Source organism: Neisseria sp. 27098_8_112, assembly GCF_041433235.1.
Taxonomy (GTDB): Bacteria; Pseudomonadota; Gammaproteobacteria; order Burkholderiales; family Neisseriaceae; genus Neisseria.
This window is the reverse complement of record NZ_JAPWBB010000010.1, coordinates 56,589-111,139: the sequence shown is the minus strand read 5'-3', so window position 1 is coordinate 111,139 and position 54,551 is coordinate 56,589. Positions and strand designations below refer to the sequence as shown.

Here is a 54,551-nt window from a genome sequence, read left to right as displayed (position 1 = left end):
ACTGACAACGCAGGTAATGCAGGTGAAGAAGGTACAGCGAATGCGGGTAATAATCCTGACACGACTGCACCGGCTAAACCGACTGTTGAAGCGAAAGACAACGGTTCAGTGGAAGTGACACCTCCTGCAGATGCGGATACCAAGTCTGTAGAAGTGAGCTACACCGATGAAGCGGATACACCGAAAACTGCAACCTTAACAAAAGGTGCAGATGGCACTTGGACTTCAAACAACCCGGATGTCGCAGTAGATCCTGTTAGCGGCAAAGCAACGATTCCAGCGGATAAAGTACAAGATGGCTCTCCGGTGACTGCGAAAGCGACTGACACTGCAGGTAATGTAGGTGAAGAAGGTACAGCGAATGCGGGTAATAATCCTGACACAACTGCGCCTGGTAAACCAACTATTGAAGCGAAAATGAATGGTTTTGTTTATATTAATCCTCCAGCAGATGAAGATACTAAATCAGTTGAAGTGCACTACATTGATGAAGAGGGAAATCCGCAAACTGTAACGATTACTAAAGATGCTGATGAGGGTTGGGTATCATCTAATCCAAATGATGATATCTGGCTCAATTCAGAGACTGGTAAAATAACACTTCTGGCACATCAAGTGAAAGATGGCTCTCTAGTGAAAGCCTCGGCAACAGATAATCAAGGTAACACAGGTGAAGTCGCAACGGAAAATGCGGTTAACGTTCCGGATACTTATGGGCCAAGCATGCCGGAAGTAGTTGGATTACAAGATCGTTCTGCAAGAGTAACAATGCCAAAAGATGCCGACGTTGGAGATTTTGTTGTAATTAAACGAGGTATTTATCAATATGAGTCTTTTTGGACCTTCGGTTCACTTTATCCTGATGATAATGATGAAATTTTAGCTACTTTGACTAAACAACAGGATGGTAGTTGGATTTCAGATAAACCAGAGAATGTGCCGCATATTGATGCCGGCAATGATAATACTATCGTTCCAGCTAATAAACTTAAAGGATTCGGTACTGTATATGCTCATGCAGAGGATCATGCAGAGAATTTCTCTGCACCAGGATATACTAATCTTGCTAGCGAAATTGCCTCTCCAACAATAACCGTAAAAAAAGATGGTTTTGTGGAAATTACCCCTCCTGCAGTTACAAATCTTAAATCTATGGCTGTAAGATATTGGGATAAATCAGGTACACGAAAAACTACAATGTTAACGAAAGATGAGAACGGTAATTGGACTTCTGACAATCCAGATATTACGGTAGAGCCAGCGACTGGAAAAGCAATAATTTCATCAGATAAAATACAAGGGGGGTCACAATTAGCTGCGAATGCCTTTGATACTTCGGGTATAATCAGTTATCCAGCTCTCGATCTAATAGGTAAAAACACTGATACTACAGCACCAAGCGCACCGGAAGTCATTCCATCGACTACGGATGGATCTGTAACCGTGAAAGTACCAGATGATGCAAAAGTAGACGATTATGTTTCAATATCGGTAATCCCTAACCGCACTGGTATATTTTTAAACCCAGAGAATTCTAATATTTCTACCGACATAACTTTAATCAAAAAGGCAGATGGCAGCTGGTCTTCAAGCTATTATTCAATAGTACCAGAGATTGAAGCAGGTCAGAACAGCACAACCATTCCACAAGACCAAGTAAAAGATGGTTCTTATGTGATAGCTACGTCGAGAGATCTTGCTGGCAACCAGAGCGTATCAGTAAGGGCCCAAGCGGGTGAAGATACTAAAGTTCCTGATGAATCTTGGGTATCATCTAATACTATAGATAGTAACGGTATGGGCAGTAGCGGTAATGACTATGCAAGCTTTGATCAAATTGGCGGCACTATTAATATGGGCGCGGGTAATGATATTCTTGAAGCGCGTGATACAGGTGAACCGTTCTCCTATGGAGTATACAATGCAAGAGTAGATATGGGTTCAGGCGATGATATTGTAAGAACATCAGGTACTATTCAGCATGACTCTATTTACAAAGGAATATCTATTGATGGTGGTGATGATTTCGATACACTTGAGTTTGTGAACCGAGATGGCGAAGCAATTATGACCAAGATTTTATCGATCTCTAACTTTGAGAAGATTGATATTAAAGGTACGTTAAACAACACAGTTATGATCCACAAAGATGATGTTGAGAGAAACCACAGTGCTAAAGCAACGGTTGATGACAGTGGTAAATCTCACAACAACGTGTTAATTGTTGATGGTAATGAAGGTGATAAAGTGGATTTAAGTGAGATTAGTAAAGTTGCAAGCTCACAAGTTAATTATGAAGGCAATACTTATCATGTTTACCACACCGGTTCTAACGAACTCTGGATTGATTCAGATATTGCTGTTGCTTAATTTGTAACATCTATTAGAAAAACGCACCTTCGGGTGCGTTTTTTATCTGCTTTACACATGAAGGTTGTCTGAAAACCTGAGACCTTTGCAAAATTCCTTTTTTCCCAACAGCCGAAATTCAAGCACAGTTTCAGACGGCCTTTTATCTATGCCATGAAATCAACCGCGACGCCAAGTTGTACCGCCGGCATTGTCTTCCAGAATGATTTTGTGTTCGTTCAGAAGGTCGCGGATACGGTCGGATTCCGCCCAGTTTTTGTCCGCGCGCGCCTGTTTGCGGCGGGCGATCAAATCGTCGATTTCCTCGTTGGATAGGCCGTCTGAAACAGTACCGCCTTGCAGGAATTCAATCGGGTCGCGTTGCAGCAGGCCGATGATGCCGCCCAAAGCTTTCAGGCAGCCGGCGAGGTGCGCATCATTGGTTTTGTTCACTTCGCCTGCCAGCTCAAACAACACGGCAACCGCTTCGACCGTACCGAAATCGTCGTTCATGGCGGCGTAGAAACGGCGGGTGTAGTCGTTGGCGTTTTCAGATAAGTCAAACTCAGCCGCTGGTGTGTTTTTCAACGTGGTGTACAGACGGGTCAGCGCACCTTTTGCGTCGTCCAAATGCGCGTCGGAGTAGTTCAATGGGCTGCGGTAGTGGGCGCGCAGGATGAAGAAACGTACGACTTCAGGGTCGTATTGTTTCAACACTTCGCGGATGGTGAAGAAGTTACCCAACGATTTGGACATTTTTTCGCCGTCCACACGGATGAAGCCGTTGTGCAGCCAGTATTTGACGTGGCTGGCGATGCTTTGGCCGTGGTGAGTTTGCGCGTGGTCATGGCCGCAGGTATGCCCCGTCGCGCCGACGCTTTGGGCAATTTCGTTTTCATGGTGCGGGAACTGCAAATCCGCGCCGCCGCCGTGGATGTCGAAAGTATCGCCGAACAGGTTTTCACTCATGGCGGAGCATTCGATGTGCCAACCCGGACGGCCGTTGCCCCACGGGCTTTCCCATGCAGGTTCGCCTGCTTTGGCGGATTTCCACAACACAAAATCAAGCGGATCGCGTTTGAAACCGTCCACTTCTACACGCTCGCCTGCACGCAAGTCATCCAACGATTTACCCGATAATTGGCCGTAAGCGGAAAACTCGCGCACAGCGTAGTAAACGTCGCCGTTTGCGGCAGGATATGCCTTGCCGTTTTGAATCAGGGTTTCAATCATGGCAATCATTTGCGGAATGTTTTCCGTCGCCTTCGGCTCAATATCTGGACGCAACACGCCCAGTGCATCGGCATCTTCGTGCATAGCCTGAATGAAACGCGCGGTCAGTTCGCCGATGGTTTCGCCGTTTTCAGCCGCGCGGGCGATGATTTTGTCGTCGATGTCGGTAATGTTACGCACATAAGTGAGCGGATAACCGCACTCGCGCAGCCAGCGGGCAATCATGTCGAATACAACCATCACGCGGGCATGGCCTAAGTGGCAGTAGTCGTAAACGGTCATGCCGCAAACGTACATACGCACGTTTTTAGGGTCGATGGGGGAGAAGGGTTCTTTTTGACGGGTAAGGGTGTTGTAGATGGTGGTCATGGAATTTTCAAATTTTGTGTAAACAGAGGGAAATTATTTTGGATTTTTTGTGCAGGCAAATTCTTTATTCATAAGCTAAAAAAGAATCAAAAATTAATCCATTTGAAAGTATGGTTTGCTCGATTGGATTTACCCAATCGGCTAAATGTTTGTTTTTTAAATATTGATATTGATTTATCCATATTTGCAGCTGTGGATAAACCGATGAGTTATCAAAAATAAAACTTTCATCGGCAAACGGTAATGCGGTATGAAGGTTTTGCAGGCTCACATGGTAGCGTTTGAGGATTAACTCAGGATCTATCCAGTGTCCGCCGCTTGCGACGCGCTCCTGCATACGGCGGATATTTAATTCGGGCGTCGCAAGACCGATATAGTTGAGTATGACGTAGAATCCGGCATTGCGGGCCGTTTGAATGCGGGTAAGGGCGGATTTGCCGGATAAGGTCGATTCCATGGAAAAAGAAATTCGATTATCCAACGCTTGACGGAATAAGCGCAATGCAGTTTTTCCCGCTTCCATATCGGCTAAGCGAGGCATTTCAGGGTTAATTTCCGCTGCGATATGGTCAGAATCAATCACTAACGAGACACGGTCTTGATTGAATTGGCGCAGGGTAGATTTGCCCGAACCGTTGGCACCACAGTAAAAAATCGCTTTAGGCCGGTTGTTTGACATGGCCTACTGTTCTTTGATTACCGGAAGGATGGTATTCGATAAGGTTGCCTTCATTATCGACTACCGTGATTACGGCGTATTTCCGTTTTTCTGCCAGCCATGCCTGATACAAAATTTTAAGCATGGCTTGCTTTTTCGCCAACTCGGTACGTTGTTTATCAGAAATCATGCTCTTCCTTGCTTTTTATTCCTGTATTCGGACAGCCCTATATTATATTAAAAAGGCCGTCTGAAATTTTTTACTCCGGCTTAAATACGCCGGTATCCGTTTTAGGTTGCTGCTCGGCAATCTCAACATTTGCCGCTGCCTGCTCCGCTTCGGCTTTTTCGGCTTCGATGCGTTTTTTCTCAGTCAGGTATTGGTTGATTTGGTGTACCAATTCCTGCGTGCCTTGGTGGGTCAGGGCGCTGATTTGGAAGAGGCGCGGGGTTTCCATGTCGAATTGGAAGCGGTCGTCTGGTTTCGGATAGTTCCAGCCGATGGCTTCGAGGAAGGCGGCAGTGCGCGTTTGGGCTTCTTCTTCGTCGAGCATGTCGAGTTTGTTCAGCACCAGCCAGCGCGGTTTGCCGTAGAGTTCTTCGTCGTATTTGCGCAATTCGTTGATGATGGCGAGGGCTTCTTCGGCGGGGTTGACGGTTTCGTCGAAGGGCGCCAAATCGACGACGTGCAGCAGCAGGCCGGTACGTGATAAGTGTTTGAGGAAGCGGTGTCCCAAGCCTGCGCCTTCAGCCGCGCCTTCAATCAGGCCGGGGATGTCTGCCATGACGAAGCTGTGGTTTTCGTCGATGCGCACGACGCCTAAGTTCGGATGCAGGGTGGTGAAGGGATAGTTGGCGATTTTGGGGCGCGCGGCGGATACGGCGGTAATCAGGGTGGATTTACCGGCATTGGGCATGCCTAACAAGCCGACATCGGCGAGGACTTTGAGTTCGAGTTGTAGGGACCGGGTTTCGCCTTCTTCGCCGGGCGTGGATTGTTTGGGCGCGCGGTTGACGGAAGATTTGAAGTGGATGTTGCCCAAACCTCCTTTGCCGCCTTTGGCAAGGCAGACGCGCTGGCCGTGGTGGGTGAGGTCGGCGACGATTTCGTCGGTGTCAAGGTCGCGGATGAGGGTGCCGACGGGCATTTTGAGGACGATGTCGTCCGCACCTGCGCCGTAGCGGTCGGAGCCGTGACCTTTTTCGCCGTTTTTGGCTTGGTAGCGTTTGACGAAGCGGTATTCGACGAGGGTGTTGGTGTTTTCGTCAGCTTCTGCCCAAACGCTGCCGCCTTTGCCACCGTCGCCGCCGTCAGGGCCGCCGCGCGGTACGAATTTTTCGCGGCGGAAACTGGTTGCGCCATTACCGCCTTTGCCTGCGGCGACTTCGATTTTTGCTTCGTCGATAAATTTCATGATGTTCTCTTATGGGTATTCGGTTGTTTCAGACGGCCTTTGTTAATAGAGGAGCTTGGTGTCTGAACGGATAAAATGTTGCTTATTATAAAGGATATTTCGGTTTTAGGCCGTCTGAAATATGGTTTCAGACGGCCTTGGATTTATTGGGCGAGGGCTTGGTCGATTTCTTGGTAGAGTTGGGTGAAATTGGGTTCGCCAACGTAGGTTTTGAGGATGTTACCGTTTTTGTCAATCAGGACGGAAGTTGGGTAAACCTGTGTGCCAAAGGCTTTTGCGGCAGTTTTGTCGGCATCGTACATGACGGTGAAAGGAAGGCCGTATTCTTTGACGTACTGATGGACGCTTTCAATGGGGTCGATGGGTTGGGCAATGCCGAGGACTTGGAAGTTTTTGCCTTGATAATCTTGGGCGGTTTTGATGATTTTAGGCATCTCGCTCACGCAGCCGGGGCAGGAGGGAAACCAGAAGTTAATGAGGGTAACTTTGTCTTTCAAATCGGCGTTGGTAATGGTTTTGCCTTGCAGGTCGGGCAGGGCGAAATCAGGGGCAGTTTTGTTGCTGGGGATAAGGACAAAGGCAAGAAGCGCGCCAATCGTGGCAACGACAAGGAGTGTGAGTATTTTTTTCATGATGTAAGGTTTTGAATGGCGTGTGCTAAGGTTTGGGGAACGCTGATGCTGCGACCGCTTTCGCTGCTGACGGGCATAAGGGTAACTTCGGCTTCGATGGCGGCTTTGCCGTTGGGCAGGGTCGCGGTTTGACTGAGGATGATGTGGCGTGTGCCGATGTCTTTCAGACGGCCTGTAAAGGTTAAAACATCGCCTTCAAGCGACGGGCGGCGATAGCGGATATCAACGCGTGCAACAACGAGCATGATGCCTTTGAGTTCGGACAGAAGGTCATGCTCTTGAAAAAACGTCCAGCGCGCTTCTTCGAGAAATTCGAGATAGCGCGCATTGTTGACGTGGCCGTAGCCGTCGAGGTGGTAGTTGCGGACGGTCAGTTTCATCAGTTAAGATTGATGGGTTGGAACTCTTCGCGTGCGATTGGTTCGTGTTCGAGGTCGGTAATTACGGTGGAGAGTTGGATGTCGAACCATTCGTTGAAAATGTCAGCATTCAAATCCGGCCATTCGCTTTCGTCTTCGCACCAGTCAGCCAATTCGGCAGCAAAAATATCTTCAAAACGCGCTTCGATTTCGTCCCATACTTCGTCGGCAGTCTCGCACGGGCGAACGAGGTAGGAATTGGCATCGGCTTGGATATCTTCAAGTGTCAGGCCATCAAGGTGATTGCCGGGCAGGGATTTCAGCCAGTTCCAAAAAGGATCAAGGGGGATAAGCAGGAAGACGCTGCGGTTGACTTCGTACATGATGTTTTCCTTGGTTTCTGTATAGTTGAATGATATAGCAAAGGTGGTGGACTGGCTATCTTTTGGGGGATAAAGGCCGTCTGAATTTCAGACGGCCTTTATTTTTGGGAACAATCAGGGGTTTTCTGATGGTGTTTGATACAGGGTTTGAGGGTTGGCTGTATCGGGGATTTCTGCTGGAGCGGATTGGGGTGCTACCGGTTCGGAAGTAGCATTGCTGTCCACCAAGTCATCGATGTCGATATTGTCGTCTTCGCTTTGAGGGAGCGTGCCGCCGGTTTGTTGGGTGCGGACTTTCATGTAAAGGTCGCGTGTGTAGCTGTATTTGTCGATGGCTGCTCCTTCGAGGCTGTCGGTCAGGTCGAGCAGTTCTTTACGGGTGTTGATGGCTTGCAGGCCGATTGTGCCCCAGCGTCCTGCGCTGGTGTGGAAGACGGCGTTTTTAACCGGATAGACGGTGGTAACGGCGTTGCCGACGGTATCGCGTACGGTAGACGGGCCGAGCAGGGGGACGACGAAGTAGTTGCTGTTTTTCCAACCCCATGAGGCGAAGGTGTCGCCGAGGGTGTTTTTATTGCTGGGTACGCCGCCTGCACCGGCTACGTCGATTAAACCGCCCAGGCCGAAGGTGGTGTTGATGCCGACGCGGACGAGGTCTTCGCTGGCGCGTTTAACGTCAAGGCGCAGCATGTTGCTGCCGAAGCTGACGACATCGCGCAGGTTGTTGAAGAAGTTGCTCACGCCGGTACGCACCGGTTTGGGCGTTACTTTACGATAACCGCGTGCGACAGGGGAAAGGACGTATTTGTCTGCTTTGTCGTTGAACTTGGAAACGGTACGGTTGTAGCCTTCGTAAGGGTCAGCCGGATTGCGTTCGGCAAGTGCGGGAGCGGAGGCAAGGCTGATGATGAGGCAGAGGGAAGCGGTGGTTTTTTTCATGATTGCAACCAGTCTTTGATTTCGTAAAGTTCGGCCAGTGCGCGGACGGAATCGGGAATATTTTGAATGGTCGGTTTTTTATCTGTCCGGCGCAGAGCGTTGAGCAGCAGAGAAACGCAGGCTGAATCTGCTTTGCCTACTTGGCTGAAGTCTATGCTGTCTGTTTCTTTCAGACGGCATTGTTGTTCGTAGCGCGCAAAGGCGGAGGCAGTCAGGGTTTTGACGGTAACGTCGCCGCTGATGTAGAGCGTGCCGTTGCGGATTTCTGTTTGCATGGTGTCTTTATGATGTAAGGCACCATGCCGTCTGAACATTAGGCGGCATGGTGCGTGGGTGGATTATTTACCGCCGTTTTTGGCTTTCAAGTCAGCAATCAGGCCGTCGATGCCTTTGGCTTTGATGGTTTCGCCGAATTGGTTGCGGTATACGGTAACCAAGCTTGCGCCTTCGACTGCGACATTGTATGCGCGGTATCTGCTGCCGCTTTGGTAGGTGGTGAAGTCCATGTTGACCGGTTTTTGGCCGGAAACGTTGATTTCGGCGCGGACAATGATTTCTTTACCGCCTTTGTTGACGACCGGGTTGTCTTTGATGTTGACCTTGGCGTTTTTGAATTTCAGCATGGTGCCGGAGTAGGTGCGGATCAGCAGGGTTTGGAACTCTTTGGTCAACGCTTGTTTTTGTGCGTCAGTTGTAGTACGCCATGGATTGCCGACGGCCAAAGCGGTCATGCGTTGGAAGTCGAAGTAAGGGATGGCGTAGGCTTCAGCTTTTTGGCGTGCAGTGTTGGCATCGCCGCTGTTGAGGATTTTCAGCACTTGAACGGAGTTTTCACGGACTTGGTTGACTGCGTCGGCAGGAGAGGCAAATGCCATGCTGATGCTCAATACGCCGATGCTCAATGCGCTGATGAAGGAAGTTTTTTTCATGGGAGTGTCCTGAATATTGAGTGGATATGTGTTTATTGTTTGTTTTGACCGGCAGATTCACCATCTGCGTTTTTCTCGGCAAAGCTGGTCATGAATTTGCCGATAAGGTTTTCCAAAACCATGGCGGAGCTGGTGACAGTAATGGTGTCGCCTGCCGCCAAAGAATCGGTATCGCCACCTTGTTGCAGGCCGATGTATTGTTCGCCCAACAGGCCTGAAGTCAGGATTTGTGCGGAAACGTCGCTGCTGAACTGATATTGGCTGTCCAGATTGAGGGCGACTTTTGCCTGATAGGATTTAGGGTCGAGCTGAATGGAGGCAACGCGGCCCACCAGTACGCCTGCGGATTTGACCGGAGCGTTGGTTTTCAAGCCGCCGATGTCGCTGAAATCGGCATAGACGGTGTAGGTTTGAGAGGATTTGCCGAACGATTGTCCGCCGGCGGCGCGGAAGGCGAGGAAGCCGATAGCGGCCGCGCCCAGTAAGACAAACAGTCCTACCCAAAATTCCAAAGCATTTTTTTTCATGTGCTATTGTCCTTGTTTCATTCTTTTTAAGTGTCGTTTCAGACGGCCTTTAGTCGGTAAACATCCACGCGGTCAACATAAAGTCGACGGCGAGGATGGTCAGGGCGGAAGACACTACGGTGCGTGTACTGGCGCGCAAAATACCTTCGGAGGTCGGTACGCAGTGGAAACCCTGATGTACGGCGATCAGCGTAACGGCTACGCCGAAAGCGGCGGATTTGATTAAGCCGTTGAGGACGTCGTAATGGAAGGTAATGTTGTTTTGCATTTGCGACCAGAAAATACCGCCGTCCAAACCCAGCCATTCGACGCCGACCAAATACGCGCCGTAAATACCGGCAACGTTGAAAATCGACGCCAGCAAAGGCATGGAAAACACACCCGCCCAAAAGCGCGGTGCAACCACGCGTGCCACAGGGTCGACCGCCATCACGTTCATTGCTTCAAGCTGCTCGGTGGTTTTCATCAAGCCGATTTCGCTGGTCATGGCACCGCCCGCGCTGCTGGCAAACAGAATAGCCGCCAATACGGGACCCAATTCACGCAACAGGGAAGCGGCAACCATATAGCCCAGAATATCGGCGGATTTGAATTTTGCCAGCTGCGTATAGCCCTGCAAGCCCAACACCATGCCGACAAACAGGCCGGACACAGCAACAATCAGGACAGACAACACGCCTGCAAAGTAAACCTGGCGGATGCTCAGGCGCGGGCGGGTAAATGCCGTGCCTGATTTGGCCAGGATATGCAGGAAAAACAGCGTAATGCTGCCCAGCGATTGGATGAAGCCGAGGGTTTTTGCCCCGACGGAACGGATAAAATTCATAGGTTTCAGTTGATTGGTTAAATGGTTTTCAGACGGCCTTGTTTAAGCTTCAGGCCGTCTGAACATCAGCCCAGCAAGTCTTGTTTTAAAGTCGTTTGCGCCGGATAGCGGTATGCGACAGGACCGTCTGCCAAGCCGCCGACAAACTGGCGCACCCAAGGCGAGTCGAGTTCACGCATTTCTTCGGGTGAGCCGGAGAACATGATTTCGCCGTGTGCCAGGAAAATGACTTGATCGACAATTTCCAATGATTTTTCAATATCATGCGTTACCATGACGCTGGTGGAGCGCAGGGCTTTGTTGGCGCGGCTGATGAGGTGGGCGATGACGCCCAGCGAAATCGGGTCGAGGCCGGTAAAAGGCTCGTCGTACAACATGATTTCAGGGTCGAGCGCAATCGTACGCGCGAGGGCGACACGACGCGACATACCGCCGGAAAGCTCGGAAGGCATCAGGTTTTCAACACCGCGCAAACCGACTGCATTCAGTTTCAACACCACCAAATCGCGGATGACCGCTTCGGGCAAATCCGTCAGCTCGCGCATAGGGAAGGCGATGTTGTCGAAGACGGATAAGTCGGTGAACAATGCGCCGTGTTGGAACAAAACGCCCATGCGGCGGCGGTGTTCGTACAGCTCCTGCGCCGAAAATGCGACCAAATCGCGCCCTTCAATCAGCACTTTTCCCGATTGTGGGTGGATTTGACCCGTAATCAGGCGCATCAGCGTGGTTTTACCGCTGCCCGAACCACCCATTACGGCGGCGAAATTGCCTTGTGGAATGCTGAAGTTGATGTTGTTCAGAATAGGACGGTCGCCATATGCGAAGGCAACGTCTTTCATTTCGATGAAGGGTGTGGAACTCATGCAGGAGAGGGGTGTCGAAAAATGTATTTTAATTACGGGTATTGTAAAGGGTATTGGATATTCGGGCAATTTTCAGACGGCCTGTGCTTAAGAATAACGGGTAAAAACGTGTGAAAGAATGCAGAAGCATTGGTGCTACGGTCGTTTTGTCGCGTGTTGTGTCAAACATACAGACAGCTGTGTAGGTATATAAAGAGGCGGGCAAACATGCCCGCCTTGTTTTTAATATTTCTGCAAACCTTCTACTTTGATTTCTTTGGCATTGGCATGGATGAAGGCTTGAGTCGCTTTCATCGTGGCTTGGATGCGCGGATCGTTCCAGCGCACGATTTGGTTGTTTTCATCGCGTTTGTCCGACCAAATAATCACGCCGTCTGTGTATTTCTTACTGATTTCGAGCATTTTGCGCCAACGAACGGGGTCGATGAACTGTTTGAAATAAGGACTGTTGGTGGCCGAATAATATTGCGGCCAGATGTAGCCGATGATTTTTTTGTTGGGAAAGCGTTGATGGATGTCGTCAACGGCGGTTTTTACGTCTTTTTCCCATTGCACCAAATCGGGGGAAGTGATGTAGAACACAGGATTGGCATAGTCGCTGATAGCGGCGGTGGGCGCACGGCGTTTGCTGACTTGCCGCCATTTGGCCAAGATGGCTTCGTTGTCAACGTTGGGGCGGTAGTGGCGGATGCCGTGCAGGTGTTCGGAAGGCATGCCGTAGTTACTGATGAAGGCGCGCGGGTTTTCTTCTCTAAAGATTTGGTACATCCGCGCGAAGTCGGTTCTCAATTCGTCGGGGGTCAGCAGCTGGCCGTCTTTTTCAGCAAACCAGCTTTCGATGTCGGTGGAAATGGTGCGGTAGCCTTCGCGGCGCGATTGTTTGGCCAATTCGCGGATACGCGCTTCGTTGAGTACGCCATGTTTGCGTTTGCCCGTCGGATCGGGTTTGACCAGCTCGCTTTCGTAAACCAAGAACACTTTGGAGAGTTTGTCTGCAGTCAGGTCGGGTTTGCCGACGTAGTCCATGCGGTCGTAGATGATGAAGTCTTTGGCATGGGCGGAGAGGGCGGTCAATAAGAGGACGAGGGGCAAAAGGCGGTTGGGTTTCATATTTTTGGCAGATAAGGGAAAAGAGCCATTGTACGGGAAGCGGTGTTAAAGTGAGTCAAAGGCCGTCTGAAAGGATAAAAGTTCTTTCAGACGGCCTTTGTTGGATTGAGGATATTCAGTTTTGAGGCTGGTGTGGCTTACTGCGCCGCAGTTTTTTCCAGCAATAGGAAAGTCTCGGCTTTGTTGCGCGGTCTTGCGCCTTGCCACAAGGTTTGCCAGCCTGAAGGTGCGCCGATGTTGGCGGCTTGGCGGATGAGGCGGTAGCGGCAGGATGGGTTGTCGGTTGTGGTTTTAATATGGCTGTATTGTGTCCATGCGATTCGTGTGCGCTGGTCTTGGCCGTCGATGCTGATACATTCGAGGCCGTCTGAAAGTTTCTGTTTCAATTCGGCAGAAAGCGCGGCTTCCATTTGGTGTACAACCGGCGCATGGCTTTTGGCGGCGTTGAGCCACGGTAAAAACAGGGTCATTAGCAAGGCCCAGGCCAAGGTAACGCCGGCTGCCCAGTTGGTCACGGCTTGGCGGCCGCGGATGTTTTTACGCGTAATCGCCCAGAGCCATAACGGGGTAAACAGCAGGGCGACGGCCATCGGAATCGGGTCGATGTCGGGGATGTAATACGGGCTGAAATAGGCGGCGCGTTCGGCCAGTTTGGCAGGCCAGCCGTAGTTCATGGCGAAGAAGCCCAGCCACAGGAAGACGGCAATCAAACCGAATGCCATGATGCCGAACCAGTTGATAAATGCCGCTGCGCCGCGACGCAGGCCGTCCAGTTGTGCCGCGCCGAGCAGGGCGAGCGGCGGCAACAGCCAAACGAGGTTGTCTTGCAGGCGTTGCGGATTGATGGCGAGTAGGGCTATCATGATAATCAGCCACGACAGACTCAGAATGCCCCAGTTTTTATCGTGGATACGCGTGCGGCTGAGCGTCCATGCTGCCAGCGGCCAAGCAGGCAGGGCAAACCACAGCAGGTTTTTCAGATAATAGGGCAGGTTGAAGGCCGTCTGAATCTGATGGAAACCGCCGAATACGCCTAAGGAATAATGGTTGAACCAAATATCAAACCATTCAGGATTGGTTTTTGATAAAACCAGCGGATACAGAATCAGCAGGGGCAGGGAAACGACGATGGCACCAATCAGGGTCAGCAGATAGCGTTTGCTCTGCCAAGTGGAATGGAACGACAGGGCAAGTGCCAAAAAAATCATGGCCACGGCCAGCAGATAGCCTGAGGAAAGGGAGAGTAAAACCCAGCCGCCGCACAACAGCAAAATGGCAATAATGACGCGGCGGCGTGCCAGTGAAAAGCCGCACAGAATCAATCCAAACGCGGCAAAGGCGGCCGACATGGGATTGAGAAAGTGGGCGATGGGCAGTAAACCGATGCTGCCTATAAGGATTAAGACAACGCTGCGGCCATGGTGTCTGCCGAGAAAATTGAAACCGGCAAAACCGCAGGCGGTCAGTCCGATGGCGGTGAATACCACGCCGGCAAAACGCGCGGCATCATAGGCATCGGCTGCCCAAGGCGAAAACAGGGTTTGGAATGCGGTTGCCGCCCACAAAAAAGCAGGGGAGATAGTAAAGTCGGGTTGGCCGAAGATTTGTGCAACCAGCAGGCTGCCGCCGTTTTTCATGGATTCGGAGGCGGTAAAGAGGGAGGGTTCGGCAGGGTTCCACAAGTCATGCGAGAACACGCCCGGCCACAGCCAGGCAAAAGCCATCAGCAGCAGTAGCCATGGTTTTTCATGGGTTTTTTGGGGGCGGCGCGGATCGGGCGGTGTGTAAGTCAGCATGGAAGGTCAAAAAACGGTTGGTTTGAATAGCAATGGTACAGGGTTTGACGGGTTTGCGCGATATGCCGGACCGGAGGGCTTTGTAAAATAATGCTTACGGCTCGTTTTTATCGGGTGTTTGGAATGATATGGCATTCGGTTGATGCCCAAAAGCTCAGGCCGTCTAAAAGAAAGGTTTCAGACGGCCTGAATGCAAAAAAGACTGCACGAAGCAGTCTTTTTGACAAAGCGGCAATTAGCGTTTGAACAGGTTGCCGAATTTGTTGTTGAATTTGTCCACACGACCGGTAGTGTCGACGATTTTTTGAGTACCGGTGTAGAAAGGGTGGCACAGAGAGCAAACCTCAACGTTGAAGCTGTCTTTTTCCATTGCGGATTTGGTCACGAATTTGTTGCCGCAAGAGCAGGTAACGTTGATTTCGTGGTAGTTCGGGTGAATACCTTGTTTCATTTGATTTCCTTTCGATTAAGCGGGCACAGGGGTTTTGCCTGTACTTCAGTTAAGCGTAGGATTTTCGCTATTTTTGGCTGTTTCGTCAAGCGGATATTTTGCGTAGCGGGCAGTTTCGCAACAGACGAGAACAGTTTAGAATAGACTCTCAAACCAAATATTATGCGGTCAGATTGTAATCTAACTGAAAAGGGGATGTAAAACCTCCTCTGATGTGAAACTTTAAGAAGAATAATAGTCTGAATAATATTTACGCTTGTACGAACAGGAGACGGAATTAATGTGGAAAAGGATATTGACGTGCATTTTGCGTGTTTGGGGAGGAATGTTGCCTCCGTCTTATTGCAAACCATTCGGCAGAATTGCGCAAAAATTCCGTGCTGCTTTGGCTGCGTGCATTTCCCCTAACATCGGCAAAAACGTCAATATTGAAAAAGGCGGATATGTTTTTCCGGATACGGTAATTGGCGACAATTCGGGTATCGGCGTCAATTGCGAAATCTGCCGCGGCCTGACCCTCGGCAAGAACGTGATGATGGGGCCGGAATGCCTGTTTTATTCGACCAACCACAAATTCAACCCTGAAACCCGCCGCTTTGAAGGCTATACGGACATTCGCCCGATTGTGATTGAAGACGATGTCTGGATTGGTAGACGTGCGATTATCATGGGCGGCGTTACCATCGGTAAGGGCGCGGTAATCGGCGCAGGTTCGGTGGTTACTAAAGATGTGCCGCCTTATTGCGTGGCTGCGGGCAATCCTGCGATTGTTCGGAAAAATCTGCTCGATGAGCAAGAGCTTGCAGCCGAATAGCGTAAACAAAATAGCAAAATAAAAGGCCGTCTGAAATTCAGACGGCCTTTTTTAATATTGATTAAGCAGCAATTTTTTCGCATTCTTTAATGCAAGCCAAGCAAGATTCGTAGCAGGCTTTGCACTCGGCGTGGTGGCCGGCGTGTTCTTTGCAGGCGGCGGAACATTGTTTGCAGGCTTCGATGCACACTTTTGCCAAAGACGGGGTCAGGCGTGAATTTTGGGCAGCGAGGTTTTGCAATGTGCCGCACAGTGCCAACATTTGGTTAGCGCCGGCTGCGCAGTCTTTCATGGAGGTATCGCCTTCGCTCAACAGGGCGATGCAGTGTGCCAGACAGATTTGACCGGCTTCAACGCAATGTGCGGCCGCTTTGCGCGCAGCTTCGTAGGCGCGCGGTGCAGAATGCGAGTGACCAGCATGGTGTGCATGGCCTGTATGGTCGTGAGCACGGGCGAAAGAAGCGGCGGCGGTGAGGGAAACAGCAGCAGCGCTGCCGATAAATTGACGACGGTTCATAAGATAGAGTCCTTTTTGCTTTGTGGAAATATCGGACGAATTATTTCATCCATTATTAAAAGGTTATCATGTTATTCGTTTTTAAACAATGGGCCGTCTGAAGATATCGATAATACGTTCAGACGGCCTGTTGTTAGGTATGATATTTGTTTTAATCAATCACAAATCGGATGGCTGAAATACGGCCAAGTGACTTTTTGCCGAGAAAATAGTCGGTTTATTCCGCCAACAATTCTTCCGGTTTGACTTTCTCGCCATACACGGGCAAGAGGGTTTTTTCATAGGCGGCTTTCAGACGGCCGTCTTTTTTCATAGCGGCGATTTCGCCGTTGACCCAGTTCAGGAGGTCGGTGTTGCCTTTTTGAACAGCTGGGGCGATGAATTCGGCAGGGCCGAGGTTGCCGATGGCGACTTCAAAATTCGGGTTTTCTTTTGCCCATGCCCACAACAGGGCGTTGTCGTGGGCGAGTGCTACGCCGCGACCGTCTTTCAGTGCGTCGAAGGTTTCGGTATTTTGGTCGAATTTCAGCAGTTTGACTTCAGGATGGCTTTTGGTGAAGAAGGCGTCGGCGGTGGTGCCTTTGTTGACCAGAAGGGTTTGGTCTTTCAATTGCGCAACGTCGGTAATCGGTTTGTCTTTGGGGGAAACTACGCCCAAGGCCACTTTCATGTAAGGATCGGCGAAATCGACGGCTTCGGCGCGTTCGGGTGTTTTGGTGAAGTTGGCGAGGATGAGGTCGACTTTGCCGGAACGGACGTATTCGACGCGGTTTGCGGCCTCGGTCAGGACGAATTCGACTTTGTCGGGGCTGCCGAGCAGGTCTTTGGCCAGGTCTTTGGCGATTTCAACGTCAAAGCCTTGGTTTTTGCCGTTGGCGTCAACATAGCCGAACGGAGGCTTGTCGCCGAATACACCGATACGGATGACGCCTTTTTCTTTGATGGAGGCAACGGTCGCCGCGCCGCTGCTTTGTGAAGATTGGGCATCGCCGGAGCTGCCTCCGCAAGCAGTCAGGCCAACGGCGATGGCGGCAGAGGCGAGGAGGGCTTTGAATTTGGCATTCAATTGCATGAGTGTTTCCTTTTCAAATGTTTGGTTGAAAGTGGAGGCCGTCTGAAAAAGGGTTTGGACGGCCTGAAAATAAAATCAGTAGTCCATGCCTGCCAAGAATTGGCGGGCGCGTTCGCTTTTGGGGGCGGAGAAGAAGGTTTCGGGGTCGGACGATTCGACGATGCCGCCTTTGTCCATGAAGACGATGCGGTCGGCAACTTTGCGGGCAAACCCCATTTCATGGGTTACGATGAGCATGCTCATGCCTTCATGGGCGAGTTCTAAAACCACTTTCAAGACTTCGCGCACCATTTCGGGGTCGAGTGCGGCGGTGATTTCGTCCAGCAGGATGACTTCCGGATTCAGGCACAGGGCGCGGACAATGGCGATGCGTTGTTTCTGGCCGCCGGAGAGTTCGCGCGGATAGGCGTTTTTGCGGTCGAGCAGGCCGACGCGTTCCAGCAGTTTGTCGGCTTGTGCCTCTGCTTCGGCACGGTTGCGGTTTTGTACTTTCACCGGGCCTAAGAGGATGTTTTCGATGACGGTCATGTGGGCAAACAGTTCATAGCTTTGAAAGACCATGCCGACTTTTTGCCGGGCGGTTTGCCAGGAAACGTCTTTGCCGAATTCGCCGACTCCATCCATCACGATGCTGCCGCCTTGGTGCGGTTCCAAACCGTTGACGCAGCGCAGGAGGGTGGATTTGCCGCAGCCGGACGGGCCCAGCAGTACGATGACTTCGCCTTTTTCCAAGTCCAAGTCTAAGGATTGAATGGCGGTTACGTTGCCGTATTGTTTGTGCAGGTTGCGGATGCTCAGTAAGGCCATGTCAGTGTTCCCATTTTTGTTCAAGTTTTGCCGCCATCAGCGACAGCGGCCAGCAACAGAAGAAATACAGCATAAAAATCAGGCCATAAACCCAAAATGAAGCATTGGGTTGCGTCAGCAGCGAGTTTTCGATGATTTGCTGGCCGACTTTGACGACTTCGATGACGCCGATAAGGGAGGCAAGCGAGCTGGTTTTGATCATGCGCGTAAACAGATTGACGGCGCCGGGCAATACGCGGCGGATGCTTTGCGGCAGCTCGATGTAGCGGAATACCTGCCCGCGGCTCAAGCCGAGTGCCAGGCCTGATTCGACCTGGTGTTTTTCAATCGATTCCAATGCGCCGCGGACCAAATCGCCCATTTCGGCGATGCCCCACATGGTAAATACCCAGACGCAGACCCAAAATCCGTCGATGTGGATGCCTGTCCAGACGGATAGGCCGAAATAAAGGCCGAACAGCCACACCAAAATCGGCACGATTCGGATGGTTTCGAGATAAAACCGTCCGATAAAGCGGATGAGCCGGTTGCGCGAACGTAAAACCAAGCCGAACAGCGTACCCAATGCGCAGGAGGCGGCAACGGAGGCCAGGGAAATCTGCGCCGTCAGCAACAGGCCTTCGCCCAAGCGTGCCGCGTTTTGTCCTTCAAATAGCCAGTCAAACACCATATTTTGCACTCCGTACGCGGTTTTCGGCCCAGCGCGCCAAAAGCGAAACGGGCAGAAGGATGATCAGGTAGCTGGCAAACAGCAGGAACAAGGCTTCGTTGGTTTTATAGTCCATGCCGATGATGTCTTTGGTAACGAACAACAATTCCGCAATGCCGACCGCGCTGACGATAGATGTTTCTTTCATCAAAAACAATACGTTTGCGCCGATGGCGGGAACGGCGACCGCCCATGCCTGAGGCAATTCGACATAGCGGAACACTTGAAAGCGGCTCAAACCGATGGCCTTGCCCGCTTCGATCTGCCCTTTGGGGACGGCCAAAATACCGGCGCGGATGGCTTCCGCCATATAGCTTGCGCCCAAGAAAACCAGTGCGATCACGCCGCAGGTGAAACCGTCCCATTTAATGCCCATTTTCGGCAGGCCGTAATACAGGAAAAACAATTGGATCAGCAGGGGCGTATTGCGCGACAGCTCGATATAGGCGCGTGCCAATGCGTAGAAGGGGCGGATGCGGTATGTCGTAACCACGGCAACGGGCAGGCCGAACAGCAACGACAAAACGACGCCATATACCGACAATTCCAGCGTCAGCTTTGCCGCATCGACAAATTTAGGGATGGCATCGATCAGATAAGACCAGTTCATCAGAGTCAGACAATCAGCATAATAAAGGCAGTATTTTAACGGGTTTGTAAGGGAGTGTTAAATAATGGATAGGAATATCGATTGTGGATAAAACACAAAAAATGGAATAAGGCAAAGGCCGTCTGAAACGTTTCAGACGGCCTTAAAATGCCAAGGTTTCCGCGTCAGGCGGCAGCCGCTTTCCGTTCATGAATCAGTAAATTCAACAGGGCGGCCGCGCCTGCCAAGACTGCGTCGGCGTACCACATCCAGCCGTAATCGTTGAAGCGCGTGATGACGATGCCGCCGATGTACGAACCCAAAAAGCCGCCGATTTGGTGGCTCAACATGGTCAACCCGAAGAGGGTGGCCAAGTAGCGCGTACCGAAAAGTTTGCCGGTAATGGCGGCGGTGGGGGCGACGGTTGCCAACCAAGTGAAACCGAGTCCGGCGGCGAAAAGATAGAAGTTTAAATCGGTTTTAGGTGCGGCCAGGTAAATCAATATCATGGCGACACGCGAAGCATATAAACCGAAGAGGACGTATTTGCCCAAAAATCTGCCGGTACACCAGCCTGAAAAAATACAGCCGGCGATGTTTGCCAAACCAATAATGGCAATGGAGGTCGAAGCGACCGTAGCGGGGAGGCCGCAAAGTGAAATTTCGGTCGGCAGGTGGGTAACCAAAAAGGCGATGTGGAAACCGCAGGTAAAGAAACCCAAATGCAGCAAGATATAGCTGCGGTTGGCGAAAGCCTTGCAGACGGCCTGCTTCAGGGTTTGGCCGCCGTTGTCGGTATGGACGGTATGAGAAGCATGTTTGCCGCCGGCCAGCCACCAAGAAATCGGCAAAATCAAGATGGCAATGACTGCCCAAACATAAAATGTCCCCGTCCAGCCGACGTGGGGGAGGGCAATCAAACCTTGGACCAGCGGCGCGAACAAAAATTGCCCTGCGGACCCGCCTGCATTGACCAAGCCGGAAGCCAAGCCGCGCCGATGAGGCGGCGTTTTGGCGGCGACCTGTCCCATAATGATGGAAAATCCGCCCGAACCCGTACCGAATGCCAACAATAAACCGATACCCAGCATCAGCCCCCAATAAGTCGGCATTTGCGGCACCATCAGACAGGCGGCAATCAACAGAACCGTACCGCCGGCTAAAACCCTAAACGCGCCGAAACGGTCGGCCAACGCGCCGGACAAGGGTTGCGATATGCCCCACATCAATTGGAAAACGGCAATAATCAGGCTGAACTGGGTCATGCTCAATTCGGTCGAGTTGACGACGGGCAGGACAAAAAGCCCTAAAGTCATCCTCATGCCGATGGTAATCAGCAGGATGGAGGCGGCAGCGGCAATCAGCAGCCACAAATTAGGTAATTTGGCAGAAGAATCGGTCATGATGTTTGTGTGTAAGGGGGCAGGGAATAAAAGCTATTCCTGCCACTATATTATTTATTTGATTTCTCGGCGAGCCGATATATAAACGCGCGATTCTAGCATTGGGCGAGAAACGGCATAAATAACCGTTGGTTCTTTGGATATGGTAAAAAGTGATATGGTTTTGAGGATGAATTGAGGATGAAGCGGTCAAATATTCTTCGTTTGGTACTGACGGAGCAAGCAAATTGCCGTTGAATTTTCGTTTGAGAAGAAAGGCCGTCTGAAAAGTTTCAGACGGCCTTTGTTTGACTGACTTACATCAGATGATTTCCAGAATGAAATACTGACGCAGTTTTTCGTACACATTATTTTGTACGTTGATACAACCATTGGTTATGATGCGGTCGGCCACGTGAGGGGAGGCGATGCGTTCCATGCGTCTTTCCTGTGGCTTGAGCGTCCATACCCTGTGTAATGCAAACAGAAAGTCATTTTCTTCTTTAAAGCCGATAACTTCGCCACCGTAACCCGGTTTGCTGGTCATCATCGGCGTCATATTGAATTTGCCTTTCGGCGTGGTCTTGCCAATCAGTACCGGATGGCACTGACCGTCATCGGCAAAGCAAAGCTCAGCCTTAGCTGTATTGACCACAACTTTTTTGCGTTGGATATAGTCGCTGACAGCATCGGCAGCGGCCAAAGAGTTCAGGCCTGCTGCCAAGGCTATACCTAATAGGATCCGTTTCAAATTTGTCCTTATTGACGGATGCGTTGAGGAGCTTCTTTAATGATCTCGCGGATGATCACTTGAGGCTCTTGTTTAGGTGTAGGTGCTGGAGGAGGACATACGGCATCTTTAGGGAATACTGGATTCCAGAAGAAGCTGCGTGCAAATTTGTCTTTGTCGAAGATCACTTTGTATTGGCAAGTAGTGATGCCTTCAACGCCGGAAGTGTTTTCAGGGTCAACACCTACGCCTGGGGTGTAGAAGTGGAACAGGTAGTCCCATTCACGCACGCCAACCATGCCTTCGTCGTAGTGAGGACGGCCGAGGATTTTGTAGATGTCGTCTTTGGTCAGGCCAGGACGCATTTGATCCAGCTCGTCAAAAGTTGGGAATGTACCGCGGTCTTTGTTGAAGGTCAGGGAGTAAGGTTTAGGGAAGCGTGGCTCGTCTGTAGTGCCTTCAGGAGTGATTTTGCTCTTAGTAGCACAGGCGGCCAGCAGGCCGGTAGCCAGCAGGACGAAGCCCACTTTTGCGATTTTTTTCATTTGATAATCCTTTTATTGATTTTACCAGCCGAACTTTTCAGACGGCCTGTTAGTGCCGGCAGCGAGTTTGCCGGTTTACCCAAATAATGTTGTGCTTCTTAAAGATGTACCCGACGGTTTGACAAACAGAACATCGGCACATTCCGGCAGGGCATTACGCCTCATCTCCGTTGTATCCGCCTGAGTCGGCAGAACCGTTCAGACGGCCTGACTGACATTTATTGTCACTTTGTAACAATTTCACTGCGAGTCAGGCTTGGGGTTTAGAGATTTCCGGTTTTCGATAAATCAGGTTGTATTGCGTAATACCTTGTTATCTTTGCGCTTTAGTTCTTTTTGGCATTTGCCGGAGATTAGGTACTTAATCTTTCGGGTGTTATCCCTGCAAATTGTATGCCAGTTTTCCTTTATACGCATAACCTGTGTATGCCAGAATGTTGGCTTTATACAACATTCATATTAACGAACCAGAAACGGATTGTACCTTTTCTCATGCCCGATACTGGTCATGCGGCCGTGTCCGGCGATAACTTGCGTGGTTTCGGGCAGGGTTAATAGTTTAGCGCGGATATTGTTTATGAGGTCATCATGATTGCCACGCGGAAAATCTGTACGACCAATGGTCTCATAAAATAAAACATCGCCTGCAACTAAAAGTCCGTTTTCGACGTTGTAAAAAACGACTTGGCCGGGGGTGTGGCCGGGAATGTGGAGGACTTGGAAGCTGTGGTTGCCGACCTTGAGCGTTTCCCCTTCTTCCAACCAGTGTGTCGGCGTGAATGATGGGGAAACGGGGAAACCGTATTGCGCCGTTGTTTGCGGAAGGGCTTGGAGCAGGAATTCGTCGTCTTTGTGCGGGCCGAGAACGGGTACGTCGCAGGTTTTTAAAAGTTCAACCACGCCGCCTGCGTGGTCAAGATGGCCGTGGGTCAGCCAAATGGCGGTCAGCTTGAGGCCTTTGTTTTGGACTTGTTGCAATAAATAGGGTACGTCGCCGCCGACATCGGTCAAAACGGCTTCTTTGGTTTCATCATCCCAAATCAGCGTGCAGTTTTGACGGAAGGGGGTAACGGCGTTGATTTCAAATTGGAGTGCCATGGGTGTTCCTAGGAAAGGCTTATTAACGTTATTTACGTTTCAGACGGCCTTTTGCTATTATGTATATATAATAAAAAGCAAGTCTGGAAAAGTGTCTTATGAATAATGTAATGCGGATCATGATACCGATTTTTGCGGCTTCTTTCATCTCTGTGGCGTTTGGTGCAGATTTGTTGTTGGCGCAGGAATATAAAAATCAAGATATTGCCGGTTGGGCCATGAGTGAAAAGTTGGATGGCGTACGCGCGTATTGGGACGGCAGGCAGCTGGTCAGTCGTCAGGGTTATACGTTTACACCGCCCAAAGGTTTTACAGCAGGTTTTCCACCGTTTCCGATGGATGGCGAGTTGTACAGCGGACGAGGGCGGTTTGAGCAAATTTCCGCGACGGTGCGTTCTGCCTCGGGAAATTGGGACGGCATCCGTTTACATGTTTTTGACGTGCCGCAGGCGCAGGGTAATCTGTATCAGCGGCTGGAAACGGCTTCGAAATGGCTGAAATCACACCCGTCGGCACGGTTTACGGTTATTCCGCAAGTCAAGGTGCGCGACAAACAGCATGCTTTGGATTTTTTGAAACAAGTCGAAGCGCTGGGTGGGGAAGGTGTGATGCTGCGTCAACCTGAAGCCCGTTATGCAGGCGGTAGAAATGGGCAGCTGTTGAAGCTGAAAAGTGAATATGATGATGAATGTACGGTGACGCGTCATTATGAGGGCAAAGGGCGCAATGTCGGGCGTTTGGGTGCGGTAGGATGCAAAAACCAATATGGCGAGTTTCGTATCGGCAGCGGTTTTAAGGATAAAGACCGCGACCATCCGCCGAAAATCGGTGCGCTGATTACTTACCGTTATCGTGGTTTTACGCAAAAGGGAACGCCGAAATTTGCAACATTTGTCAGGGTGCGCTCGGATCGATAAAACAAATGAAAGGCCGTCTGAAAATAGGTTTCAGACGGCCTTTCATATAGATGTTGTATAGCCTTTTATAAGGTTTCCAATACATCAGGCAATTCAGCCAAGCTGTTGAGCATGGCAATATGGGGCATGGAAGAAAGCTGTTTGGCAGTATGTGCGCCGGTGATAACTGCGATGGCACGGATTTTGGCGTTGGTGGCCATTTCTAGGTCGTGGGTGGTGTCGCCGATGACGACGGCCTCTTCCGGCTCAACACCCAGTCGGTCGCAGAGGGCGAGTACCATATCGGGAGCGGGTTTGGACGAATATTCGCCGGCGCAGGCGGTTTCCAGCCAAAAGTTTTGGGTGTCGGTTTGTGCGATGGCTTTGTCCAAGCCGCTTCGCCCTTTACCGGTCGCTACGGCAAGCCAATAGCCTTGTTGCTTCAAGCGTTGCAGGCAGGGCAGGGCTTCGGGGAATAGGGTCATGTTGTGATTGTTGGGATTGAGGTAGTGCGCGGCATAGGTCTCAATCAGGGTTTCCTGAACGTGTTCGCTGACGTTTTGGGCAAGGCGGCGAATGATGCCGGAGAGGCTGTATCCGATGAGCGGACGGATTTGGTCGGCTTCGGGAACGGGCAGACCGCAATCGGCAAAGCTTTGCTGAAAGGTGTGGATGATGGGGTTGGTGGTGTCGGCAAGCGTGCCGTCCCAGTCGAAAATGATGAGTTTGGGTTTCATGGGTTTCCTTTCAGACGGCCTTTTCCTGATTTTCCAACATTACAACAAATTGCGCCAATTCTTGCGGCAAGGGGGCTTTCAGGATCAGTTTTTCGCCGGTCAGCGGATGGGCGAGGTGCAGCTCGGAAGCGTGCAGGAACATTCTTTTCAAACTGAGTTTCTGCAGGCGTTTGTTGGCCTGATAGTCGCCGTAGCGTTCGTCGCCGGCAATGGGGCAGTCTTGCGATTGCAGGTGGACGCGGATTTGGTGGGTGCGGCCGGTTTTTAGGGTGGCTTCGACAAAGGTCAGGTCGGATAGGCCGACTTGGTGCAAAAGGCCGTCTGAAAAACGGTTTAACACGCGGAAGATGGTGTGGGCGGATTGACCGTCTTCGCTGACGCGCACCATTTTTTCACCTTGTGCGCCGGTGTATTTGAACAGGGGGAGTTTGACGTGGAAGCGGTCGTTCGGCAGTTTGCCTACGCCCAGCGCGAGATAGATTTTTTTCGGATGGTCGTTGCGGATGGCTTCGTGCAGTTTCACCAAGGCGCTGCGTTTTTTGGCAATCATTAAAAGGCCGCTGGTGTCTTTGTCGAGGCGGTGGACGAGTTCGAGATAACGCGCTTCGGGACGGGCGCGGCGGATTTGTTCGATGACGCCGAAGCTCACGCCGCTGCCGCCGTGAACGGCAACGCCAGACGGTTTGTTGATGACCAAAAGCGCATCGTCTTCGTAAATGATGTCAAATTCGCGCGCAGGCGCGGCCTGGCTTTCAGACGGCCTTTGTTTTTCAGCGATGCGTATCGGCGGAATGCGGACGGTATCGCCTGCCTGAATGCGGTTGTCGGGTTTGCAGCGTTTTTTGTTCAGCCGCACTTCGCCGGCGCGGATAATGCGGTGGATATGGCTTTTCGGGACGCCTTTGAGGATTTTTATCAGATAGTTATCAAGGCGTTGGCCTTCCTCGTGTTCGGCAACGGCAATCAGGCTGACTGAATCTTTGCGTATTGCGTGCATTTTCTCTATAATCCCAAACGTCCGTTTCGGGACCCGAACCTGCCATCGCAGGCTGTCTGAAACGGATTTATTGTTAAAACGAGATTTTATATTAAAAACGCACTCCGCAAAGCATTTCCTTGTGTTTGTTCAAAGCCGGCAAACGCAATCCCGTAATTAAGTTTGAATTGAACCTGCCGTCCGGCCGGGCGTAAGACGCAGTCCGCGCAGCACCGTCCGAAATTACCGGCGCTACGATAATAAGAAGATGTAGGCTGCCTTATTTTGTCCGAAGCATCAGCATTCGGACGGCAGCGGAACCATCAACCTTTCCGCCGCATTGTTCTTTATTTCCTTCTTTATCCGAATCCGTCCGCACATGGCTTGAGCTCAAGCATGCAACCTTGCGGATTTCAAATCAAATACTGGTTACACGGGGATTTTCCCATCTTGCCTTTGAAGAGTGCCAACCGGACAGACAGGCCGTCTGAAAAAGATATTCACAAATCAAACGGCCGCTGTTCACGAGGTGACTATGAAAAGAATGTTATTCAACGCAACGCAGGCCGAAGAGCTGCGCGTTGCCATTGTCGATGGCCAAAACCTTTTGGACTTGGACATCGAAACGCTGGGCAAAGAACAGCGTAAAGGCAATATTTACAAAGGTATCATTACCCGCATCGAGCCGTCGCTGGAAGCGTGTTTCGTCGATTACGGAACCGACCGCCACGGCTTTTTGCCGTTTAAGGAAGTATCGCGTTCATATTTCCGCGACTACGAAGGCGGCAGGGCGCGTATTCAGGACGTACTCAAAGAGGGCATGGAAGTCATCGTCCAAGTCGAAAAAGACGAGCGCGGCAACAAAGGTGCGGCATTGACCACCTTCATCAGTCTGGCCGGCCGCTATTTGGTATTGATGCCGAACAACCCGCGCGGTGGCGGCGTATCCCGCCGTATCGAAGGCGAAGAGCGTCAAGAGTTGAAAGCCGCCATGGCCGAACTCGACATTCCGAACGGCATGAGCATCATTGCCCGCACAGCCGGTATCGGCCGCAGCGCGGAAGAGTTGGAATGGGACTTGAACTACCTCAAACAACTCTGGCAAGCCATCGAAGAAGCCGGCAAAGCACATCATGACCCTTACCTGCTCTTTATGGAAAGCTCGCTGCTGATTCGTGCGATTCGCGACTATTTCCGTCCCGACATCGGCGAGATTCTGGTGGATAATCAAGAAGTTTACGACCAAGTTGCCGAGTTCATGAGCTACGTCATGCCGAGCAATGTAGGCCGTCTGAAACTCTATCAAGACCACACGCCGCTGTTCTCCCGTTTCCAAATTGAACACCAAATCGAAAGCGCGTTCTCACGCAGCGTCAGCCTGCCTTCCGGCGGCGCGATTGTGATCGACCACACCGAAGCTTTGGTTTCCATCGACGTCAACTCTGCCCGCGCCACTCGCGGCTCTGACATTGAAGACACCGCGTTTAAAACCAATATGGAAGCCGCCGAAGAGGTCGCCCGTCAAATGCGCCTGCGCGACTTGGGCGGTTTGGTCGTGATCGACTTCATCGACATGGAAAATCCGAAACACCAACGCGATGTTGAAAATGTCCTGCGCGACGCGCTCAAAAAAGACCGCGCACGCGTGCAAATGGGCAAACTTTCGCGTTTCGGCCTTTTGGAATTGAGCCGCCAACGTTTGAAACCGGCTTTGGGCGAAAGCAGCCATGTTGCGTGTCCGCGTTGCGCCGGTACCGGCGTCATCCGCGGCATCGAATCCACCGCCCTGCACGTTTTGCGCATCATTCAAGAAGAAGCAATGAAAGACAACACCGGCGAAGTACATGCACAAGTGCCTGTCGATGTCGCCACCTTCCTGTTGAACGAAAAACGCGCCGAGCTGTTTGCGATGGAAGAGCGCTTGGATGTAAACGTCGTTCTGATTCCAAATATCCACTTGGAAAATCCGCACTACGAAATCAACCGCATCCGCATTGATGACGTAGAAGAAGACGGCGAACCGAGCTACAAACGCGTCGCCGAGCCGGAAGAAGACGAATCCGCCAAACCTTTCGGCAGCGAAAAAGCCAAAGCTTCCCGTCCTGAGCCAGCTGTCAAAGGCGTGCGCCATACCCAGCCTGCACCGACTGTCGCCCCTGAGAAAAAAGCCTCTTGGTGGGACAGCTTCAAAGCTTGGTTGAAACGCATTTTCGGCGGCGAGCCTGCACCTGCCGCAGTTGCTCAAGAGCCTGCCGAAAAACGCACTACAACCAACCGCAGCCAAAACAGCAACCGCCGTTCAAACAGCCGCCGTCAAAATCCACGCCGCAACAACAAAAACGACGGCAGCAAAGTCGAAGTGCGCGAAGTGAATGCCGAAGCTGTCGACAGCAAGTTTGAAGAAAACAAATCAAACGAAAGCCGCAACGACGAGCGTAAAGACACCCGCCGCAACCGCAACCGTAACAACCGCCGAGATGATCGCAACAACGAGCGCAACAACGAGCGCAACCGTGTTGAGGAAGTGGTTGAAGACGTAAATGTTCAAGAAGTGGCTGCACTGGCTGAGATGCCGTCTGAAAACCAAGCGGAACAAAACGGCAATAAACGCCGCCGCAACAACAGTCGCAACGAGCGCAACCGTAATCAATCTGCGGAAAACCGTGTTGAGGACGTGAACGTTCAAGCCGATGGCGAACAGGCGCAAGTTGAAACGGACGACAATGCCCGCAGCGAAGAGGGTGTGAAAAACAACGGCCGTCAAGGACGTGAACGCAACAACCGTCAGCGCAACAATCGCAACGACCGCCGTTCCAACAGCAAAAAACGCAATATCCCGTCTTCAGCAAAAATCGAGCAATACCTGAACATTACCGATACCGCCGACAAAGTCCTCTTTGCCGTAGCGCATGTTTTGGGTTTGAATGAAACGGTTGAAGCTGCAAATGCGACATTGTCTTCTGAAAGCGATCAAGCCGAGCCGCTGGTGATTGTAGTATCCGAGCCTGAAGTGACCAGCGCAGAGCCATTCGTATTTGCGATTGAAAGCGAAGACGAGCCTGCCGTAGCGCAAACTGAAGGCGCTGATGCCGAACAAGCCCTGCTTGCATCTGCGGTCAGCAACGTCAAAGAAGCTATTTCTGCAGTATTGTCTCCGAATGAAACGGCTACTGTTGTACCGGTTGAAGTACCAACTGAAACTGTTACCACACCAACTGAAACCGTCGCTGAAGCAGCGCCTGTCGAAATTGTTGTGCCTGAGAGCTTGGGCGATTTGATCTTCGTTGAAACCGATCCGCAAGCCGTTGCCGCTTTTGCCGCGCAGCCACAACCTGAACCGGTTGCTAAAACACGCCGTTCGGATGTGCCTAAAGTAGAAGTGGAAGACGTAGCAGTCGAAATGATTTTGGTGGAAACACGCAAAGACTAAGATTGGTTTTCCAGTTCAAAGCCCGATGTTGAATGCATCGGGCTTTTTTACAGGAGAAGTGCTACGACTATAGGGAATAGTTAAGAAAAGGAAATTTCTTTTGAGGAGAGTGAGAAGTATGAAGCATCAAGAAGTTGGAGTTCTCGATATTTAAAGGTCAGAATCATTGCTACCTTGAAAGACTTAGCCTTTACATAGGGTTGGTCCTGTATAAAAAATAAGATCATGGAAGTATGAATATGAAGTTAAGATATTTTGAATTAGATAGGCCTTATGTGGAAAATCGCCAAAGGATCGAGGAGTTGATGGACTCAGCTTCGTTAAGATACGAGGAGGCCAGGATAGAGGACTACAATCAAAATTGGAAATGCCGTAGAAAAGCGTTTGTATATGAATCGAAGTGTATGACGTCTATGTTTGAGCGACTCTTCAAGCCTGTTCCAACTAAGGATTGCTGGAAAATCATCATAGAATGCATGGATAAGGTCTGCAATCCTTGTATCATAAATTTACTTGGTGTCTATACTGTTCAGGTTCCATTTGATTTTTGTACCTATGAAGCTTTAAATCCTGTTGATAAGAAAAAGATGCTCTTGGTTGCCTTAGTTGAAGGGGTAAACCGTGTGTTTCACGAGCTCTCTATTCCATTCTGCTTACTTGGGGATGTAGTGAATAAAATAGAGAGGAACCATTATGAAAATAGCTGGGTATGGAAAAAGAAGAAGATTCAATCCACCACTTTTTCCATTCAAGTGGAACATCAGATCAATAAAGTTGACTTGTTTTGGAATATTGAAAATAAAGACAAGAGTATTCGTCATTTGATTCAAACCTGTCCTGCTCATGAAATGGATTATGGCGCTTATCTTGGTAAATTAGAGGTAAATGATAATTTCCTTTATCTATTGGGTAAAAATAATGAGGTCGTAAGCAAGGTTTCTATAAATAAATGAAGGATAGCTGCTTGTAGTTTTTCTTAAACAGCCAACTATGTCAGAGCGATGGAGTTAGAAAAGGCCGTCTGAAATAGTTTCAGACGGCCTTGGTTTGTGTGTATGTTTGGGTATTGTGATTATTTTTTGTTCAGAGAGTCACGGATTTCGCGCAACAACAGAACTTCTTCGCTAGGCTCTGCTGGTGCTTCTTCAGCAGGAGCTTCGGTTTTTTTCACAGAGTTAATGGCTTTAACCACGCAGAAGATGGCAGCGGCGATGATCAGGAAGCTGATTACGGTGTTGATGAACAGACCGATATTCAGGGTAACGGCACCGGCTGCTTGGGCGGCTGCCAAGTTGGCGTAACCTTCTGCAGGAGCGGCTTGTGCGCCGTCTTTCAGGGTGATGAACAGGTTGGAGAAATCAACGCCGCCGATCAGCAGACCGATAGGAGGCATGATTACATCGTCAACCAATGATTTGACGATGCCGCTGAATGCTGTACCGACAACCATACCGACTGCGAGGTCGACAACGTTGCCACGCATAATAAATTCTTTAAATTCTGAAGCGATTGACATAATTAATCTCCTGTATGTGTTTGAGTCAAAATCAGATGTAGTTCAATAAAACGGCAGGCATATTAACGCTTTATCGGTTAAGAAAAATTCATTAATGTTAAATTTTGTATTTCATGCTAAAAATGCCCGGCTTCTATGCCTTCTGTATGAAAAAACAGGCCGTCTGAATTTTTTCTGTTACTTTTTTACACCACTTTTTATCAGCGGCTAAGTATCAGATAACATGAATGTTATCTTTAGAATCAATGCTCTATCGGAATTTCAGATTAAGGTGGAATGATAATATAATAATGTTGAAAACATAATCATTAAAAACCTGTAAAGGTAATGTTTCGTATCCGTATTTGACTTTCAGACGGCCTTTTTGGTTATGCAGTTATTCAAGCCATAATGTAATAGTCATAAAAAACGCACTTTCATCATGAAAGTGCGTTTTGCGTGTAAACCGTTTAGTTCTCTTCGTCGTTCAGTGCGTTGATGCTGTAACCGCCGTCAACGTACGTAATCTCGCCGGTGATGCCGGAAGCGAGGTCGGACAGCAGGAAGGCGGCTGTGTTACCGACTTCTTCAGTGGTAACGTTGCGACCCAATGGGTTGTGGGAAGCGACGTGGCCCAAGAGTTTGCTGAGATCGGCGATGCCGGAAGCGGCCAGGGTTTTGATCGGGCCTGCGGAGATGCCGTTGCAGCGGATGCCTTCTTTGCCCAGGCAGGCGGCAGTGAAGCGGATGCCGGCTTCGAGGCTGGCTTTGGCCATGCCCATAACGTTGTAGTTAGGAATGGCACGAACGGCGCCCAAGTAGCTCAGTGCAACGATTGCGGCGTTGCGGCCCTGCATCATCGGACGGGCGGCTTTTGCCAGCGCAGGCAGGCTGTATGCGGAGATTTCGTGAGCGGTGTTGAATGCTTCGCGGCTGATGCTGTCGAGGAAGTCGCCGCTCAAAGCTTCTTTAGGGGCGAAGCCGATGGAGTGAACCAAGCCGTCCAAGCCGTCCCAGTGTTTGCCCAAGTCAACGAAAACTTGGTTGATTTCGTCGTCGCTGGCAACGTCGCAGCGGAACACGAGTTCGGAGCCGAGTTCGGCCGCCATTTTACGGACGCGCTCTTCCAGTTTGTCGACAACATAAGTAAATGCCAATTCCGCGCCTTGTTCGCGGCAGGCTTTGGCGATGCCGTAAGCGATGGAACGCTCGGAGATCATGCCGGTAATCAGAATTTTTTTGCCTTGCAAAAAGCCCATTTTCTTATCCTTTAGCAGTGGTATTGCGGTTGCATTAAACGGCGCATTATAGCAAAAACCGCTGTTTCGGTATAGAAAATAACGGATAACCCTTTGTCTTGCCTCAAATAGGGATAAGGTTTTCTGTCAAGGCCGTCTGAAACCTGACGGAACGTCGGCAAAACGTTATACTTGATGGTGTTAATGACCGATGTTTCAGGAGTGAACCATGCCCGAGCAAAACCGCATTCTCTGCCGAGAACTCAGCCTGTTGGCGTTTAACCGCCGTGTACTGGCTCAGGCGCAGGATACGAAAGTTCCTTTGTTGGAACGTTTGCGTTTTCTGTGCATCGTGTCTTCCAATTTGGACGAATTTTTTGAAGTGCGCATGGCGTGGTTGAAACGCGAAAATAAATTGCGCCCGCATCAGCCGCTCGACAACGGCAAAACTGCGGCCGAAACCATCGAAGCGGTGGCAAAAGAGGCACAGGCCTTGATTCGCGAGCAGTACGATCTGTTTAACAAAGTATTGCAGCCTGCACTCAGCCGCGCCGGTATTCATTTCTATCGCCGCCACAAATGGACGGCCGCGCAGAAAAAATGGATTGAAAATTATTTTGACAACGAGCTGTTGCCCATTCTCACGCCCATCGGCCTTGATCCTTCGCATCCGTTCCCGCGCCCGTTAAACAAATCGCTCAACTTTGCCGTCGAACTCGAAGGTACGGATGCGTTCGGCCGTCCGTCCGGAATGGCGATTGTGCAGGCGCCGCGCATTTTGCCGCGCGTCGTTCCCATGCCGTCTGAAATTTGCGGCGGTGATGCAGGCTTTGTGTTCTTGTCTTCGATTTTGCACGCCCATGTCGGCAAACTTTTTCCCGGTATGAAGGTTAAAGACTGCCATCAGTTCCGCCTCACGCGCGACAGCGATTTGACGGTTGATGAAGAAGATTTGAAAAACCTGCGTGCCGCGATTCAAAACGAATTGCACGACCGCGAATACGGCGACGGCGTGCGCTTGGAAGTGGCGGATACTTGTCCGGCGCATATTCACGACTTCCTGCTTGCCCAGTTCAAGCTGACTTCTGCCGAGCTGTATCAGGTCAAAGGACCGGTCAATTTGGTGCGCCTCAATGCCGTCCCCGATTTGGTGGATAGGCCGGATTTGAAGTTCCCACCGCGTAATGCAGGCCGTCTGAAAGCCTTACGCAAAAACGGCTCCGTATTCAAACTGGTCAAACAGTCGCCGATCTTGCTGCACCATCCGTATCAATCTTTCGATCCGGTTGTCCAAATGATACGCGAGGCAGCGGCCGATCCGGATGTGTTGGCCGTTAAAATGACCATCTACCGCACCGGCAGCAATTCCGAGCTTGTGCGCGCATTGATGAAGGCCGCACTGGCGGGCAAACAGGTTACCGTCGTGGTCGAACTGATGGCGCGTTTTGACGAAGCCAACAACGTCAACTGGGCGAAGCAGCTGGAAGAGGCAGGCGCGCACGTCGTGTACGGCGTATTCGGCTACAAAGTTCATGCCAAAATGGCTTTGGTTATCCGTCGCGAAGACGGCGTACTCAAGCGTTATGCCCACCTCGGTACCGGCAACTACCACCAAGGCACATCGCGCATCTACACCGACTTCGGCATCATCACCGCCGACGAACAAATCACTGCCGATGTGAACACTTTGTTTATGGAAATCACAGGATTGGGCAAGCCGGGCCGTCTGAACAAGCTCTATCAAAGCCCGTTTACCCTGCACAAAATGGTCATCGACCGCATCAAGCAGGAAACCGAACACGCCAAAGCAGGCAAACCGGCACGGATTACCGCCAAGATGAACTCCCTCATCGAGCCGAGCGTAATTGATGCGCTGTATCAGGCCAGCGCGGCAGGCGTGCAAATCGACCTGATTGTGCGCGGTATGTGTACTTTGCGCCCGGGGGTAAAAGGCTTGTCCGAAAACATCCGCGTCCGCTCCATTATCGGCCGCCAACTCGAACACTCGCGCGTGTATTGCTTCCATAACAACGGCGCAGACGATACCTTTATCTCCAGCGCCGACTGGATGGGTCGCAACTTCTTTCGCCGCATTGAAGTCGCCACGCCGATTACCACGCCCGAACTCAAAGAACGCGTGATCCGCGAAGGTTTGGAAATGGCCTTGGAAGACAATACCCAGGCTTGGCTGATGCAGCCTGACGGCAGTTATGTCCGCACCCAGCCGCAAGACGGCGAGCCTGCGTTTGGTTTGCAGGAAGGTTTGTGGAAAATATACGGACGTTGAGTTGAATAATGTCTCAGGCCGTCTGAAACGCAGGTTTCAGACGGCCTTTTTTGATTTTGCCGTTATAATTCCGTTTCCCAATCTTTCAGACGGCCTTTTCCTATGAAATCTTACCCCGATTCCTATCTCCATTTTGAAAACCTCGAATCTCCCGAAACGCAAGATTTTGCCGCCGCGGCCCATGCCGAAACGCGTGCGCGTTTTTTAGAAAACGACAAAGCGCGCGCATTGTCCGACGGCATTTTGGCGCAGTTACAGGACACGCGGCAGATTCCGTTTTGTCAGGAACACCGCGCGCGGATGTACCATTTCCATCAGGACGCAGAATATCCGAAGGGCGTGTACCGCGTATGTACCGCGGCGACGTACCGTTCCGGCTATCCCGAGTGGAAAATCCTGTTTTCAGTGGCGGATTTCGATGAATTGCTCGGCGACGATGTGTATTTGGGCGGCGTGTCGCACTTGGTGGAACAGCCCAACCGCGCGTTGTTAACACTGAGCAAATCGGGCGGAGATACGGCGTACACGCTGGAAGTGGATTTGGAAGCAGGGGAGTTGGTAGAAGGCGGTTTTCACTTTCCGGCAGGCAAAAACCATGTGTCGTGGCGCGATGAAAACAGCGTGTGGGTGTGTCCGGCTTGGGACGAACGCCAGTTGACCGAATCGGGCTATCCGCGCGAAGTATGGCTGGTGGAACGCGGCAAAAGTTTCGAGGAAAGCCTGCCGGTGTATCAAATTGCCGAAGACGGCATGATGGTAAACGCGTGGCGTTATCTCGATCCGCAGGGGTCGCCGATTGATTTGATTGAAGCGTCAGATGGTTTTTACACCAAAACCTATTTGCAGGTGTCGTCTGAAGGCGAGGCGAAACCGTTAAACCTGCCCAACGATTGCGACGTAGTCGGCTATTTGGCCGGACATCTTTTGCTGACGCTGCGTAAAGACTGGAACCGCGCAAACCAAAGCTATCCGAGCGGTGCGCTGGTGGCTGTGAAACTGAATCGGGGCGAACTCGGGGCGGCGCAGCTTTTGTTTGCGCCTGATGAAACGCAGGCATTGGAAAGCGTGGAAACGACCAAGCGTTTTGTCGTGGCGAGCCTGTTGGAAAACGTACAAGGCCGTCTGAAAGCATGGCGCTTTAGCGACGGCAAATGGCAGGAAGTCGAACTGCCGCGCTTGCCTTCGGGTGCGTTGGAAATGACCGACCAACCGTGGGGTGGCGACGTGGTTTACCTTGCCGCCAGCGATTTCACCACGCCGCTGACGCTGTTTGCGCTGGATTTGAACGTGATGGAACTGACCGTCATGCGCCGTCAGCCGCAGCAGTTTGATTCAGACGGCATCAACGTGCAGCAGTTTTGGACGACTTCGGCCGACGGCGAGCGCATTCCTTATTTCCACATCGGCAAAAACGCCACGCCCGACACGCCGACCTTAGTCTATGCCTACGGCGGTTTCGGTATTCCCGAATTGCCGCATTATTTGGGTAGCGTCGGCAAATATTGGCTGGAAGAGGGCAATGCCTTTGTGTTGGCGAACATCCGCGGCGGCGGCGAATTCGGCCCGCGTTGGCATCAGGCGGCGCAGGGAATCAGCAAACATAAAAGCGTTGATGATTTGCTTGCCGTCGTGCGCGATTTGTCCGAACGCGGTATCAGTTCGCCCAAACACATCGGCTTGCAGGGAGGCAGCAACGGCGGCCTGATTACCGCCGCCGCTTTCGTGCGCGAACCTCAAAGCATTGGCGCGCTGGTGTGCGAAGTGCCGCTGACCGACATGATCCGTTATCCGCTGCTGTCCGCCGGTTCAAGCTGGACGGACGAATACGGCAATCCGCAAAAATACGAAGTCTGCAAACGCTGGCTGGGCGAATTGTCGCCGTATCACAATCTTTCAGACGGCATCAATTATCCGCCAGCGCTCATTACCACCAGCCTCAGCGATGACCGCGTCCATCCCGCCCACGCGCTCAAGTTCTACGCCAAACTGCGCGAAACCTCGCCGCAATCTTGGCTCTACTCGCCTGACGGCGGCGGCCATACCGGCAACGGTACGCAACGCGAATCCGCCGACGAACTTACCTGCGTATTGCTGTTTTTGAAAGAGTTTTTGGGGTAGAAGCAAGCAGCAGGACTGACTGTTTCGTAAAGTTGAGAAACAAAATACTCTTGTTTCGGTAAGTGAAAAGAAGGCCGTCTGAAAAACGAATATTAAAGTTTTTCAGACGGCCTTCTTTTCTTTTAACTTTCAACATATCCCGATAAAATGGACACTTTGTAAGTGATCATTGATGGAAGACGCAATTATGGCAACCGAACCGAAAAATTATACACGATTTAGAAAATAATTTCAAACAAAACAATATATTAAAACTCAAACAAATCTTTCCCGAAGTCTTTTGCGAAGACCAAATCGACTTTGAGAAACTCAAACTTGTCCTTGGCGCAGAAAACCTTGCCGGTGTGGGCGAACGTTATCAACTCGATGCTGTAGAAACTAGTAGCGTTGTTTACAGTATTTCCAGGAGAATACTGAAACATGAACATGCACAAAAACACCCGTCTCACCCCGTCTCTGGATTTGGATATCCTCAACGGCATCATGCGCCAAGCCGTGTTGCAGCAGCTGCAAACCTACTTTGGCGCGGACACCATCATCGAAACACACATCACCCGCGATATGCTCGAACGTGCAGAAAAAATCCGCCTCTCCAACGCCTTGAGAGGCGTGTTTGAGGCGGATTTGGTGTACTAGGAACAATCAATGATTTCTCGGAAATGGATAAAGCCTGAAGGCGATTATTCGTTAGACGGTTTATCTGTCTGAGACTTGTGCGTTTGCAATATGCGCACTACCTTACCCTCATAACGCTGGCGTAACCACGCCTGTATCCGCTCGTGATCTTTGGCAGGTAGTGGCTGCTCCAATTCGAGAGAGACAACGACGATATCGTCATATGTATCTGTCTTCGGTTCTGCGTTTTTTTGGCTTTCAGACTGTTCGGAAACAGGCGTTGTTTGCGCTTTATCCCAAGCCAAGCCGCGTCCGACAACGATTTTTTCCGCTTCCGGATATTGGGCTTTTAATTCCTTGAGTACCGCTGCATCGTCGATATCGGAGGCTTTGCCTGCCAGTACGGTATCGATATAGGCCTGCTGCTCTTTCAGCTCATTTTGCTGCTGAACCGGGTTGTTTCGGCTTGCCAGCAATTCTTCGATTTTGGCATTGTTCCCTCCCGCATAGACCACGTTGACCTTCGGCTCTTTCACCCCCGACGCGTTAAGGCTTTTCACCAGCAAGGCGGAAATTTTCTCGGCATTGCCCGTTCCATTGACAACCAGACTGACTTTATTTTCTCTATGGTTCAACATCTTACGCAGCACGAAAAAACCTTCCTGTTGCTTCGCAGTGGCAATGGCAGCATTGGCTCTGGTGTTGAAGATTTCCTGACGCACCAGTCCTGATGCCATATAGCCGCTCGGAATCATGACAGCAAGTACGACGGCAGTAATAATGATGCTGTGCAACCGGCGTTTGGATTCCTTTACCAACCCCCTGCGCGGCAGCTTGAGCAGCTTGGAAAACAACAAGGTCGCAAAAGCGATGAACACGCAGTTGATGGCAAAAAGATATGAAGCACCGAGAAAGTAGTGCCAGTTGCCATGTGCCAGTCCGTAGCCCGCAGTACACAGGGGTGGCATCAATGCGGTAGCAATCGCCACACCCGGTATGGCATTGCCTCCCTCTTTTCGGGTCAGCGCCACAATACCCGCACTACCGCCGAAGAAGGCAATCAACACATCCCAAAGGGTCGGCTGAGTACGCGCCAAAATCTCGCTTTGCGCCTCTTTAAGCGGGGTTAACAGGAAATACAACGTAGCGGTAATCAAGCTGATGACGACGAATATAATAATATTGCGCACGGCTTGACGGATCAGCGCAGTATCCCCTACCGCCAAACCGTAACCCATACCGACTATCGGCCCCATCAACGGCGAAATCAACATCGCTCCGATCACTACTGCCGTGCTGTTTACATTCAGACCGATACTCGACACGGCAATGGCAAACATCAATACCCACATACTGGTTCCGGTCACCCGAGTATTGGCGCGGATGGTGGCATCGATCTTATCGGGATGAGCTTGGTCATGCGCAAGATTGAACACATCTTGCAACTTGGTCATGGCGCCATTGTCTTCTTTTGGCTGATTTTCTTGTTCTTCTTGGTTTTTAATGTTTTCTTGGTCTTGCATTTTCATCCTTAAATCAATCTTAACGATTGTCTCTGAATATTTAATTAACTGGAATTTCGGATACTGATAATTATGCTTTATACTGATTTCAAATATGATTAAGCAGATACCTTGCAGAAGGTTAGCATACACATGAAAACGCTGACAACGCTGATCCTGCGTAGGCCTTCACGAAACCAGCAGACACGTTTTGCCTGATTCCAAAAATTCTCAATGCCGTTAATGTGGTTCTGACGGTCGGCAAATTCCTTGGAATGGTTGATGCGGTAATGGATGAAACCGCTCACGTCCAACTTGTCGTAGCTGCTCAGGCTATCCGTGTAAACAATGCTGTCCGGCATGATTTTCTTTTTGATGACAGGGAGTAACGTTTCAGACTTGGCATTATCCACCACAACGGTATAGACCCGTCCGTTGCGTTTCAGAATGCCGAAGACAACCACTTTTCCTGCCGCACCGCGACCACGTCTGCCTTTACGCCGTCCGCCGAAATAGCTTTCGTCCAGTTCGACTGAGCCCTCAAAAACCTCATCGGCAGCCAAGGCCAAATGATAGTTGATAACCGTGCGGATTTTACGGTAGAACAGTGCTGCCGAATTGGGATGGATACCCAAAATATCGGCGGCAGAACGGGCGGTAACTTCGAGTACAAAAAAACGAAGCAGTTCTTTCTGTACTTTTTTCTTTAATTTGCAGTGCGTTATCTTCATATTTCGAGGGTAACATATCTGCTAATCTAGTACAGCCCCTTGTTTTTAATAATGTTAATGTTAATACGTAACAAAAACAAATTCCTGCTTGTAGGTTAAAATCAGCATATGCTAATATGCGCAACAACAGGTTTTTCCAGAATAATCTGTGCTAAAATGCAGGATTAGATGGAAAACTCTATCCGAATTCGGTACAATACCGACGAATTATTTCCCTTAAACAACCTGCCGCAAGGCGAAAAGGAACGACTGACATGTCAAACATCGAACAACAAGTTAAAAAAATTGTTGCTGAACAACTGGGCGTAAACGAAGCCGAAGTGAAAAACGAATCTTCTTTCCAAGACGATTTGGGTGCTGACTCTCTGGACACCGTAGAACTGGTGATGGCTTTGGAAGAAGCTTTCGGCTGCGAAATCCCTGACGAAGACGCTGAAAAAATCACTACCGTACAATTGGCTATCGACTACATCAACGCCCACCAAGGCTAATCGGTCGCACCAAACATCCAGCCTCTGCTGCGCCATCGCAATAGAGGCTTTTACCTTATTATTAAACCCCTGAAATTTCAGACGGCATGAGTTTTGCCCGTTTCACGAAGAAAAAGAGCAAGGCTGCCGCGAAAATCCCGACAACCAACAGCGAGATTATCATGAGTCAGAGAAGAGTAGTCATCACAGGTCTTGGCCAAGTATCACCGGTCGGCAACGACGTCGCCACCGCATGGAGCAATCTGCTCGCAGGCAAAAGCGGCATCGGACGGATTACCCGCTTTGACGCATCCGACATCAACAGCCAAATCGCCGGCGAAGTACGCGATTTCGATATCGGCCAATACATCAGCGCGAAAGAAGCGCGCCGTATGGACGTGTTTATCCACTACGGTATCGCCGCCGCCCTGCAAGCCATCAATGATTCAGGCTTGGACGATTTGGAAACCCTCGACAAAGACCGCGTCGGTGTCAACATCGGCTCCGGTATCGGCGGCCTGCCCAGCATCGAAGCGACCAGCAAAGCCGTTATCGAAGGCGGCGCGCGCAAAATCAATCCTTTCTTTATTCCGGGTTCGCTGATTAACCTGATTTCCGGTCACGTGACCATCCTCAAAGGCTACCGCGGCCCGAGCTACGGCATGGTTTCTGCCTGTACGACCGGCGCACACTCTATCGGTGATTCTGCACGACTGATTAAATACGGCGACGCAGACGTGATGATTGCAGGCGGAGCAGAAGGCGCAATCAGCACTTTGGGCGTTGGCGGTTTTGCCGCCATGAAGGCACTTTCCACTCGCAATGACGACCCTGCTACCGCTTCCCGTCCGTGGGACAAAGGCCGTGACGGTTTCGTTATCGGCGAAGGCGCTGGCGTGCTGGTGTTGGAAGAATTGGAACACGCGAAAAAACGCGGTGCGAAAATTTACGCCGAAATCGTCGGCTTCGGTATGAGCTCCGATGCTTACCACATTACCGCGCCTAACGAAGAAGGCCCTGCATTGGCGGTTACTCGTGCGCTGAAAGATGCCGGCCTGAATCCTGAAGACGTTGATTACGTCAACGCACACGGTACATCGACTCCTTTAGGCGATGCCAATGAAACCAAAGCCATCAAACGCGCTTTAGGCGATCATGCGCGCAAAGTCATCGTTAACTCTACCAAATCTATGACCGGCCACTTGCTCGGCGCAGCCGGTGGCGTGGAAGCGTTGTATAGTGTGTTGGCAGTACACGAGCAAAAATCTCCACCAACCATCAACATCTTTGAACAAGACGTTGAAGCCGGTTGCGATCTGGACTACTGCGCCAACGAAGCACGCGATGCGAAAATCGACGTTGCCATCTCCAATTCCTTCGGCTTTGGCGGTACCAACGGCACATTGGTATTCAAACGCTTCAAAGACTGATAGAAGGTTTTAAGTAGATTGAAAAGGCCGTCTGAAACTGGATTTCAGACGGCCTTATATATTGCACTCCGTTAAGGGAGTGTAAATTACAAACCAAACCCCTTGACAAGTTCCGATTAACCGACTTTTCAAGGGGTCTGAAATGTCAACATTTGCCTACTACACAATTACACCGCAACCTGAAAAAAATCCCGTTGCCTACATCTTCCGCCTGTTTTCCGAGACCTGCGGAACCATCGATTGCTTGGAAACCAAAGCTTTTCCTATTCGCAATCACAACAATCCCCAAATCACTTACGGCGAAGCCGATTTATACGGTCAATTAAGCGTATCCGCACTGATGGCGGAGGTGCAATCATGAACCGTTCAGCTTCAGCAAGCGCGGAACGCGCTCTTCCTTGTCTAAATAGTAACAACTGCATTGAGACCGCAAACAGCGGCGAAATCAAGCAGTTGCCAAGTCAGTATGAAAACCGTAAAGCGGACACGCTGAACGAGTTTTCCACTTCTTACAAAAAATCCACTACCGCCCTAGAAATGAACGTAAAAGCGTTTATTGAAGCCTTCGGCCTGAACAAAGTCGGCTTTTTAACCCTGACCTTCGCTGATGACGTAACCGACCCGAAAGAAGCGCAACGCCGTTTTCACAGCTTAAGAACCAACTTCCTTAAACGACACTTTCCTGAATACGTCTGCGTCTACGAGCGCACGAAGAAAGGCCGTATCCATTTCCATTTAATCGTAAATACCCGTGTCGACATACGGCGTGGCCTGAATTTCCGCGAAATCGCCGCAGGCAGATATAGCTCGGCCAATCCCGCATTGCGACAACTGTGGGCATTGCTCCGTGAAAACGTCCACAAATACGGCTTTGGCCGAACAGAACTGTTGCCGGTCAAAACCAACAGCAAAGGTTTGGCGCGATACGTATCCAAATACATCAGCAAACACATCAACAGCCGACTGCCAGAAGACAAAGGTTATAGGCTCGTGCGTAACAGCATGGATAAAAAATACGTGTGGAAAGTAGCAAACAGCAATTTTGCTTTTGTGTCCAAAGGCTCGAAAGAGTGGAGACGCAAGTTAAAAAAGTGGGTTGAGCAGGTAGAAAGTTACCTGAACAGCGTAGCAGAGTGGAACTACCGCGTATCTCTACCTAGCATTACCCAAGAGAATTACAACACCGTCTTGGCATTTGTCCTAAGCCCGAAATGGGCATTTAAAAACCGCGAAATCATCGTAAACATGGAGTAACCAGCATGAGCGAAAACCAAACCCCGAAACAAGGCTTTTTTGTAACCGCGTCATTTGACCGCGCCTTTGTCAAAGAGCGCAAAAATGCGGACGGCACATACATTAAAGTCCACTATATCGGACTCCTCGTCCGCAGTGACGACGGCACGCAGCTTTGCGAATTGCGTACAAAGCACCCTGAAAAATACCAGCATTTAAAGCGCGACCAAGTTGTAACGTTGCAAATCCACCCACGCGCCTTTAAAGACAACGTTTATTACTCGGACGAAAGTTAACGAACAAACAAAATTCAGGGTTTGGCCGTTTCCCCTGAATCAGACCCCTAAAAACGGCCACAAAATTTTTTAACTCACTTAAAGGAAAAAATCATGAATATCATGAAACTGAAAACCGCAGCGCGTAACGCCGCTGCAACCGTAGCAGTAGCCGTAATGTCTGCTCCCGTTTGGGCTGATGACACACCGTTGGAAGCCGCAAAAGCCGAAATCGCCAGCATGAAAACGGGTATTGCAGGCATTGGCGGCGTGATTATTGGCGTAGCCGTTGCAATCGTAACCATTGGCGTAATTAAACGCGCAGTATCCAAAGCCTAAGGAAACGACATGGGTTATCAAGTCGGAAGAATCTGCTACGGCACAGAAGCCGAAGCAGTCAACACTGTGATGACCCAAGTCGTACCGACGATAGATAAAGACGGGGTGTTACATCACCCCGTTTTTAACGGCAGGACTTGGACATACAAACAGCAGGGGCATGAATACCCCGTAAAACCCACATTTCCCCAATGCGACCCGAACGAATACACAAACGCAGGCAGGGAAGTAGGAATAGCCCTGTTGGGCGCGTTTGTCGTCGTTTGGATTATCCGCGCAGTGCTTTCAACCTTGAACATAATGAAAGAAAGAGATGAAGAATAATGCTCCCCGAAATTTTATTTTTAATTGCCGCCGCCCCCTACCTGTTCTGCTGCTGGGCGTTGTCGTTCCTCATGCTCAAGTAAACGCAGACGCGCAACTACCACCACCTGCACACCACCAAAACGTAGGCTTTCCATCAGCCCAAAAGCTCGAGCAAATGGGATACAACAGAGAGAAAGGCGTTTGGCAAGTACAAACAAACCCAACAGGCAAACCGACAGTAAGCAGCGGAGGCGGCCAAATCACCGGAACGCAGGGTCAGCGCGTAACCGTAACAGACGGCTACGGCAACAAGGCCACGGTTAACACGCAAGTAACGCAGCGCGTGAATACGGGTAGGGTTGAAATGGCGATTGGAGGCACGCTTGCAGGATTATCAGCAGCAGGCGGAGCTATTGGATCTGACTATGCAGCTTGGGCATATAGAGATATTAAAGCAGGAGACTGGGGCGACGCAGCTAGAAATACAGTTGGCGCGTTGTTATCAGGTCTAGCAGCGTTGGATATAACTGGACTTGGTAGCGGGATTAATAATTTTTTAGATAAAACAGGTATTAGAAACAACTCAAGCGGCCAACAATTAGGCCAAATCGCCGCCCAACAACAAGCCGCCCAAGCCCAAGCAGAAAAAGCAGGCGACTTCAGCGGCGCAGTAGCTCACGCTGCAGCAAAAAAAGCAGCAGAAGCGGCCGCCAAAGCCAAAGCCGCACAAGAAGCCGCACAACTTCCGCCTACAAAAAACGAAAACGGTAAAACAAAATATAGGTACTTTGTTCGTTTTAATGAGACCGCTTTAAGAATGGACAAAAATGGTAATTGGGTTGAGGGATGTTGTAAACATACCCAATGGGTTTCAGGCTATTCAGATTCACCAATTGGAAATTATGACGATTTAAATTTTTCAAATAATAAAGGATCAAAAGAGTTTAAATACAGAATAAAAGGCACAGACATTCTTTTGAATTATAAATTTAAGTTTACTGGTGATAAAGATTATTACGATACTGTAGGCGTTTCAGTTTACGATTTTGGTTCAAAAATTCCTGATGAAGAAATAAGACCCGAAGTAAACACCAAAGACTTCCAACTAACCCAACAGGAAATGTTAGACATTCTCAAGCGCATGCTTGAGAACCAACAAACCAACCATGCCGAACTGATGAACCAGCTCGCCAAAATGGGCAACGTCGTACCCGATTCGACAACATCGACCGAGTTCACACCGGCAACGGCTACTACCGCCCCTTATACTCCGTCAGGCTCAAACACACCGCAGCAGACCCAAATAACGATAAACAAAGACGGCAGCGTAACAACAAGCGTTATTCCTCGTTCCGATCTCGTACCGAACAGCCCACAAGCCCCAACGCGAAGCTCGTTGATACCAAACAACCCCAGTACACCAACCACACCCACAAGCCCCACGAGTCCGACCACCCCCACGACACCGACTAGCCCAAACAACCCAAGCACACCTATCACACCCGATAATCCGACCGTGCCAAACAAGCCTAAAGAAGACCAACCACCGCAGGAAAATACAGCCTATGAAGACCCCGACATACCCACCCAAACCGTAGATTTAGACTTTAAACCAGCCGATATATTTTCAGTTGATGGCGTATGCCCCGAACCTAGAAGCGTAGATTTCAGCATGTTCGGACAACATGAATTTTCATATGACCCCCTATGCGATTTTGCCCGAAAAATAAGGCCGATTTTGATACTTATCACAATCGTATCCTGCTCCTTTTTCGTTTACTCATCACTGAAAGACTAAAATGAATATTGGGAACATCATAACCGCCGTACTGATGACCGTAGCAGGCAGACTAATCGCAGCGTTTGGCCTGTCGTTTGTAACATACGTTGGTCTGAACGAAGTGCAGAGCCGCATAGTCGCGGCCATTGCCGAAAACCTGAACACCATCCCAAAAGAAGCCTTGCAGATTGCCTATATCGCAGGCTTGGGCGTAGTGCTTAACTGGATAATCGGCGCATTTGCCTTTGTCATTTCCACAAAAAGCCTGACCAAACTGGCCGCAGGCATATCCAAAAAATAGAGAGAAAAAGCCATGTTATATCTGTTCACAGGCGTACCAGGTTCGGGCAAAACCCTGAATGTCGTCTCCATGCTCGCAAAACGTCCCGACCTTAAAAATCGCCCGTTGTTTATAGACGGTATTCCAGATTTAAAAATCCCACATGAACAAATCCCCGAGGGCGAAAGCATCCAAACGTGGCCGAAGTGGGCGCCGACAGGCGCAATCATCGTGGTTGACGAATGCCAGCGCATCTTTAGGCCGCGCCCGAGTGGCTCAAAAGTACCTGATTATGTTTCAGAGCTTGAAACCCACCGCCATCGCGGCCTAGACTTCTTTTTTATTACCCAGCACCCAAGATTGATTGATGCGAATTTAAGAAGCCTGATTGAGCATCATACCCACGTAAGCAAGACCGAACTAGGCGTAAGGCGCAAACTAGAATGGAGTACGGGCGGAGCGAAAAATCCCGAAAGTAGGGCAGACGTAAGAGACGCACTCAAAAGCGTGTATAAGCTTGATAAAAGCGTGTACGGCCTATACAAATCAGCCGAAGAACACACCAAAATCAAAACAGGCCGCAGCAAAGTCTTTTACCTGATTCCTGTCATTCTTTTGATGATAATCGGTGGCCTTTGGGGCTTTTATGACTTTTGGGGAGACTTCAAAAAAACCACACCGACCCTCACGGCGCAGCAGGAAGTTGCCGCGCCAGCGGCAAGCCCCGAAACGGGCGGCACGGTGGGGGCGCAAGCCCAAAACGGGACGCACGGGACGGGGCAATACCCCGAAGCGCAGCCAACGCCCGAGCCGCAGCATCAGCGGCCACACCTGACCGAAGACGATTATAAGCCAGCCATAGACGGCCAACCCCACACAGCCCCGATATATGACCAATACAACAAAGCAGTAAAAACCATGCCCTACCCAGTCGCTTGCGTTAAAAACGCCAACCGCTGCACCTGCTACACAGACCAAGGCACACCTATTAAAGGCTTCAGCAAAACCCAATGTCTTGAGTTCGTAGAGAACGGCATATACAATCCTTATAAAGAAGCGGCGGCCACACCGACACCGACACCGACGGCAGCAGAGCCGAAAGAGAGCGGCGGCCAAGTGCTGACAATGGGCGGAGAGAGTCCGCAAAATCTGATGTATGACGGTTACAACGAAAAAGCGTTAAGTAATAAAGGGGCAAAAGTAGGGATATGAATTGTTTATTATCATTCTTTCTGGGTATTGTTGTAGCGACGGCTTATGAACGTAAAGGCTGGAAAGGCTTAATAGGCATGCGATGGCCTTTTAAAATAGCCCTTTTATTAATTGTAACGCTTGGGATATTTCTACTAACCCAAAACCCCTAATTCCCCCACCCACTTACACACAAGTCAAGGGGAGGACGTCCAGAAAGATTTGTAAAGGCGTGCTTTTTGCCTTTATAAATCTTTTTGGATACCCCTTTACGCTAGCCAAACAAAAAACGCTATTAGCAAGGGTTGGGGCGGTTTTTTTGCCCCAATCCCTGCCACGTGGCGAACGCGGGGCGCAGGGGCAGAGCCCCGCAAAACCCAAGAGACCCAACCCCCTATTGTTTTAAAAGCAGAACAATAAGGGGTTTGGCCTCATGATCCAAACCGCCGCCCGCGACTTCCCAAGTACGGCAAGGCCGCAAGGCCGCAAAAAAGACTGAAGCGCGGGCGATTCCCTACCCAAGTTTGTACACTATCTAGGGCGTAAAGCCCGTATCCATAAGGCAAAAAAACCATGAACCTAGGTATAGACGTGTCAAAAGACACCTTAGATTGCTGTCTGATTTCAGACGGCATTTTTTTTGAACGGCAGTTTAAAAACAACAAAGCAGGATTTGAGCAACTCAAATCATGGTTGAAAAAGAGCGGAGTAACCAGTGCCTTACATTGCTGCTGCGAAGCAACAGGCAAATATTACGAAGCTGCCGCCGATTACTTGGCCGGAAGCTACGTTATGAGCGTGGAAAACCCACGCAAGATAAAAGGCTACGGCAATGCCAAGCTGCAACGATCAAAAACCGACCGACTGGACGCAAGGCTAATTGCCCAATACTGCCGTGATATGAAGCCGCGAGCGTGGCAAAAGCCAAGCGAAGCACAAACCAAACTCAAAGAACTTAACCAATACTGCCAGCGGTTGAAAGCCCAAAAAGCCGCCGAACAAACAAAACTACACACCGCGCCCGACTACCTCGCCCCACTCATCGAAGACACAATCAGGCATCTGCAAAAGCAGATTAAGGCCGTTCAGGAAAAAATCGGCAAATTCCATCAAGACTATCCCGATTACAAGGCAAACAGAAACCGCCTTAAGACCATCACAGGCGTAGGCGACAACACGGCCGACACTCTGCTAACCGTATTGGCCGAACAAGACCGATTTGAAAACCAGCGGCAATTTACCGCCTATCTCGGACTAGACCCCAAACAATTCAAATCAGGCACGAGCGTCAAAGGCAGAGAGCGTATATCAAAAGTCGGTAGCAGCCGACTACGAACTGCCCTTTATATGCCAGCCATGCACGCCTACCGCAGCCGAACTTTTGCCCCTTTTGTGAGCCGATTGAAAGCTAACGGCAAAAGGCCGAAGCAAATCATAGTCGCCCTGATGCGCAAACTTGCCGTCATCGCCTACAACTTGATAAAGACAGGGAAAGACTTTGAGCCGGAAAGATACATGAGCAAAAACCAGTAACCTTTGAAGATACAAACCTAAAAACAAAACCTGCTGAAAAATCAGCAGGTTTGAGTAATTGCGCCTAAGTGAAATGTAAAGATAGTGTAAAAGACGTGGACATATTATTACACTATCTTTTTTATTTTAAAATACAAATATTCTTGATAATCTGTATCATTTATATAAAAATATAGACTCCAATCAATATTGCCCGGATTTTGACGGGCAATCAACCCAATTACATTTTTATCAGGAGTCTGCAATGAAAACTATCCGTATTCTAGCATTGGCCGCCGCGCTGGCCGCCGTGCCTGCATTTGCGTCTGATTTCGGCCATGAACAGGCATTGACCATAGACGGCAAGCCTGCCCATTTGGCAGAAACTTCAGCCCGTATTTTGGCAAACGAAACCCTGACTGCTCCGCAACTGGTCGAAGATATCACTGATGGATTCGGTTCGAAAAAAATTCCAGGTTATAAATTGATGATTATGGGCCGCACTTATTCGGTGGCGGCAGAAACCAAACCGCCGAAAGAGGGCCAAACTCAGTGGCGGGACAATACGTTCATTCATCGCGGCGTAAAACTGTTTGTCGGTATTCCGGTCAAAAACGGCAAGATGGATTTGGCGTCTGCCAGATTGATTAATATCGGCGTGGTTGATGACAACGGTGGTGCCGCGCCTCATGATGAGGGTGAAAAAATCCGTCCGGTCGGCAAACAGCTGATGTCTCCCGATACCAAAGTGGAAAATGTGAAACTCAATATTGCCAAACTGACGTTGCCAAATATGAAATTGGGCGAAACCAGTGGTGGTGGTGTGAAATTGGAAGCATCGGCAACATTGGACGGTAAGCCGATACAGACTAAAATCGACAGCACTTTCTCCCGCTTCTATTCCGCCAAACCAGCCGCTACACGGCCGTTTATGGCAGATGCACGGTTTGTGAAATAATTGCAAAGGCCGTCTGAGATCCAGTTTCAGACGGCCTTTTATATAACGAAACTGCATAATTTAGTTCTGTATAAATTAAAGGTAAGGAGTTAAAAAAGCGTAGAATGGCGATTTTAAAAATTCATCATTGGAGGTCGATCATGACGGTAACGATTTTAGACGGTGGAATGGGGCGTGAACTGCATCGGCGCGGCGCACCGTTTCGTCAGCCGGAATGGTCTGCTTTGGCTTTGATGGAAGCACCGGATATTGTGCGTGAAACGCATTTGGATTTTCTCCAGGCCGGCGCACAGGTGATTACGACCAACAGCTATGCGCTTGTTCCGTTTCATATCGGGCAGGAGCGCTTTGATGCTCAAGCTGCCGAATGGGCAAGGCAGGCCGGCCGTTTGGCGCGTGAAGCGGTGGAACAAAGCGGAACTACTGCAAAAGTGGCCGCAAGCCTGCCGCCGTTGTTCGGTTCTTACCGCCCTGACTTGTTTGACAAGCAAGTCGCACCTGCTTTGGCGCGCCCTTTAATATCGGGTTTGATGCCGTTTGCTGATATTTGGTTGGCAGAAACTGTATCCAGCTTGGAAGAAGCGCGTTTCTGGCGCAGCAGTCTGCCTGATGACGGTAAGCCGTTTTGGGTGTCGTTTACTTTGGAAGATACGATGCCGCATGATGTACCGGTGTTGCGTTCGGGGGAAAACGTGCACGAGGCGGCGGATTTCGCGGTAGAAATAGGTGCGGCGGCAATGTTGTTCAATTGCAGTCAGCCTGAAGTAATGGCAGAAGCTTTGAAAGTGGCACATGAAGCCCAAGGCCGTCTGAAACTGGGTGTTTACGCCAATGCATTTGAACCGGTAAAAGGACAGATGAACGATGCCAACGACGGTTTGGACCCGATTCGCGCCGATGCCACGCCGGAAAATTATTTGGCATGGGCGAGACAATGGGCGGATTTGGGTGCGGAAATCATCGGCGGGTGCTGTGGTATCGCACCTGAACATATCCGTGCGTTGGCGCAAGGATTTAAGGCCGTCTGAAAGTGGCTGCATAATATTTTGATACGGTTAGAACAGGCTAAAAAAGCCGGTAATGCCGTCGCTTCACAAACACATAATGATAAAAATCAGGAATAAACATGTCGCAAAAATCTCAAATCGGCTTGGTTGCACTGACGGCCTTGGTTATCAGTTCCATGATTGGTTCGGGTATTTTCAGCCTGCCGCAGAATATGGCTGCCGTTGCAGGTTCGCAGGCTTTGCTGTTGGGTTGGCTGATTACCGGTGTGGGCATTATCTTTCTCGGCCTGTCATTTTCGGCCTTGTCCAAACTTAAGCCTGAATTGGACGGTGGTATTTATACGTACGCTCGCGACGGCTTCGGCGATTTGATGGGTTTTTTCTCGGCGTGGGGCTATTGGCTTTGCACCACGGTCGGTATTGTCGGCTATTTGGTGGTTGCGTTTGAAGCAGTAGGCGGATTTGTCGATACGCCGGGCAACGTGATTTTCGGTAAAGGCAACACATTTGCTGCTTTTGTTGGAGAATCAGTAATTGTGTGGCTGATTTACTGGTTGGTAGTGCGCGGTATTAAAGAAGCGGCAGGAGTAAACCTGATTGCGACGGCAGTCAAAGTATTTCCGCTGATTTTATTTATCGGTATGGCAGCCTATTTCTTTCAAACCGAAGTGTTTATGTCCGATTGGACAGGGGCGAGCCTTGCGACGCCTGAAAATCCTGATGTCAGCCTGATGACGCAGGTGAAAAACACAATGCTGATTACGTTGTGGGTGTTTACCGGTATTGAGGGTGCGGCGGTTTTGTCCAAGCATGCGCGAAGTCGTGCTGATGTCGGTCGAGCAACCATTATCGGCGTCAGCTTGACGCTGGCCATGTATGTGGCAATTACTGTCTTGGCTCAAGGCATTTTGCCTCGTATGGATATTGCAGCAATGGCTAATCCGTCTATGGCGGGCGTGTTGGCGCACATGGTCGGCCCTTGGGGTAAAGTATTGATTTCTTCCTGCCTGATTGTGTCTGTGTTGTCGTCTTATTTAAGCTGGACGCTGTATGCGACCGAGATTCCGCACATGGGTGCGAGAAACGGCGCATTTCCAAAATCGTTTATCCCGTTGAATAAAAACGAAGTGCCGCAGGGTTCGTTGATGTTTACCACCTTGACCGTGCAGTTTTGCCTATTGCTGGTGTGGTTAAAAGGTGAGGATTATTCTGCTTTGCTGATGGTATCGACTTCCATGATTTTGATACCGTATCTGTTAATTGGGGCATATTTGCTCAAATTATCGCTGACACAAAAGGCTGTGGCAAAATACCGCCTTATCGGTGCGGCAGCATCGCTTTATGCGGCTTGGATTGTCTATGCGGCAGGCACGGAATATTTGCTGCTTTCAGTCTTGCTCTATTTGCCCGGCGTATTGCTGTTTCTCTATTCGCAAAAGAAACACTACGGAAGTTGCCAGTTCAACCGTATGGAAAAAGCCGTATTGGTATTGCTGTTGATTTTGGCTGTGCCGGCCGTACAGCAGTTTGTCGCTAGCTTACAAGCGTAAGCAGAAAGGTTTGAAAAAGGCCGTCTGAAATCCAGTTTCAGACGGCCTTTTATTGATAAAGCCGATTCAATACCGCATCATTTTGCTGTCCACCTGCATTGCCCAAGCATCAATACCGCCTTGCAGGTTGTAGAGGTTTTCAAATCCTGCATCTTCTAAATACATTGCCGTGTGCAGGCTGCGGATGCCGTGGTGGCAGTAAACGACGATGGGCAAATCGTCGTCGGGCAGCTCGTTTTGGCGCAGGGGGATGAGGTTCATCGGGATATGAATGGCGGCGGGTAGGGTGCAGATGGCGTATTCTTCATCGGTGCGGACGTCGAGCAGATGAAATGCGCGGCCTTCGTCCTGCCATTGTTTCAATTCGGTGGGCGAGAGTTGGATGATGTCGGTCATAGGGTAGAATATGAAAGTATGAGGCCGTCTGAACTTTCAGACGGCCTGTTGTTTAAAAATCGAAATCGCCGAACGGATTGGCCGATTTGTCTTCCAAGTGGGCTACGACAGTGTCGAACAATACCTTTTCGGAAAACTCGTTGCCGTTACGCGTCAGCAAAAGCGCTCGTTGTATCGGTTTGCGGCCGACGATGACCACCATACGGCCGCCGTCTTTCAGTTGCTCTTTCAGAATTTCAGGTACGCTGTCTACTGCGCCGCCCACATAAATCGCATCAAAAGGAGCGCCTTGCGATGCTTCGGTCAGGCCGTTGTTTTGCACATAATCGACGTTGGCAAAGCCCAATTCGTCCAAAACTTTTTTGGCGCGTTGCTGCTGCTCGGCATCGATGTCATCGGTTACGACTTTGCCGGCCAGTTTGGACAGCAGGGCGGTTGCATAGCCTGAGCCTGTACCGATTTCTAAGACGGTTTCGTCTTTTTTCAGTTTCAAACCTTGAGCCAGGCGGGCAACGACTTTGGGTTCCAACATCTTATGGCCGTTGGCCAGCGGCAGCTCCATATCCGCATAGGCCAAACCTTGAAAAGCCTCGCCGACAAAATGTTCGCGCCCGATCTCCTCCAAAGCATCCAAAATGTCGAAGTCCAAGACATCCCACGGACGAATCTGCTGTTCAACCATATTGAAACGCGCTTTTTCAAAGTCCATATTTGTGCTCCGTTCAATTCTTAATTTTATCGAAACATACATTATAAATCCTTGTCGGAGAGTGTGCCATCTTTCAGACGGCCCCGGAGGCTTGTTAATAATTGCCAAGCGCACATATATCCACTAAACTTTCACATTACACGACGCTACAGCAAGCAACAACCAACACACGGAGCAATAAAGATGTATCACCAAATCGGAATGTGGGACCAAAAATGGGTTATCGGCAACTGGAAAATGAACGGCCGACTCCAAAACAACAATGCGCTTATGCACCGCTTCCGTGTCATGCCAACCGCAGAACGCGTGTTAATCGGCCTGGCCGCTCCGACCGTTTATCTGTTGCAACTGCACAACGCCATGCAGATTGTTTTGAACAACCGCATCTTGACCTGTGCGCAAGACGTGAGCCGTTTCCCGAATAACGGCGCGTACACCGGCGAAGTGTCCGCCGAAATGCTTGCCGACATCGGTACAGACATCGTCCTCATCGGCCACTCCGAGCGCAGCCTTTATTTCGGCGAGAAAAACGAAATCCAACGCCGCAAAATGGAAAACGTCCTCAACGTCGGCCTGATTCCATTGTTGTGCGTCGGCGAAAGCTTGGAAGAACGCGAAGCCGGTAAAGAACACGAAGTCATTGCCCACCAGCTTTCCATCCTGCAAGGTTTGAACACCAAAAACATCGCCGTTGCCTACGAGCCGGTTTGGGCGATCGGTACAGGCAAAGTCGCCACCGTCGAACAAATCGCCGACATGCACGCATTTATCTACAAAGAAATCTTGTCTTTGTGCGGAAGCGATGTTAAAATCCGCGTTCTTTACGGCGGAAGTGTGAAAGCGGATAACGCAGCCGACATCTTCGCAGTACCTCATGTAGACGGCGCATTGGTTGGTGGCGCGTCATTATCATATGACTCCTTTACCGCCATCATCAACGCAGCACAAGCCTCGTAGAAAACATATGGAAGCCTTTAAAACCCTTATCTGGATTATTAATATTATTTCCGCTCTATTTGTAATCGTGTTAGTATTGCTACAACACGGTAAAGGTGCGGATGCCGGCGCAACATTCGGTTCCGGCAGCGGTAGCGCGCAAGGCGTATTCGGTTCTGCCGGTAATGCCAACTTCCTCAGCCGCTCGACTGCCGTTGCTGCAACATTTTTCTTTGCGACCTGCATGGCAATGGTGTATATTCACACTCACTCCAATAAGCACGGTTTAGACTTCAGCGATGTGAAGCAGACCCAGCAAGCTCCTAAGCCTGCAACGCCTGCACAAAACAATACAACTCCTGTTGCACCGAATCCTCAGCAGCAGTAAGACAATTTGATTTATGCCGACATGGTGGAATTGGTAGACACGCTATCTTGAGGGGGTAGTGGCCGTAGGCTGTGCGAGTTCAAATCTCGCTGTCGGCACCACATTAGAAAATCTAACCGCTTTTTAGCGGTTATTTTTTCGTCTTGAGAATCTGCCTTTCATTTATCTTTAGGCCGAGACAGGGAAATACAATGAAGCGTTTGGTTGTCGGCATCAGCGGTGCCAGCGGTTTTCAGTATGGCGTGAAGGCTTTGCAGCTTTTGCGTGAGCATCAGGTAGAAACACATTTGGTGGTTTCGCAAGGAGCGGAGATGACCCGCGCTTTGGAAACAGATTACACCAAAGAAGACGTTTATACTTTGGCGGATGTCGTGCATTCTGTCCGTAATGTCGGGGCAAGCATTGCCAGCGGTTCGTTTTTGACGGATGGAATGTTGATTGCGCCGTGTTCAATGAAAACCTTGGCTTCGGTTGCTCACGGATTTGCCGATAATTTGCTCAGCCGTGCGGCGGATGTAACGTTGAAAGAGCGGCGCAAATTGGTATTGATGGTGCGTGAAGCACCGTTAAACTTGGCGCACATTGAAAATATGCGCCGCGTGACAGAGATGGGCGGTATTGTGTTTCCTCCCGTTCCAGCTTTATATCAGAAGCCCGAATC

General features: G+C 50.2%; 57 protein-coding genes, 1 tRNA gene and 1 pseudogene (1 of these 59 only partly in view). 26 read left to right on the top strand and 33 right to left on the bottom strand.

Annotated features, from left to right (window positions below):
* Positions 1 to 2,370 (top strand): hypothetical protein (locus tag O3682_RS08105; protein ID WP_371509498.1); only part of this gene is annotated, 2,370 nt, incomplete at its 5' end.
* 159 nt (positions 2,371 to 2,529) lie between these two features.
* Here the strand turns inward: O3682_RS08105 and cysS are convergent.
* From cysS to rpmE, 16 genes are all read right to left on the bottom strand, one after another.
* The gene (gene cysS, locus O3682_RS08100) at positions 2,530 to 3,951 is read right to left on the bottom strand and encodes a cysteine--tRNA ligase (protein ID WP_371509496.1); all 1,422 of its coding nucleotides are present in this window, start codon (positions 3,949 to 3,951) and stop codon (positions 2,530 to 2,532) included.
* Between the two features lie 64 nt (positions 3,952 to 4,015).
* Complete coding sequence (locus O3682_RS08095) at positions 4,016 to 4,630, bottom strand: ATPase (protein ID WP_314552985.1); 615 nt, start codon at positions 4,628 to 4,630, stop codon at positions 4,016 to 4,018.
* On the bottom strand, positions 4,611 to 4,799 hold the full coding sequence (locus tag O3682_RS08090) for a hypothetical protein (protein WP_070452636.1): 189 nt from the start codon (positions 4,797 to 4,799) through the stop codon (positions 4,611 to 4,613). The genes O3682_RS08095 and O3682_RS08090 overlap by 20 nt, the downstream gene beginning before the upstream one ends.
* 70 nt (positions 4,800 to 4,869) lie before the next feature.
* Entirely contained in the window at positions 4,870 to 6,024 is a 1,155-nt protein-coding gene (gene obgE, locus O3682_RS08085; protein WP_371509494.1) for a GTPase ObgE, read from the bottom strand.
* 143 nt (positions 6,025 to 6,167) lie between these two features.
* Positions 6,168 to 6,656: a peroxiredoxin family protein gene (locus O3682_RS08080; protein ID WP_371509493.1), complete on the bottom strand. Its 489-nt coding sequence runs from the start codon at positions 6,654 to 6,656 to the stop codon at positions 6,168 to 6,170.
* Positions 6,653 to 7,036, bottom strand: a complete 384-nt coding sequence (locus O3682_RS08075) for an acyl-CoA thioesterase (RefSeq protein ID WP_003748005.1) — start codon at positions 7,034 to 7,036, stop codon at positions 6,653 to 6,655. Before O3682_RS08075 ends, O3682_RS08080 begins: the two co-directional genes overlap by 4 nt.
* Positions 7,036 to 7,398 carry a VacJ gene (locus O3682_RS08070; RefSeq protein ID WP_070734927.1) on the bottom strand — a complete coding sequence of 121 codons (363 nt, stop codon included), beginning with the start codon at positions 7,396 to 7,398 and terminating at the stop codon, positions 7,036 to 7,038. Before O3682_RS08070 ends, O3682_RS08075 begins: the two co-directional genes overlap by 1 nt.
* Positions 7,399 to 7,512: 114 nt before the next feature.
* Positions 7,513 to 8,337, bottom strand: coding sequence for an MlaA family lipoprotein (locus tag O3682_RS08065; RefSeq protein ID WP_371509490.1), 825 nt, complete (start codon positions 8,335 to 8,337; stop codon positions 7,513 to 7,515).
* A complete protein-coding gene (locus tag O3682_RS08060; protein WP_036493932.1) occupies positions 8,334 to 8,612 on the bottom strand; it encodes an STAS domain-containing protein in 279 nt (92 codons plus the stop codon). The genes O3682_RS08065 and O3682_RS08060 overlap by 4 nt, the downstream gene beginning before the upstream one ends.
* Positions 8,613 to 8,675: 63 nt before the next feature.
* A complete protein-coding gene (locus O3682_RS08055) occupies positions 8,676 to 9,266 on the bottom strand; it encodes an MlaC/ttg2D family ABC transporter substrate-binding protein (protein WP_371509488.1) in 591 nt (196 codons plus the stop codon).
* Positions 9,267 to 9,298: 32 nt separating this feature from the next.
* Positions 9,299 to 9,793, bottom strand: a complete 495-nt coding sequence (gene mlaD, locus O3682_RS08050) for an outer membrane lipid asymmetry maintenance protein MlaD (protein WP_003748012.1) — start codon at positions 9,791 to 9,793, stop codon at positions 9,299 to 9,301.
* A 49-nt stretch (positions 9,794 to 9,842) separates the two neighbouring features.
* Positions 9,843 to 10,619 carry a lipid asymmetry maintenance ABC transporter permease subunit MlaE gene (gene mlaE, locus O3682_RS08045; protein ID WP_070823640.1) on the bottom strand — a complete coding sequence of 259 codons (777 nt, stop codon included), beginning with the start codon at positions 10,617 to 10,619 and terminating at the stop codon, positions 9,843 to 9,845.
* Between the two features lie 65 nt (positions 10,620 to 10,684).
* Entirely contained in the window at positions 10,685 to 11,485 is an 801-nt protein-coding gene (locus tag O3682_RS08040) for an ABC transporter ATP-binding protein (RefSeq protein WP_371509486.1), read from the bottom strand.
* Positions 11,486 to 11,707: 222 nt separating this feature from the next.
* Complete coding sequence (locus O3682_RS08035) at positions 11,708 to 12,595, bottom strand: hypothetical protein (protein ID WP_223168973.1); 888 nt, start codon at positions 12,593 to 12,595, stop codon at positions 11,708 to 11,710.
* Between the two features lie 137 nt (positions 12,596 to 12,732).
* Positions 12,733 to 14,391, bottom strand: coding sequence for an ArnT family glycosyltransferase (locus O3682_RS08030; RefSeq protein ID WP_371509484.1), 1,659 nt, complete (start codon positions 14,389 to 14,391; stop codon positions 12,733 to 12,735).
* A 235-nt stretch (positions 14,392 to 14,626) separates the two neighbouring features.
* Positions 14,627 to 14,842 (bottom strand): 50S ribosomal protein L31, encoded by a 216-nt coding sequence (gene rpmE / locus O3682_RS08025; RefSeq protein WP_003681847.1) that lies wholly within the window; start codon positions 14,840 to 14,842, stop codon positions 14,627 to 14,629.
* 280 nt (positions 14,843 to 15,122) lie between these two features.
* Here rpmE and O3682_RS08020 point away from each other — a divergent pair, with 280 nt between their 5' ends.
* Positions 15,123 to 15,656, top strand: a complete 534-nt coding sequence (locus O3682_RS08020; protein ID WP_371509482.1) for an acyltransferase — start codon at positions 15,123 to 15,125, stop codon at positions 15,654 to 15,656.
* A gap of 61 nt (positions 15,657 to 15,717) precedes the next feature.
* Here the strand turns inward: O3682_RS08020 and O3682_RS08015 are convergent, their stop codons facing one another.
* The 9 genes from O3682_RS08015 to O3682_RS07975 all read right to left on the bottom strand — a co-directional run bounded on the left by O3682_RS08015 (position 15,718) and on the right by O3682_RS07975 (position 23,105).
* Complete coding sequence (locus tag O3682_RS08015) at positions 15,718 to 16,173, bottom strand: four-helix bundle copper-binding protein (RefSeq protein WP_371509480.1); 456 nt, start codon at positions 16,171 to 16,173, stop codon at positions 15,718 to 15,720.
* A 217-nt stretch (positions 16,174 to 16,390) separates the two neighbouring features.
* Positions 16,391 to 17,245, bottom strand: coding sequence for an amino acid ABC transporter substrate-binding protein (locus O3682_RS08010; RefSeq protein ID WP_315611280.1), 855 nt, complete (start codon positions 17,243 to 17,245; stop codon positions 16,391 to 16,393).
* A gap of 75 nt (positions 17,246 to 17,320) precedes the next feature.
* Positions 17,321 to 18,052 carry an amino acid ABC transporter ATP-binding protein gene (locus tag O3682_RS08005; protein WP_371509478.1) on the bottom strand — a complete coding sequence of 244 codons (732 nt, stop codon included), beginning with the start codon at positions 18,050 to 18,052 and terminating at the stop codon, positions 17,321 to 17,323.
* A 1-nt stretch (position 18,053) separates the two neighbouring features.
* Complete coding sequence (locus O3682_RS08000; protein ID WP_371509476.1) at positions 18,054 to 18,722, bottom strand: amino acid ABC transporter permease; 669 nt, start codon at positions 18,720 to 18,722, stop codon at positions 18,054 to 18,056.
* Positions 18,712 to 19,371, bottom strand: a complete 660-nt coding sequence (locus O3682_RS07995; RefSeq protein ID WP_371509474.1) for an amino acid ABC transporter permease — start codon at positions 19,369 to 19,371, stop codon at positions 18,712 to 18,714. The genes O3682_RS08000 and O3682_RS07995 overlap by 11 nt, the downstream gene beginning before the upstream one ends.
* A gap of 164 nt (positions 19,372 to 19,535) precedes the next feature.
* Positions 19,536 to 20,753, bottom strand: a complete 1,218-nt coding sequence (locus tag O3682_RS07990; RefSeq protein ID WP_371509473.1) for an MFS transporter — start codon at positions 20,751 to 20,753, stop codon at positions 19,536 to 19,538.
* Positions 20,754 to 21,054: 301 nt separating this feature from the next.
* A complete protein-coding gene (locus O3682_RS07985; protein ID WP_049332858.1) occupies positions 21,055 to 21,483 on the bottom strand; it encodes a hypothetical protein in 429 nt (142 codons plus the stop codon).
* 8 nt (positions 21,484 to 21,491) lie between these two features.
* Positions 21,492 to 22,007: an outer membrane protein assembly factor BamE gene (locus tag O3682_RS07980; RefSeq protein WP_070587953.1), complete on the bottom strand. Its 516-nt coding sequence runs from the start codon at positions 22,005 to 22,007 to the stop codon at positions 21,492 to 21,494.
* Positions 22,008 to 22,466: 459 nt separating this feature from the next.
* Positions 22,467 to 23,105, bottom strand: coding sequence for an MBL fold metallo-hydrolase (locus O3682_RS07975; protein ID WP_371509471.1), 639 nt, complete (start codon positions 23,103 to 23,105; stop codon positions 22,467 to 22,469).
* A gap of 110 nt (positions 23,106 to 23,215) precedes the next feature.
* Here O3682_RS07975 and O3682_RS07970 point away from each other — a divergent pair, with 110 nt between their 5' ends.
* Complete coding sequence (locus O3682_RS07970; RefSeq protein WP_371509469.1) at positions 23,216 to 24,022, top strand: DNA ligase; 807 nt, start codon at positions 23,216 to 23,218, stop codon at positions 24,020 to 24,022.
* Between the two features lie 65 nt (positions 24,023 to 24,087).
* On the opposite strand, the gene O3682_RS07965 is transcribed toward O3682_RS07970, so the two are convergent.
* Together O3682_RS07965 and O3682_RS07960 are read right to left on the bottom strand one after the other, a co-directional pair.
* Positions 24,088 to 24,738, bottom strand: a complete 651-nt coding sequence (locus tag O3682_RS07965) for an HAD-IA family hydrolase (RefSeq protein WP_371509468.1) — start codon at positions 24,736 to 24,738, stop codon at positions 24,088 to 24,090.
* A 10-nt stretch (positions 24,739 to 24,748) separates the two neighbouring features.
* The gene (locus O3682_RS07960; protein WP_371509466.1) at positions 24,749 to 25,735 is read right to left on the bottom strand and encodes an RluA family pseudouridine synthase; all 987 of its coding nucleotides are present in this window, start codon (positions 25,733 to 25,735) and stop codon (positions 24,749 to 24,751) included.
* 514 nt (positions 25,736 to 26,249) lie between these two features.
* Between O3682_RS07960 and O3682_RS07955 the strand changes: the two genes are divergently transcribed.
* Both O3682_RS07955 and O3682_RS07950 read left to right on the top strand, forming a co-directional pair.
* Positions 26,250 to 29,144 (top strand): Rne/Rng family ribonuclease, encoded by a 2,895-nt coding sequence (locus O3682_RS07955; protein WP_371509464.1) that lies wholly within the window; start codon positions 26,250 to 26,252, stop codon positions 29,142 to 29,144.
* Positions 29,145 to 29,377: 233 nt separating this feature from the next.
* Positions 29,378 to 30,097, top strand: a complete 720-nt coding sequence (locus tag O3682_RS07950; RefSeq protein WP_371509462.1) for a hypothetical protein — start codon at positions 29,378 to 29,380, stop codon at positions 30,095 to 30,097.
* A gap of 119 nt (positions 30,098 to 30,216) precedes the next feature.
* On the opposite strand, the gene mscL is transcribed toward O3682_RS07950, so the two are convergent.
* Both mscL and fabI read right to left on the bottom strand, forming a co-directional pair.
* Positions 30,217 to 30,660, bottom strand: a complete 444-nt coding sequence (gene mscL / locus O3682_RS07945) for a large conductance mechanosensitive channel protein MscL (RefSeq protein ID WP_371509460.1) — start codon at positions 30,658 to 30,660, stop codon at positions 30,217 to 30,219.
* 449 nt (positions 30,661 to 31,109) lie between these two features.
* A complete protein-coding gene (fabI, locus tag O3682_RS07940) occupies positions 31,110 to 31,898 on the bottom strand; it encodes an enoyl-ACP reductase FabI (RefSeq protein ID WP_003748060.1) in 789 nt (262 codons plus the stop codon).
* Positions 31,899 to 32,106: 208 nt separating this feature from the next.
* Between fabI and ppk1 the strand changes: the two genes are divergently transcribed.
* From ppk1 to O3682_RS07925, 3 genes are all read left to right on the top strand, one after another.
* Positions 32,107 to 34,164 (top strand): polyphosphate kinase 1, encoded by a 2,058-nt coding sequence (gene ppk1, locus O3682_RS07935; protein WP_254324348.1) that lies wholly within the window; start codon positions 32,107 to 32,109, stop codon positions 34,162 to 34,164.
* A 102-nt stretch (positions 34,165 to 34,266) separates the two neighbouring features.
* A complete protein-coding gene (locus O3682_RS07930; protein ID WP_371509457.1) occupies positions 34,267 to 36,282 on the top strand; it encodes a prolyl oligopeptidase family serine peptidase in 2,016 nt (671 codons plus the stop codon).
* 420 nt (positions 36,283 to 36,702) lie between these two features.
* Positions 36,703 to 36,918: an aminotransferase class IV gene (locus O3682_RS07925; RefSeq protein WP_371509455.1), complete on the top strand. Its 216-nt coding sequence runs from the start codon at positions 36,703 to 36,705 to the stop codon at positions 36,916 to 36,918.
* A gap of 44 nt (positions 36,919 to 36,962) precedes the next feature.
* Here O3682_RS07925 and O3682_RS07920 read toward each other — a convergent pair whose 3' ends face one another.
* The gene (locus O3682_RS07920) at positions 36,963 to 38,420 is read right to left on the bottom strand and encodes a DUF389 domain-containing protein (RefSeq protein WP_371509454.1); all 1,458 of its coding nucleotides are present in this window, start codon (positions 38,418 to 38,420) and stop codon (positions 36,963 to 36,965) included.
* 182 nt (positions 38,421 to 38,602) lie between these two features.
* A pseudogene (locus O3682_RS07915) lies at positions 38,603 to 39,130 on the bottom strand (IS1595 family transposase); the annotation flags it as partial.
* Positions 39,131 to 39,384: 254 nt separating this feature from the next.
* Between O3682_RS07915 and acpP the strand changes: the two are divergent.
* From acpP to O3682_RS07845, 14 genes are all read left to right on the top strand, one after another.
* Positions 39,385 to 39,621: an acyl carrier protein gene (acpP, locus tag O3682_RS07910; protein ID WP_003679644.1), complete on the top strand. Its 237-nt coding sequence runs from the start codon at positions 39,385 to 39,387 to the stop codon at positions 39,619 to 39,621.
* 161 nt (positions 39,622 to 39,782) lie between these two features.
* Positions 39,783 to 41,030 (top strand): beta-ketoacyl-ACP synthase II, encoded by a 1,248-nt coding sequence (fabF, locus tag O3682_RS07905; RefSeq protein ID WP_371509501.1) that lies wholly within the window; start codon positions 39,783 to 39,785, stop codon positions 41,028 to 41,030.
* A 142-nt stretch (positions 41,031 to 41,172) separates the two neighbouring features.
* Entirely contained in the window at positions 41,173 to 41,391 is a 219-nt protein-coding gene (locus tag O3682_RS07900) for a hypothetical protein (protein WP_371509452.1), read from the top strand.
* Positions 41,388 to 42,284 carry a rolling circle replication-associated protein gene (locus O3682_RS07895; RefSeq protein WP_371509451.1) on the top strand — a complete coding sequence of 299 codons (897 nt, stop codon included), beginning with the start codon at positions 41,388 to 41,390 and terminating at the stop codon, positions 42,282 to 42,284. The genes O3682_RS07900 and O3682_RS07895 overlap by 4 nt, the downstream gene beginning before the upstream one ends.
* A 5-nt stretch (positions 42,285 to 42,289) precedes the next feature.
* Positions 42,290 to 42,559 carry a hypothetical protein gene (locus O3682_RS07890; RefSeq protein WP_371509449.1) on the top strand — a complete coding sequence of 90 codons (270 nt, stop codon included), beginning with the start codon at positions 42,290 to 42,292 and terminating at the stop codon, positions 42,557 to 42,559.
* Between the two features lie 93 nt (positions 42,560 to 42,652).
* Positions 42,653 to 42,877 (top strand): hypothetical protein, encoded by a 225-nt coding sequence (locus tag O3682_RS07885; protein ID WP_371509447.1) that lies wholly within the window; start codon positions 42,653 to 42,655, stop codon positions 42,875 to 42,877.
* Positions 42,878 to 42,886: 9 nt separating this feature from the next.
* Complete coding sequence (locus tag O3682_RS07880) at positions 42,887 to 43,201, top strand: hypothetical protein (protein WP_371509445.1); 315 nt, start codon at positions 42,887 to 42,889, stop codon at positions 43,199 to 43,201.
* The gene (locus tag O3682_RS07875; protein WP_371509443.1) at positions 43,191 to 44,981 is read left to right on the top strand and encodes a virulence factor TspB C-terminal domain-related protein; all 1,791 of its coding nucleotides are present in this window, start codon (positions 43,191 to 43,193) and stop codon (positions 44,979 to 44,981) included. The genes O3682_RS07880 and O3682_RS07875 overlap by 11 nt, the downstream gene beginning before the upstream one ends.
* A gap of 1 nt (position 44,982) precedes the next feature.
* Complete coding sequence (locus tag O3682_RS07870) at positions 44,983 to 45,264, top strand: DUF2523 family protein (protein WP_371509441.1); 282 nt, start codon at positions 44,983 to 44,985, stop codon at positions 45,262 to 45,264.
* Between the two features lie 12 nt (positions 45,265 to 45,276).
* Positions 45,277 to 46,455: a zonular occludens toxin domain-containing protein gene (locus tag O3682_RS07865; RefSeq protein ID WP_371509439.1), complete on the top strand. Its 1,179-nt coding sequence runs from the start codon at positions 45,277 to 45,279 to the stop codon at positions 46,453 to 46,455.
* A 552-nt stretch (positions 46,456 to 47,007) separates the two neighbouring features.
* Complete coding sequence (locus tag O3682_RS07860; RefSeq protein WP_371509437.1) at positions 47,008 to 47,967, top strand: transposase; 960 nt, start codon at positions 47,008 to 47,010, stop codon at positions 47,965 to 47,967.
* Positions 47,968 to 48,211: 244 nt separating this feature from the next.
* Positions 48,212 to 48,904, top strand: coding sequence for a hypothetical protein (locus O3682_RS07855; RefSeq protein WP_049351302.1), 693 nt, complete (start codon positions 48,212 to 48,214; stop codon positions 48,902 to 48,904).
* A gap of 140 nt (positions 48,905 to 49,044) precedes the next feature.
* Entirely contained in the window at positions 49,045 to 49,932 is an 888-nt protein-coding gene (locus O3682_RS07850; protein ID WP_371509436.1) for a homocysteine S-methyltransferase family protein, read from the top strand.
* Positions 49,933 to 50,030: 98 nt separating this feature from the next.
* A complete protein-coding gene (locus tag O3682_RS07845) occupies positions 50,031 to 51,461 on the top strand; it encodes a basic amino acid/polyamine antiporter (protein WP_371509434.1) in 1,431 nt (476 codons plus the stop codon).
* 66 nt (positions 51,462 to 51,527) lie between these two features.
* Here O3682_RS07845 and O3682_RS07840 read toward each other — a convergent pair whose 3' ends face one another.
* Positions 51,528 to 51,857, bottom strand: a complete 330-nt coding sequence (locus O3682_RS07840; protein ID WP_371509432.1) for a rhodanese-like domain-containing protein — start codon at positions 51,855 to 51,857, stop codon at positions 51,528 to 51,530.
* A 52-nt stretch (positions 51,858 to 51,909) separates the two neighbouring features.
* Positions 51,910 to 52,566, bottom strand: coding sequence for a protein-L-isoaspartate O-methyltransferase family protein (locus O3682_RS07835; protein ID WP_371509430.1), 657 nt, complete (start codon positions 52,564 to 52,566; stop codon positions 51,910 to 51,912).
* Between the two features lie 183 nt (positions 52,567 to 52,749).
* Between O3682_RS07835 and tpiA the strand changes: the two genes are divergently transcribed.
* The 4 genes from tpiA to O3682_RS07815 form a co-directional block, all read left to right on the top strand.
* Entirely contained in the window at positions 52,750 to 53,523 is a 774-nt protein-coding gene (gene tpiA / locus O3682_RS07830; protein ID WP_004519014.1) for a triose-phosphate isomerase, read from the top strand.
* 7 nt (positions 53,524 to 53,530) lie between these two features.
* Positions 53,531 to 53,890: a preprotein translocase subunit SecG gene (gene secG / locus O3682_RS07825; RefSeq protein WP_036492092.1), complete on the top strand. Its 360-nt coding sequence runs from the start codon at positions 53,531 to 53,533 to the stop codon at positions 53,888 to 53,890.
* A gap of 15 nt (positions 53,891 to 53,905) precedes the next feature.
* Positions 53,906 to 53,991 (top strand) — tRNA-Leu (locus O3682_RS07820).
* A 90-nt stretch (positions 53,992 to 54,081) separates the two neighbouring features.
* Positions 54,082 to 54,551: the 5' portion of a UbiX family flavin prenyltransferase gene (locus O3682_RS07815; protein ID WP_371509428.1), read on the top strand. Its footprint extends 88 nt past the window's final position; 470 of the gene's 558 nt are visible here — the first part of the coding sequence; its start codon is at positions 54,082 to 54,084; its stop codon lies off the right edge, out of view.

What these genes read in the sequence shown, in the direction of transcription:
- O3682_RS07975 (WP_371509471.1), bottom strand. Translation starts at nt 23,105, where the DNA reads ATGGCACTCCAATTTGAAATCAACGCCGTTACCCCCTTCCGTCAAAAC.
- O3682_RS07870 (WP_371509441.1), top strand. Translation starts at nt 44,983, where the DNA reads ATGAATATTGGGAACATCATAACCGCCGTACTGATGACCGTAGCAGGC.
- O3682_RS08000 (WP_371509476.1), bottom strand. Translation starts at nt 18,722, where the DNA reads ATGGTGTTTGACTGGCTATTTGAAGGACAAAACGCGGCACGCTTGGGC.
- O3682_RS07835 (WP_371509430.1), bottom strand. Translation starts at nt 52,566, where the DNA reads ATGGACTTTGAAAAAGCGCGTTTCAATATGGTTGAACAGCAGATTCGT.
- O3682_RS08065 (WP_371509490.1), bottom strand. Translation starts at nt 8,337, where the DNA reads ATGAAAAAAACCACCGCTTCCCTCTGCCTCATCATCAGCCTTGCCTCC.
- O3682_RS07900 (WP_371509452.1), top strand. Translation starts at nt 41,173, where the DNA reads ATGTCAACATTTGCCTACTACACAATTACACCGCAACCTGAAAAAAAT.
- O3682_RS07875 (WP_371509443.1), top strand. Translation starts at nt 43,191, where the DNA reads ATGAAGAATAATGCTCCCCGAAATTTTATTTTTAATTGCCGCCGCCCC.
- O3682_RS07995 (WP_371509474.1), bottom strand. Translation starts at nt 19,371, where the DNA reads ATGAACTGGTCTTATCTGATCGATGCCATCCCTAAATTTGTCGATGCG.
- tpiA (WP_004519014.1), top strand. Translation starts at nt 52,750, where the DNA reads ATGTATCACCAAATCGGAATGTGGGACCAAAAATGGGTTATCGGCAAC.
- O3682_RS07980 (WP_070587953.1), bottom strand. Translation starts at nt 22,007, where the DNA reads ATGAAAAAAATCGCAAAAGTGGGCTTCGTCCTGCTGGCTACCGGCCTG.
- mlaE (WP_070823640.1), bottom strand. Translation starts at nt 10,619, where the DNA reads ATGAATTTTATCCGTTCCGTCGGGGCAAAAACCCTCGGCTTCATCCAA.
- acpP (WP_003679644.1), top strand. Translation starts at nt 39,385, where the DNA reads ATGTCAAACATCGAACAACAAGTTAAAAAAATTGTTGCTGAACAACTG.
- ppk1 (WP_254324348.1), top strand. Translation starts at nt 32,107, where the DNA reads ATGCCCGAGCAAAACCGCATTCTCTGCCGAGAACTCAGCCTGTTGGCG.
- O3682_RS07970 (WP_371509469.1), top strand. Translation starts at nt 23,216, where the DNA reads ATGCGGATCATGATACCGATTTTTGCGGCTTCTTTCATCTCTGTGGCG.
- O3682_RS07955 (WP_371509464.1), top strand. Translation starts at nt 26,250, where the DNA reads ATGAAAAGAATGTTATTCAACGCAACGCAGGCCGAAGAGCTGCGCGTT.
- mscL (WP_371509460.1), bottom strand. Translation starts at nt 30,660, where the DNA reads ATGTCAATCGCTTCAGAATTTAAAGAATTTATTATGCGTGGCAACGTT.
- O3682_RS08095 (WP_314552985.1), bottom strand. Translation starts at nt 4,630, where the DNA reads ATGTCAAACAACCGGCCTAAAGCGATTTTTTACTGTGGTGCCAACGGT.
- O3682_RS08090 (WP_070452636.1), bottom strand. Translation starts at nt 4,799, where the DNA reads ATGATTTCTGATAAACAACGTACCGAGTTGGCGAAAAAGCAAGCCATG.
- fabI (WP_003748060.1), bottom strand. Translation starts at nt 31,898, where the DNA reads ATGGGCTTTTTGCAAGGCAAAAAAATTCTGATTACCGGCATGATCTCC.
- mlaD (WP_003748012.1), bottom strand. Translation starts at nt 9,793, where the DNA reads ATGAAAAAAAATGCTTTGGAATTTTGGGTAGGACTGTTTGTCTTACTG.
- fabF (WP_371509501.1), top strand. Translation starts at nt 39,783, where the DNA reads ATGAGTCAGAGAAGAGTAGTCATCACAGGTCTTGGCCAAGTATCACCG.
- O3682_RS07965 (WP_371509468.1), bottom strand. Translation starts at nt 24,738, where the DNA reads ATGAAACCCAAACTCATCATTTTCGACTGGGACGGCACGCTTGCCGAC.
- O3682_RS07920 (WP_371509454.1), bottom strand. Translation starts at nt 38,420, where the DNA reads ATGCAAGACCAAGAAAACATTAAAAACCAAGAAGAACAAGAAAATCAG.
- O3682_RS07930 (WP_371509457.1), top strand. Translation starts at nt 34,267, where the DNA reads ATGAAATCTTACCCCGATTCCTATCTCCATTTTGAAAACCTCGAATCT.
- O3682_RS08020 (WP_371509482.1), top strand. Translation starts at nt 15,123, where the DNA reads ATGTGGAAAAGGATATTGACGTGCATTTTGCGTGTTTGGGGAGGAATG.
- rpmE (WP_003681847.1), bottom strand. Translation starts at nt 14,842, where the DNA reads ATGAAACAAGGTATTCACCCGAACTACCACGAAATCAACGTTACCTGC.
- O3682_RS08015 (WP_371509480.1), bottom strand. Translation starts at nt 16,173, where the DNA reads ATGAACCGTCGTCAATTTATCGGCAGCGCTGCTGCTGTTTCCCTCACC.
- O3682_RS08055 (WP_371509488.1), bottom strand. Translation starts at nt 9,266, where the DNA reads ATGAAAAAAACTTCCTTCATCAGCGCATTGAGCATCGGCGTATTGAGC.
- O3682_RS08075 (WP_003748005.1), bottom strand. Translation starts at nt 7,036, where the DNA reads ATGAAACTGACCGTCCGCAACTACCACCTCGACGGCTACGGCCACGTC.
- O3682_RS08010 (WP_315611280.1), bottom strand. Translation starts at nt 17,245, where the DNA reads ATGCAATTGAATGCCAAATTCAAAGCCCTCCTCGCCTCTGCCGCCATC.
- O3682_RS08035 (WP_223168973.1), bottom strand. Translation starts at nt 12,595, where the DNA reads ATGAAACCCAACCGCCTTTTGCCCCTCGTCCTCTTATTGACCGCCCTC.
- O3682_RS07895 (WP_371509451.1), top strand. Translation starts at nt 41,388, where the DNA reads ATGAACCGTTCAGCTTCAGCAAGCGCGGAACGCGCTCTTCCTTGTCTA.
- cysS (WP_371509496.1), bottom strand. Translation starts at nt 3,951, where the DNA reads ATGACCACCATCTACAACACCCTTACCCGTCAAAAAGAACCCTTCTCC.
- O3682_RS07990 (WP_371509473.1), bottom strand. Translation starts at nt 20,753, where the DNA reads ATGACCGATTCTTCTGCCAAATTACCTAATTTGTGGCTGCTGATTGCC.
- O3682_RS07865 (WP_371509439.1), top strand. Translation starts at nt 45,277, where the DNA reads ATGTTATATCTGTTCACAGGCGTACCAGGTTCGGGCAAAACCCTGAAT.
- O3682_RS07860 (WP_371509437.1), top strand. Translation starts at nt 47,008, where the DNA reads ATGAACCTAGGTATAGACGTGTCAAAAGACACCTTAGATTGCTGTCTG.
- O3682_RS08040 (WP_371509486.1), bottom strand. Translation starts at nt 11,485, where the DNA reads ATGAGTTCCACACCCTTCATCGAAATGAAAGACGTTGCCTTCGCATAT.
- O3682_RS07845 (WP_371509434.1), top strand. Translation starts at nt 50,031, where the DNA reads ATGTCGCAAAAATCTCAAATCGGCTTGGTTGCACTGACGGCCTTGGTT.
- obgE (WP_371509494.1), bottom strand. Translation starts at nt 6,024, where the DNA reads ATGAAATTTATCGACGAAGCAAAAATCGAAGTCGCCGCAGGCAAAGGC.
- O3682_RS07890 (WP_371509449.1), top strand. Translation starts at nt 42,290, where the DNA reads ATGAGCGAAAACCAAACCCCGAAACAAGGCTTTTTTGTAACCGCGTCA.
- O3682_RS08080 (WP_371509493.1), bottom strand. Translation starts at nt 6,656, where the DNA reads ATGAAAAAAATACTCACACTCCTTGTCGTTGCCACGATTGGCGCGCTT.
- secG (WP_036492092.1), top strand. Translation starts at nt 53,531, where the DNA reads ATGGAAGCCTTTAAAACCCTTATCTGGATTATTAATATTATTTCCGCT.
- O3682_RS07885 (WP_371509447.1), top strand. Translation starts at nt 42,653, where the DNA reads ATGAATATCATGAAACTGAAAACCGCAGCGCGTAACGCCGCTGCAACC.
- O3682_RS07880 (WP_371509445.1), top strand. Translation starts at nt 42,887, where the DNA reads ATGGGTTATCAAGTCGGAAGAATCTGCTACGGCACAGAAGCCGAAGCA.
- O3682_RS08030 (WP_371509484.1), bottom strand. Translation starts at nt 14,391, where the DNA reads ATGCTGACTTACACACCGCCCGATCCGCGCCGCCCCCAAAAAACCCAT.
- O3682_RS07850 (WP_371509436.1), top strand. Translation starts at nt 49,045, where the DNA reads ATGACGGTAACGATTTTAGACGGTGGAATGGGGCGTGAACTGCATCGG.
- O3682_RS07950 (WP_371509462.1), top strand. Translation starts at nt 29,378, where the DNA reads ATGAATATGAAGTTAAGATATTTTGAATTAGATAGGCCTTATGTGGAA.
- O3682_RS08005 (WP_371509478.1), bottom strand. Translation starts at nt 18,052, where the DNA reads ATGGCCTTACTGAGCATCCGCAACCTGCACAAACAATACGGCAACGTA.
- O3682_RS08070 (WP_070734927.1), bottom strand. Translation starts at nt 7,398, where the DNA reads ATGTACGAAGTCAACCGCAGCGTCTTCCTGCTTATCCCCCTTGATCCT.
- O3682_RS08060 (WP_036493932.1), bottom strand. Translation starts at nt 8,612, where the DNA reads ATGCAAACAGAAATCCGCAACGGCACGCTCTACATCAGCGGCGACGTT.
- O3682_RS07960 (WP_371509466.1), bottom strand. Translation starts at nt 25,735, where the DNA reads ATGCACGCAATACGCAAAGATTCAGTCAGCCTGATTGCCGTTGCCGAA.
- O3682_RS07925 (WP_371509455.1), top strand. Translation starts at nt 36,703, where the DNA reads ATGAACATGCACAAAAACACCCGTCTCACCCCGTCTCTGGATTTGGAT.
- O3682_RS07840 (WP_371509432.1), bottom strand. Translation starts at nt 51,857, where the DNA reads ATGACCGACATCATCCAACTCTCGCCCACCGAATTGAAACAATGGCAG.
- O3682_RS07855 (WP_049351302.1), top strand. Translation starts at nt 48,212, where the DNA reads ATGAAAACTATCCGTATTCTAGCATTGGCCGCCGCGCTGGCCGCCGTG.